Genomic DNA, 57,671 nt, shown 5'->3' with positions numbered 1-57,671 from the left:
CGGTGTCGGTGTCGATTGGGAAGTCACGGAAGTCGAGCTGGACCCGCCGCATACGGGCGAAGTTTTGGTCAGGATGGCCTACGCGGGGGTCTGTCACTCTGACGAGCACTTCTATACCGGCGACAGCGTGCCGACCGCGGAGATGGAAGAAATGATGCGGGCTTCGGGTATTCCGGTGCCTGAGTGGTTCCCGATGCTCGGCGGCCACGAGGGCTCCGGTGTCGTCGAAGAGGTCGGCCCCGGGGTGAAGACGCTCAAACCCGGTGACCACGTGGCCATCTCATTTCTACCCGCCTGCGGCAGCTGCCGATGGTGCGCCACCGGGTACACCTACCTGTGCGACGTCGGCGCAGACATCTACAGCAAGGCAATGACCACCGACGGCACCCGGCGCCGCCACCTCGGCGACGAGGACCTGATGGCGATGATGCAGGTCGGCACCTTCTCCGAGTACGTGGTGGCGTCCGAGCGTTCGCTGGTGAAAGTGAACGACTGGATCCCCCTGGATGCTGCTTCGCTGGTGTCCTGCGGTGTGACAACGGGTTTCGGATCGGGATCCGTCGCGGCAGGTACTGGAGTGGGCGACACAGTCGTTGTCATAGGTGTCGGTGGAATCGGCATGAACGCGGTGCAGGGCGCCAAGGTCGCGGGCGCCAAGCACATCGTCGCCGTCGACCCCAACGAGTTCAAGCGTGAGGTCGCGCCGACGTTCGGCGCCACCCACACCGCTGTCGACGCCGGTGCGGCGGTGGAACTGGTCAAGGAGATCACCTGGGGAGTCATGGCCGATCGTGTCGTTCTCACACCTGGGGTCGTCCCCGCGGACCTGATCTTTACGGCGATGATGTTGTTGCGCAAAGGCGGAACCTGTGTGCTGACCGGGATGGCCAAGATCACCGACATGATGGTGCCGATGGCCCTCGGCGACATGGTCAATTCCTGCAAGACCTTCAAAGGGGCGCTCTACGGCGAGATGAACCCGCGCGAAGCCATGCCCAAGCTGCTATCGATGTACGAGGCGGGCCTGATCAAGCTCGACGAGCTGGTCACGCAGAAGTACAAGCTCGACGACATCAACGAGGCCATGAAAGACCTTCGCGCCGGCAAGAACATCCGCGGCGTCATCGCCTTCGAGTGAGTTGCGAACCGACCAAGCAGCGCGCTGTCACGTCGCACGCTCGAAGAGCATGACGCCACGGTCGACCGCCTGACGTTCAGCTTGCCATCAGACCAAGGGCGCAATATCGAGAACTAGTCATCGCAGCCGGCATCGGCGATCGCCGGCCGGCGCCAATCCCGGTGATCGACAGTCCAAGTGCCGGAAGGTCATGTCCGACAACCCGGCCGGCCGCAGCCCAGGCACGGCGGATCCGCTCGATCGCAGAAACTGCCATTGACTAATGTCACCATTTAGTATTGACTGCGTTGCATGGCGGACGATGTTCCGACTCGCGGGTCATTGCGGTCCCGCGCTGCGGCGGCGATAAGTGCTTACACTCTGCGGCCGGTCACCGGCATGATCCCGCCCGAACGGGCATGGGGTTTGTGGCTGTCGCGCCAAATCATCGCCAGAATCATGGGAGCATTCGGGCCCTCGCTGGCGGGCACCCGCGTCGAATACGTCGATACCACTCTGCCCGACGGTCGCCGCATCAAGGGCGAATGGGTGTACGGGCCGCGCACGCCGACGAGTGAGATCCGGCGGGCATCCACAACTGTGGGAGCGATCTACTACGTGCACGGCAGCGGTTACGCCGTGTGCTCGCCAAAGACGCACCGGCGCTTCACATCCTGGCTGTCGTCGCTGACCGGCTTGCCCGTCTTCTGCATCAATTACCGGCTCGCGCCACGCCATCGCTTCCCCGCCGCGGCCGACGACGTCCGGGCGGGCTGGGACTGGCTGGTGCGAACCTGCAACATCTCGCCGAAACGGATCGTGATCGCCGGGGATTCGGCGGGCGGTCACCTGGCCGTCGACCTGTTACTCCAATCCGAGGTCGTCGCCGATCAGCCAGCCGCCCTCGCGCTGTTCTCCCCGCTGTACGACATCACCTTCGCGCGCTCCGTCGCCCGCGAACGGATGCGTCGCGATCCCGCGATCCGGGCCGCCAACGCGGCGCGCCTGGTGGGCATGTACCACGCCGGCGTCGACCCCACCCACCAGCGGTTGACGCTGAATGTGGCGGCCGGCCCGCCGCTTCCGCCCACCCTCATCCAGGCCGGCGGCGCCGAAATGCTTCAAGACGACGCGCGTCAGCTCGCCGCCGACATCCGGGCCGCGGGCGGCCGGTGCGAACTCCAGATCTGGCCGCACCAGGTCCACGTCTTTCAGGCCTTGCCCCGACTGACGCCCGAAGCCGCCAGGGCCGTGGCCTACGTCGCGCGCTTCGTCGCGCATGCGTTGCAAGACGCGCGTGTCCTGGCCGGGGAGGTGCACTGACATGCTGGACAGGCTGCTGGGCAGGTCGAAGACCAGCCGCGGCGCGTCGGCGGTGGTGACCGGCGCGGGAAGCGGCATCGGGGCGGCCTTCGCCGCCGAACTCGGGCGTCGTGGCGGCGCGGTCGTCTGCAGCGACATCGACGAAGCCGCCGCCCAACGGACGGCCGACGCGATCACCGAACGGGGCGCCAAGGCCACCGTGATCCGTTGCGATGTCTCAAGATTCGAGGATGTACAGCAGCTGGCCGAGCAATCACAGGCCTGGTTCTCCGGGCCACCAACGCTGGTGGTCAACAACGCGGGCGTCGGCGCCGGCGGTGCCGCCATCGGCGATACGCCGCTGGAAGATTGGGTGTGGACCTTGGGGATCAACCTATGGGGACCCATCCACGGCTGCCACGTGTTCACCCCGATGCTTCGGGAAGCCGGTCGGTCGCACGCTCCCCGCGGCATCATCAACGTCGCCTCCGCCGCGGCGTTCGGCGCGGCCCCGGGCATGGCCGCCTACAACGTCAGCAAGGCCGGCGTCCTGTCGCTCTCGGAAACACTGGCCGCCGAATTGGCCGGCACGGGGGTGCGCGTCACCGTGCTGTGCCCGACCTTCGTCAAGACCAACATCGTCGAGTCCGGCCGCATCAGCGAGGAGTCCAGCGAGCTGGCCAACAAGTTGATGCGCTGGACCGGATTCTCCGCGGAAAAAGTCGCGCGGATCTGCCTGGACGCACACGACCGCGGCGACCTGTACTGCATGCCGCAACTCGACGCCAAGATCGGCTGGAGTATCAAACGCCTGGCCCCGCAGTCCTATACGCGCGCCGCCGGGGCGGTATCGCGAATCAATCTGCCCTGATCACCCGATGCAAAGGAGCTCCCGATGGCCATCGACATGGAGGCAATGCTCGCCAAGATCAAAGATCGGCAATGGGCGCTCGCCGATATCGATTGGGACGCGCCCGGCGCCGACACCATCCGGCCCGAATTCCGGCCTAAGCTCAAGGCTTTCATGGCCGACCTGTGCTGGATCGAGAACGTGGGCGCCCGCGGATTCGCAGCGCTGGCGAAGAAGGCGCCCGACCCGACGCTGGCCGAGATCTACCGGTATTTCCACGCCGAGGAGCAGCGGCACGCCAACGCCGAGATGGCGCTGATGAAGCGCTGGGGAATGCTTGACGACGGCGAAGTTCCCAAGCCGAACGTCAACATCCGGCTCGCGATCCAGTGGCTCGACACCTACTCCGACGACATGCCGCTGTCCGTGCTGGGCACCGTCATACCGATGCTCGAGGTCGCCCTCGACGGCGCTCTGCTGAAGTTCTTGCTCGACACCGTGGACGACCCGGTGTGCCATCAGGTCTTCGAGAAGATCAACAACGACGAATCACGCCACATCGCCGTCGATTTCGCGGTGCTCGATATGATCGGCCACGCGAAGGCGCGCAAACTGGCCATCGAATTCGTCGGCACCATCGCGTCGCCGGGCGTGATCGTCGGCACCCTCATGTACATCCCGTTGCTCAATCGGGTCCGCAACGAGATGGCCGGGATGGGCATGGAGCCCGAGCGCCTGTACAACGCGGTCAAACGCTTCAAACAGCTCGGCGAGCGGGGCGCGCGTACCTCGCGGGTGCCGGCTTACCAACTGCTCAAGCGGCACGCAGCGATGGTCGTCAACCCCGCCCACCCGTACCACCTGCTGGCCAATTCCATGGTGTGGCTGTCCGACCGCTATCCCACGCCTCTTCTCAAACCGGTTCCCAGCTGGTTCAAGGAGCTCACCTACAAGCCGGCGGCGTGACCATGGCAGACGACCGCGCCCACGCGGTGCTCATCATCGGAGCCGGCTTCACCGGGCTGGGAGCGGCGATCCGATTGGCCGACGCCGGAGTCGACGACATCGTGATCCTGGAACGCGGCGACCGGGTCGGTGGAACCTGGCGCGACACCACGTATCCTGGCGCGAGCTGTGACGTCCCCTCGCTGCTGTATTCGTACTCGTTCGTCAAGAACCCCACCTGGTCGCGCACCTACTCCCCCGCCCCGGAGATTTGCCGCCATCTCGAAGACATGGCGACCAGATTCGACATCCGCCGCCACATCCGATTCGGCGAAGAGGTCAGCGGGCTCAGCTTCGACCAGGGCAGCGGGATCTGGACCGCAACCACCAAACGCCGCAAGCGGTTCCGCGCCCGCACCGTCGTGCTGGCCTCGGGGCCGCTGTCGGACGTCAGCTTCCCCGACATCCGGGGCCTGGACACCTATCGCGGACACAAGATTCACAGCGCCCGCTGGGACCACGACTACGATTTCGCGGGCAAGCGGGTCGCCGTCGTCGGCACGGGTGCGAGCGCCATCCAGATCATCCCCGAGCTGGTTAAGCAGGCTGGGTTCGTCAAGGTGTTCCAGCGCACTCCCTGCTGGGTGCTGCCGCGCCTGGATGCCGCCACCCCGCCGGCCGTGCAGGCTCTGTTCGCCAAAGTGCCTGCCGCCCAACAGCTTGCGCGACAGGCGTTGTTCTGGGGCCACGAGGCCAGCGCAACGGCTCTGGTGTGGGACACGCCGCTGACCTCGTTGGCCGCCCGCCTGGGGCGGGCACACCTACGCGCTCAGGTGAAGGACCCGTGGCTGCGGCGCCAGCTGACACCGGACTTCCGCCCAGGCTGCAAGCGCATGCTGGTCTCCAGCGACTACTACCCTGCCCTGCAACGCGACAATTGCAAGCTCATCGACTGGCCGATCGCCACCCTGAGCCCGGCTGGCATCCGCACCAGCGATGGCATCGAACATCACCTCGACTGCATCGTGTTCGCCACCGGCTACGACGTCCACCTGACCGGACCGCCCTTTGCGGTCACCGGGCTCGACGGCCGCTCGCTGGCCGACGAATGGGCCGACGGCGCACAGGCTTACAAGAGCATCAGCGTGCACGGGTATCCGAATCTGTTCGTCATGACCGGGCCGAACTCCGGGCCGGGCCACAACTCGCTGCTGGTCTACATCGAGGGTCAGCTCGAGTACGCGGTGCGCGGCATCACCGCCATCCTCGACAACGACCTGCGCTACCTCGATGTGCGCGAAGAGGTCCAGCGCCGTCATAACGACAGCCTCCAGCGCCGCCTCACCAAGACGACATGGATGTCCGGTTGCCGCAGCTGGTACCTCACCCGCGACGGATACAACGGGTCGATGTACCCCGGCTTCGCGACGCAGTATCTTCGCCAGATGAGGGATTTCCGCTACGGGGACTACCAAGCGGTGGCGCGCAACGCCCGGGCGCTTGCCGCAGCGTCGGGCTGACGCATGGCACCGGACCGCCCGCTCGATCGTTCTTCAAGACCCGAACCGGGCACCATCGCCAGCGTGCTGCACAACGTGCGACGTGCGCCCAAGCGCGTTCGGCGCCAGTCGCGGGAGTACCGGCAGTTGATCGAGACGGCGGTCTCGCAGCTTTTCGACGCCGCGGTCCGCCACCCCCAAGAGGTGTCCGCGTCCGGCGAGTACCGGATCGACGACCTGGCCAGGCTGGCCGGCACGACGACGCGCAACATCCGGGTCTACCGTGACCGCGGCTTGCTCCCCCCGCCGTTGCGGGTCGGCCGCATCGCGCTGTTCAACGACACCCACCTGACCCGGCTGCGGCTCATCACCTCGATGCTCGATCGCGGATACAACATCGCGCACGTGCGCGAAATGCTCAGCGCCTGGGAGCAGGGCAAGAACCTGGGCGATGTGCTGGGTCTGGAGACGGCCCTCGCGGGGCCCTGGACCACCGAGAAACCGGAGACCATGCCCCTGGCCGACGCGCAGCGACTCGTCGACGACCCGGACGCGTTCGACCGGCTGGTAGCGCTGCAGGTAATCCGGGTCGACGGCCCGCGCGCCACTGTCACCCGTCCCAAGTTGATCGAGGCGTTCAACGAAATTCGCGGCTACGGCGTCAAATTGGAGAAGCTTGTCGATCTACACGAGCAGATCGTGCCCGAGATCGACAAGATCAGCGACATGCTGGTGCGTGCCGGCGCCGAACATGTGCTGGATCGCATCAAGCCGGGCGAGCCCCTGCCCGCGGATGCCGAGATCGCCGAGCTGATAACCATGCTGGTGCGCTTTCGAACCCAGGCCGTGGCGACGGTCACCGCCACGCTCGCGTCGTCGATCGAGTCGAATATCGAGTCACTGGTGAGCCACATACTCGCCGAGTATCTGGAATCCAACGCGACTGCCGACGGGGCTTGAGCGGCGTTGCCAACCGGTTGGTCTGCGTGTCGAAAGTGACGGGCTACGCAATGAGTCTGGGCCGGTGAGCGAGTTGTCCCGCGGTGGGGACGACCTGGCTCGCGGGATCGCGCGCGTCGTGACGATTGGCAAAGCCGTAGATGATGCCCAGCGGCGGTGTGGACACGGCGGCTAGTTTGCCCAGAAACAGAAACCAATCTTCTTTGAAACGGTCGATACGTGCGCTAAGCATGGGACTTCCTGATCTTCGCAATATGAGGGGGACCCAGGAATTCCCCGCCCAGCTGGGGTTCAAACCGTCAGGCCGGGTGAGATAGGACCCCGCCAGCGCCAGGACCTCGTCAGTGGCCGCTCAAAGTCAGCGTGCCTTCCGTTTGAAGCACCTTGCGGGCCGTGATTCTTTCGGTCTTGCGGGCCTCACGCTCGAGATAGCGCTGCTTGGATTCGTCGAACTTGTCGGAAGCCTGCTCGAGCTCCTTGACCAGGACGGCGAGATCGTCGCGCATCCGCGCGGCATCGCCGGTGAAGTCCTCGCGTTCGAAGATGCGCCACTTCCTGAGCACGGGCATCACCACCTCGTCGAGGTGGATGCGCGGGTCATAGACGCCGCCGACGGCGATGATCACCGCCTTGCGCCGGAATTCCGGCACCGTGAATCCCGGCATCTTGAAGTTTCGCAAGATCTTGTGCACCGACTTCATCGCCTGGTTCGGCGCGATGTCCAGACCCGCCGCGCTGACGTCCCGGTAGAAGATCATGTGCAGGTTTTCGTCGTGCGAGACGCGAGCCATCAGCTGCTCGGCGATGGGCTCTTGTGAGGCCTTACCGGTGTTGCGGTGCGAGACCCGGGTGGCCAGCTCCTGAAACGAGACGTACATGACCGAGTCGAACAGGCTCTCGGCAAACATGTCGCCCTGTTGGTTCTGCCCCGGGCTGAAGCCCCTGGTCATTTGCTCTAGCCGTAGCTGCTCCAGCGCCACCGGGTCGACGGCGCGGGTGACAACCAGGTAGTCGCGCAGCGCCGTGCTGTGCCGGGCCTCCTCGGCCGTCCACCTGTTAACCCACTGTCCCCACGGTCCGTCCATGCTGAAGTTCATCGCGATCTCGCGGTGATAAGACGGCAAATTGTCCTCGGTCAGGAGGTTTTGCACCATTGCCACCTGCGCGACGTCGGGCAGTCGGCTCTGCCCGGGCTCCCAGTCCTGACCATCCAGGGCGTAGAAGTTCTTGCCGTCCGACCACGGGACGTAGTCGTGCGGATTCCACTCTTTGAACATCGAAAGGTGGCGGTTGAGCAGGCCCTCGACCACGGGCTCGAGCTCACAAAGTAGCTGCAGGTTAGTCAGGTCCTTGGACACGAAGCCCTCCAGTTATCTGTGCCGTGAAGTAACGCACAATGTATCTGTGTCATTCGGTTACACAAAGATGACACGCGAGAAACTGGACCAACTAGGGCCAAAGGTCCTTACCCCGAAGGGACGCCGCTCACAGCGGCTCGCGACGGACGGCGCTATTGCCGCGCAACGAGATAGGGCGCGAGCGTGGATAGCTTTTCGCAGGTCTCTTCGAATTCGCGCTCGGGAGTGGACGCTTCGATGATCCCCGCCCCCGCGCGCAACCACGTCTTGCCGTCGCGTTCGTATGCCGCCCGTAGCGACAGCGCCGCGTCCAGGCCTCCGTCGGCCGAAAACATCACGACCGCTCCCGAATAGAGCCCACGCGGCCCCTCGTCGAGGCGCAGGATGGCTTCGACGCCCCCCGCCTTCGGGATACCCGACGCGGTGACCGCCGGGAAGAGCGCTTCCAGCGCATCCATCCGGTCATTCGCCGGACCCAGCCGTCCACTGACCGTTGAGCCGAGGTGCTGCACGCTGCCGCGCTCGCGCACCGTCATGAAGTCCGTGACTACCGCACTGCCGGGTTCGGTGATCTCGGTCATCTCCTGCAGCGAGCTGCGCACCGAGATCGCGTGCTCCACAATCTCTTTGGAGTTGGATTCCAGGTCGTCGCGCGCCTGCCGGTCGCGCGCCACACCGCGTCCCAGCGCGCGGGTGCCCGCCAGCGGCTCGGTCACCACGGTGCCGTCGTCACGGACCGCCGCGACAAGCTCGGGGCTATAACCGACAGCGCGAATTCCACCCAGGCGCAGCAGGAACGACCGCACCGGGGTGTTGTGGCGACGACCGAGCCGGTAAGTGGACGGAAAGTCCAGGGGGAAAGGCACTTCCAGAGAACGGGACAGGATCACCTTGTGGTAGCGACCGCCAGCGATCTCGCCGACGGCCGATGCCACCCGACTGCGATAGCCGGACGGGTCGGCAATGACGTCGACGGGGCGCGCCTGGCGCATCTCGGGGAGGCCGTCGCCCAGCAAGCCAAGGACCGTGTCACGATGCGATGCGGTCGCTCCCCAGAATTCGACCTGTTCCCGGGTCACCACGATGCGAGTGCGCGGCCAGAACACGCGAGCCAGCGGGGTTCTTGGTGCCAACCGTTGCTGCAGCCCGTAGCGGTAGACGCCGAACTCGAAGGCGATCCAACCGAAGAGCTGGTCGGTCTCCAGCAACAGCCTGTCAACCGCTTCGCCCAGGACCGGTCCGGGCCGCCCCGACCACTGTTGGCGCTGAGTCACGCCGTCCCGGATAACCCGCATCTCGTCGCTGTCGAGCTCGATCATCGCGCGCACACCGCTGGCCAGCACCCATTGCCCACCGCGCTCGTAGACCAGGTACTCCTCGCCCGCGTGTTCCGGCAACCGCGTGGCCAGCTCGGCGGCCAGGTCGGCCGGGTGGACGTGTGCCGGAAGCGGAATCGGCGATGACGCGGAGCCGGGGGAACTCGTCTGAACGCTGACCTCGGTCACGGTTAGTAAATGTAGCCTAACCTATCTAGGAACACGCAACCTATCCTCGCAGCGGCCCGGCAAATCCGGCCGATCCTGCTAAAACGTTCGCTGAGTCAGGGCGCCGGCCCGTCCCGCTCGTGCCGCACATCGAACCCCCTGACTCGGACGCCTGCCACTTATCGCAGGTAGACAGCGCGCGACGGGCGCGCGCCGGCGGAGCTCCCTGCGTCCAGAGCGACGTGACGTCTCCTAGACTCTGGGCGAGACCGTGCGAACCCGCTGGCCGAGAGATTTAATTGGATGCGGTGGTCCGGCAGGCGCCAGCGGCGTGAGTAAAGGAGTGGCAGTGGACTCCGGTGCGCACGGGCGTCTTGGTTGGAGAGCCACGCCATGTTCGTGATCCGGCTGGCGAACGGCGAAGAGATCCAGGGCAGCGAAAGCGACGGGCTCGAAATCAACCAAGAGACCGGCGTGCTCACGGTCTCCCGGGTCGACGGCCTAGAGGAAATCACCACCTATTACTCGCCAATGGCATGGCTGTCGGTGACGCACCGCAAGAAGGGCGTGGGGGTCAGGCCTTCCGTCATTTCGTCGGGCCGCTGATTCCTGTGCCCGCCCCACAGCAAATGCACAGCATATTCCCACCAAATCCACGCCTACCGCGCCAGCGCCGCGCGGGCGTAAGGCCACCGGCAGCAAGCCTCTGAGCTGCGGTTTTGCCCGACTTCGGCGCGCCGGCAGGGAGTCAACACGCCTGTGCATCAAGCTTTGCATTCGAGTGGCGGTTTGAGATCGCCAGGGATAGGTTTTCCACGGTCGTCGGGATGTTCGTGGTGGCTCCGCTTGCGGACGGTGCTTTCCCTGATCACCGCACTCATCGAGGGAGGCATCAAATGCTGCAAGAGTTTTGGCAGAACTTTACCCACAATCTGTTCAAGCCGCTCCTGCTGTTTTTCTACTTCGGTTTTCTGATTCCGATCCTGAAGGTGCGCTTCGAATTTCCCTACGTGATCTATCAGGGCCTGACGATGTACCTGCTGCTGGCCATCGGCTGGCACGGGGGCGAAGAGCTGGCCAAGATCGGCGCGGGCAGCATCGGGATGATCGTGGGCTTCATGGTGTTGGGCTTCGTGCTGAACTTCGTGATCGGCGGCATCGCCTACCTTTTGCTGAATTGGCTGACCTCCCTTCGACGAGTCGACCGAGCGACCGTGGCCGGCTATTACGGGTCAGACTCGGCGGGAACGTTCGCCACCTGCGTGGCCGTGCTGACGGCCGTCGGCATGGCATTCAACGCCTACATGCCGGTCATGTTGGCGGTCATGGAGATCCCCGGCTGTCTGGTGGCCCTGTACCTGGTGGCGCGGTTGCGTCACCGCGGCATGGACGCGGCGGGGAACATGGTCGACGAACCGGGCTACACGGCGCCGGTGAGGGTTTCGGTCGGACCCGGCACCGCGGCCAAGCCGCCGCACGGCCAGAGCCTCGCGGCCGAGCACGAGCGCGGCATCGAAGAGGAGCTGGAGTTTTCCCTGGAGAAGCTCGACCACCCGGACTGGGAGCCCGACCAGAGCCCGCCCCGCCCGAAGGGCAAGCGAGTGCCGATCTTTTCGCGGGAGCTGTTCCAAGAGGTGTTCCTCAACCCGGGGCTGGTCCTGCTCATGGGCGGCATCATCATCGGCCTGGTCAGTGGTCTGCAGGGGCAGAAGGTGGTCGCCGACGACGACAGGTTCTTCGTGATGGCGTTCCAGGGCGTGCTGTGTCTGTTCTTGCTCGAGATGGGCATGACGGCCTCCCGGAAGTTGAAGGACCTGCGCACCGCCGGAATCGGGTTCATCGTCTTCGGCGTGTTGGCGCCGAATATCTTTGCCCCGCTTGGCATTCTGGTCGCCCACATCTACTCGTCGCTCACGCACGCAGATTTCAAGCCGGGCACCTACGTCCTTTTCGCGGTGCTCTGCGGCGCGGCGTCCTACATCGCCGTCCCAGCGGTCCAGCGACTGGCGATCCCGGAGGCCAGCCCCACCCTGCCGCTTGCGGCATCGCTCGGTTTGACGTTCTCCTACAACGTCACCATCGGGATCCCGCTGTACATCGAGGTCAACCGGCTGATCTCGCACTGGTTCTAGTTACGCCAGCCGCGCGGTCACCGGGACCGGCGAATCATAATGGGCGACAGCTCCTTTGACGGGCCGGGCCCGGGCCCCAAACCGGCCGGTTGTTAATTGTTCGTAAAGACGAGTTGAGTCGACTCGCTCAAGCCTGCGGGTTTCCACTAGGTTCGGGGGCGCTGCGAGTCGCTTGCTGCCACCCGCTGGGCCGAACTGCGTCGCCAGGAGGCGCCCGTGCTTTACGAGATGTGGCAGAACTTCATCCACAGTCTGTTGAAGCCGGTCCTGCTGTTCTTCTACTTCGGGTTCCTCATCCCGATCCTGAGGGTGCGGTTCGAATTCCCGTACGTGATTTACCAGGGTTTGACGATGTATCTGCTGGTGGCGATCGGCTGGCAGGGTGGCGAAGAACTGGCCAAAGTGAAGCCGGCCGACATCGACAACATCACCGGGTTCGTCGCGCTGGGCTTGTTGTTGAATTTCGGGATCGGTGTGGTCACCTACGTCCTGCTGAGGTATCTGACGCAGCTGCGACGCGTCGACCGGGCGACGGTCGCCGGCTACTACGGGTCGGATTCGGCGGGCGCCTTCGCCACCTGCGTCGCTGTGCTGACCAGCGTGAAGATCGCCTTCGACGCCTACATGCCGGTTCTGCTGGCGTTCATGGAGATTCCCGGCTGCCTGGTGGCCCTGTACCTGGTGGCCAGGCTGCGCCACCGGGGGATGGACGAAGCCGGGTACATGCCAGACGAGCCGGGCTACACGGCCCCCGCGCGGGTCGGTCCCGGCGCGGCCGCCCAGGCCGAGGACGTCGGCGACGGGGTCGAGCGCGGAATCGAGCAGGAGCTGGAGTTCGCGCTGGAAAAGCAGGAGCATGCCGAGTGGGACGCGAACGCCCGTGAGAAGGCGCCGCTGTTGTCGCGCGCGATATTGCAGGAAGTGTTCCTCAACCCCGGGCTCATTCTGCTCATCGGCGGCATCGCCATCGGGTTCGTCAGCGCGGTGCAGGGCCAGAAGGTTGTGCACGACCAGAACGAGCTTTTCGTCGCCGCGTTCCAGGGCGTGCTGTGCCTGTTCCTGCTCGAGATGGGCATGACGGCGTCCCGCAAACTACGCGACCTGAAGTTGGCAGGCGGCGGGTTTATCGCCTTCGGCTTGTTGGCACCCAACCTGTTTGCGACGCTCGGGATCCTCGCCGCCTACGCCTACGCCAACCTGACCGATACGCACTTCCAGCCGGGCACCTACGTCCTGTTCGCGGTGCTGTGCAGTGCGGCGTCCTACATCACCGTGCCCGCGGTGCAGCGGCTGGGAATCCCCGAAGCGAGCCCCACCCTGCCTCTGGCGGCCGCGCTCGGCCTGACCTTCTCCTACACCGTCTCCGTCGGGATCCCGCTGTACATCGAGATCAATCGCGCCGTCGCGCATTGGTTCCCAAGCAGCTGAGGACTACCCCAACACGGTGCGCACCACCGCGTCGGCCAGCAGCCGGCCGCGCGGCGTGAGGATGAACCGATCGGCGTCGGACACCAGCAAGCCATCGGCGACGGCGCCCTCGGCGCGCTCGCCTTCGGCGGGGTTCAGCACATCGCGCGGAAGACCCCGCCGCAGACGGGTTTTCAAGAGCACGTCTTCGGTGTGCAGGGCGTCAGCGTCGAGGCGCTCGAATCCGCCCACCGGCAATGCGCCGGCGGCCAGCCTTTCCGCATAGCCATTGGGGTGCTTGACATTCCACCACCGCGTGGCGCCGACGTAGCCGTGAGCTCCCGGTCCGGCGCCCCACCATTGGCCACTGTCCCAGTAGCCGAGGTTGTGTCGGCATTCGCCGCCGGGCCGCGCCCAATTGGATACCTCGTACCAAGACATTCCGGCTTCGGACAGCCGGGCATCGACCAGTTCATAGCGATGGGCCAGCACGTCGTCGTCGGGGGCCGCGAGCTCGCCGCGCCGGACCCGTCGGGCCAGCGCGGTGCCTTCCTCAACGACCAGCGCGTAGGCGGACACGTGATCGACGCCGGTGTCGATCGCGGTGTCGACCGAGCGCAGCAGGTCGTCGTCGGATTCCCCCGGCGTTCCGTAGATCAGGTCGAGGCTGACGTGTTCGAAGCCGGCGTCCAGCGCTTCGCGGGCGGCGGCGGCCGATCGATTCGGCGTGTGAATGCGGTCGAGAACCCCCAGGACCCGCGGTGACACCGACTGCATACCGAGCGACACCCGCGTGTAGCCCGCCGCGCGGATGGCGTCGAAAAAGTCCGGCCAGGCGGACTCCGGGTTGGCTTCGGTGGTGATCTCGGCATCCGAGGCCAGCGCGAAATGCTCGCGCACCATGTCCAGCACCGATGCCACGCGGGCGCCACCCAGCAGTGACGGCGTCCCTCCCCCGACGAACACCGTGGTCACGGTCGGCCCGGAAAGCCGCCCGGCCGCCAATTTCAACTCCGTTCGGAGCGCCGCCAGCCAGGCGTCGGGGTTCACACCGCCCAACTCGGCCGGGGTGTAGGTGTTGAAATCGCAATAGCCGCAACGAGTTATGCAGAAGGGGACGTGGATGTAGATCCCGAAGGGCCGCCCAGCCACCGGCTGCATGTCGGGCAGCTCGACGGCTTCCTCGCGAAGTGCCATGCCAAATCATCCCACGGCGCGCGGTGCCCGTCCGCGGGGTCGATTCCCGGCCGCCGCGCCGACACCCCGCAGCGGTTTCCTGGGTTTTCTTACCCGGGCGGCCAGCTTAATCGGGAATTCCGCTCACCGTGAGCCGATATTTGACCTGCTTACATAGCCACCCGGCGGGCGTGGCACAATGGTCGAGTGACCGTCGCTCAGCCCAGCCTTCGCATTGCGCTCGTGGCGCGGCGGCACATTGATCTCAAGCGTGTTTGCAGCTGTTGCTGTCTTCCTTGATGTCGTAGACCCGCCCACCTGTACGTCCAGCTGGCATCGGATCTGCGCCGCCGATACCACCGGTGAGCTGCGCTTTCATGCCTGCGATGTTCGAAGGAGACCTCCGAGATGACCACAGCCCGTCCCGCCAAGCCCCGCAACGAGGGCCAGTGGGCGCTGGGAGATCGGGAACCGCTCAACCCCAACGAAGAGATGAAGCATGCCGGCGCCCCGCTCGAGGTGCGCGAACGCATCGAGAACGTCTACGCCAAGGCCGGCTTCGACAGCATCGACAAGAGTGATCTGCGCGGCCGCTTCCGCTGGTGGGGGCTCTACACCCAGCGCGAACAGGGCTATGACGGCACGTTCACCGGTGACGAGAATGCCGATCTGCTTGAAGCCAAGTACTTCATGATGCGGGTGCGCTGCGACGGCGGCGCGCTGTCGGCCGCGGCGCTGCGCACCGTCGGCCAGATCTCGACGGAGTTCGGTCGCGACACCGCCGACATCTCCGATAGGCAGAACGTGCAGATGCACTGGATCGAGGTCGAAAACGTCCCCGAGATCTGGCGGCGGCTCGCCGCCGTCGGTCTGCAGACGGCCGAGGCGTGCGGTGACTGCCCCCGTGTCATCCTGGGTTCGCCGCTGGCCGGTGAGTCGCTCGACGAGGTGCTCGACCCGACCTGGGCGATCGACGAGATCGTGCGCCGCTACATCGGCAAGCCGGACTTCGCCGACCTGCCCCGCAAGTACAAGACCGCGATCTCGGGTCTGCAGGATGTCGCGCACGAGATCAACGACATCGCCTTCATCGGGGTCAACCATCCCGAGCACGGGCCCGGCCTGGACCTGTGGGTCGGCGGTGGACTGTCCACCAACCCGATGCTGGCCCAGCGGGTCGGCGCCTGGGTGCCCCTGAACGAGGTGCCCGAGGTCTGGGAGGCCGTGACGTCGATATTCCGCGACTACGGCTACCGGCGGCTACGGTCGAAGGCCCGGCTGAAGTTCCTGATCAAGGACTGGGGCATGGACAAGTTCCGCGAAGTCCTCGAAACGGAGTACCTCAAACGGCCGCTGATCGACGGCCCGGCCCCAGAGCCGCTCAAACATCCGATCGATCACATCGGGGTGCAGCGGCTCAAAAACGGGCTCAACGCCGTCGGCGCGGCGCCGATCGCCGGGCGGGTCTCGGGGTCCATCCTCTCGGCGGTGGCCGACCTGATGGACAAGGCCGGCTCGGACCGGATCCGGTTCACCCCATACCAGAAGCTGGTCATCCTCGACATCGCCGACGACAAACTCGACGAGGTGCTCGCCGGGCTCGAGACGCTCGGGCTGCAGACCAAACCGTCCCACTGGCGCCGTAACCTGATGGCCTGCACCGGGATCGAGTATTGCAAGTTGTCGTTCGCCGAGACCCGCGGTAAGGCGCAGGTGTTGGTGCCGGAGCTCGAGCGCCGGCTCGAGGACATCAACTCTTCACTCGACGTGCCGATCACGGTCAACATCAACGGTTGCCCGAACTCGTGCGCGCGAATTCAGGTGGCCGACATCGGCTTCAAGGGCCAAATGGTGGACGACGGCCACGGGGGCTCGGTCGAGGGTTTTCAGGTGCACTTGGGCGGCAGCCTCGGGCTGGACAGCGGATTCGGGCGGAAGCTGCGCCAGCACAAGGTGACCAGCGACGAGCTGGGCGACTACATCGACCGGGTGGTACGCAACTTCATCAAACACCGCAGTGCGGGAGAACGGTTCGCGCAGTGGGCGATTCGGGCGGATGAGGACGATTTACGATGAGTGAACAAGCAACGAAACGGACCGAAGCGGAGCTGCGGGAACTGGCGGCGCGTGGCGCCGCGGAGCTTCGGGGTGCCAGCGCCACCGAGGTGTTGCGTTGGACGGATGAGACCTTCGGCGGGGTCAACGGACCCCGCGGCTGGGCCACCTGCAACTACGTGCTGACCTCCAGCATGCAGGAGGCCGTGTTGATCGACCTGGCCTCGAAGGTCCGGCCCGGCGTCCCGGTGGTCTTCCTGGACACCGGTTACCACTTCGCAGAAACCATCGGAACGCGAGACGCGGTGGAGTCGGTATATGACATCCACGTGCTCAACATCACCCCAGAGCAGACGGTGGCCGAGCAGGACCAGCTGCTGGGTAAAAACCTGTTCTCCCGGGATCCGGGCGAGTGCTGCCGGTTGCGCAAGGTCGTACCGCTGCGCAGGGCTCTGAGTGGATACTCCGCCTGGGTCACCGGACTACGGCGCAGCGAAGCGGCGACGCGTGCCAACGCTCCGGTGATCGGTTTCGACGAGGGCTTCAAGCTAGTGAAGATCAATCCCCTGGCGACGTGGACCGACGAGGACATGCAGAACTACATCGACGAGCACGGTGTGCTGGTCAATCCGCTTGTCTACGACGGATATCCATCGATCGGCTGCGCTCCCTGCACGGCCAAGCCGCTGGCTGGGGCCGACCCGCGCAGTGGGCGTTGGCAGGGGCTGGCCAAGACCGAGTGCGGGCTGCACGCCTCCTGACCGCGGCCTTGCGTCACGCCGACGTCAGCGTGGTCTGATTCTCGCCCGCTCCGCCTGGACGGCTGCCGGAGTCGGCGGCGTCCTCAGCGGGAAGGGACGGCATCCGCGTCGCGCGCACGTACACGGTGTCGCCCTCGCGTAGGGCCAGGGCCTCGGCGTCGCCCCGGGTGATCTGAGCGGTGAAGGGGCCCCCGGTGGCGGCGCTGGTCAATTCCACTCGCACCTCGAACCCCAGCACGACCACGCGATCGACCGTGGCCCGTACCACCCCGATCGACTCGGCGGTGCCGTCGCCGCCCGCGATGGCCATCTCGGGGTTGCGGCCCACCCGGATGTCATGGGGGCGAACCAGATTGCCGTTCAAGGTGGACACCGCCCCGAGGAACGACATGACGAAGGCCGTCGCCGGCGCGTCGTAGACCTCGGTCGGCGAACCCACCTGCTCGACACGCCCGTGGTTGAGCACGGCGATCCGGTCGGCGACGTCAAGCGCTTCCGCCTGGTCGTGGGTGACCAGGACGGTGGTGACGTGCACCTCGTCGTGCAGGCGGCGCAGCCACGCGCGCAGGTCCTCTCGCACCTTGGCGTCCAGCGCGCCGAACGGCTCGTCGAGCAGCAGCACCTGGGGGTCGACCGCCAGCGCCCGCGCCAGCGCCATCCGCTGTCGCTGACCGCCGGACAGTTGATTGGGGTAACGGTTCTGAAAGCCGCTCAGCCCCACGACTTCCAGCAGATTGTCGACCTTCGCCTTGACCTCCGCCTTGGGCCGCTTGCGGATCTTCAGTCCGTAGGCCACGTTGTCGCGAACGGTCAGGTGCTTGAACGCCGCGTAGTGCTGGAACACGAACCCGATGCCGCGTCGCTGCGGCGGGATCCGCGTGACGTCATGGCCGTTGATCGTGATCGTCCCGCTGTCGGGCTGATCGAGCCCGGCGATGGCGCGCAACAGGGTGGACTTGCCCGAGCCGCTGGGACCCAACAGTGCCGTCAACGAGCCGGACGGTACGACGAAGTCGACGTTGTCCAGCGCCACGAAGTCGCCATAGCGTTTGTTGGCATTCCGCACGATGATGGCGTGGTCGACGGGCCGGTTGTCGTTCTCGGTCATCTACAAGTCTCCATGTCCAGCCTATCTGTCCGCCCGGGCCCGGCGAAGGTCCAGAACCACCTGGAAGATCAGCACCAATACCGCAACGCCCATCAACAAGGTCGACAGCGCGTAGGCGCCGTATTCGGCCCCGCGGTTATACCGATCCGAGACCAGCAACGTCAGCGTCTGGGACTTACCCGGCAGGTTCGACGACACGATGATGACGGCGCCGTATTCGCCGAGCGTGCGGGCGACGGTCAACACGATGCCGTAGGTCAAACCCCACCGGATGGACGGCAGCGTGATCCGCCAAAAGGTCTGCCACCAGCCCGATCCCAGGGTCGCGGCCGCCTCTTCCTGGTCGGTCCCCAATTCGTGCAGCACCGGCTCCACCTCGCGCACCACGAACGGCAGTGTGACGAAGATGCTGGCCAACACGATGCCGGGCAGCCCGAAGATGATCTTGAACCCCAGGTCCTTCTCGACGAAGCCGAACGCGCCGGCCGATCCCCACAACAGGATCAGGGCCACACCCACGATCACGGGCGACACCGCGAAAGGCAGGTCGATGACCGCCTGCAACACGCCCTTACCGCGAAACCGGTTGCGCGCCAACACCAAAGCGGTCGGGATGCCGAATACCACGTTGAGGGGCACTACGATGGCGACGACCAGCAACGTCAGGTTCAGCGCCGAGATCGCCGCGGGCGTGCTGACCCAGTCAACGAACTGGCCGAAGCCCGGCCGGAAAGTCCGCCATAGGATCAGGGCCACCGGGACAATGAGCAACACGAAAATGTATGCCAGCGCGACGAATCGGATGAGGTAGCGAACCCGGCGCGATGATGTCACGGGGCCAGCTCCTCACGCTTGGCCGCGCGCCCACCGACGATGCGCAGGATGAACAGCACGACGAACGAGATCGACAGCAACACGATGGAGATCGCGGCGGCGCCGGTGCGGTCGTCGTTCTCGATCAGGGTCCGTATCCACTGCGACGACACTTCCGTCTTGCCCGGCACCGCACCACCGATCAGCACCACCGAACCGAACTCGCCGATCGCACGCGAGAACGCCAGACCCGCACCGGACAACAACGCCGGCGTCAACGACGGCAACAGCACCGAGGTGAAGATCTTCGGGCCGCTGGCCCCCAGCGACGCCGCCGCCTCCTCGGTCTCCCGATCGATTTCCAGCAGCACCGGCTGCACCGCGCGCACCACGAACGGCAGCGTCACGAAGGCCAGCGCCACCGCCACGCCCCACGCCGTGTGCTGCAGGTGCAGACCCACCGGGCTGTTGTTGCCGTAGAGGGCCAGCATCACCAGGCTGGCGACGATGGTGGGCAGCGCGAAGGGCAGATCGATGATGGCGTCGACGAGGCGCTTGCCGACGAAGTCGTCGCGCACCAGCACCCAGGCGATCACCAGGCCGAACACCAGGTTGGCCAGGGTGACCCCGGCGGAGATGGTCAGCGTCACCCGGAACGACTCCAACGCCGCGTTGGAGGTGACCGCCAACCAGAAGGCGTGCCAGCCGCCGCCGGCGGCCTGCCAGGCGATCGCGGCCAGCGGCAACAGCACGATCACCGACAGCCACAGGGTCGCCACACCCAACCGCAGCGACGTGGTGCCGCGGGCGCGCCGGGCCTTCGCCGGGCGGCGCCCGGCGCCGCCCTCGGAAGGGGCGAGTTCGGGCCTCACGGCCTGGGGGTCAGGCGAGATCGCGGCCGTCATCCGGTGGCCTGCGTGTAGATCTTGGTGATGCTGCCGGTGCTCTTGTCGAACAGCTGCGGGTCGACCGGGGTCCAGCCGCCGAGGTCGGCGATCGTCCACAGCTTCGCCGGCGCCGGGAACTGGTCACGGAATTCGGCGGCGACGGCCGGATCGACCGGCCGAAAACCGGCCTGGGCCCACACCTTCTGCGCGGCGGCCGTGTATTGGAAGTTCTTGAACGCGACCGCGGCGTCCAGGTGCGGACTGGTGGTCACCACCGCCACCGGGTTCTCGATCTTGAACGTCTGCGGCGGGTTGATGTGCTCGACCGGCTTGCCCGCGCGCTCGGTGGCGATCGCCTCGTTCTCGTAACTGATCAACACGTCCCCACTGCCCTGGACGAAAACATCGGTGGCCTCCCTTCCCGAACCGGGACGCAGCTTGACGTGTTCATGCACCAACTTGCTGATGAACTCGACCCCGGCCTGGGCGTTGCTGCCGCCCTCGCTCTTGACCGCATACGGCGCCAGCAGGTTCCACTTGGCCGATCCCGAGCTCAGCGGACTGGGCGTGATGACCTCCACTCCCGGCCGCAGCAGGTCATCCCAGTCCCTGATGTTCTTCGGATTGCCCTTACGTACCACCAACGTCACCACCGACCCGAACGGAATTCCCTTGGTGGCGTCGGTATTCCAGTCTTTGGAGACCTTGCCCGCCTTCACCAACCGGGTGATGTCGGGCTCGACCGAGAAGTTCACGACGTCCGCGGGCTTGCCGTCGACGACGCCGCGGGATTGGTCGCCCGAGGCGCCGTAGGACGTGATCACCTGGACGCTCTTGCCTTCCTCGGCGGCGTTGAACGCGGGAATCACCTTGCTCCAGCCGGGTTCTGGGACCGAATAGGCGACCAGGGTGATGCTCGTGTGCGCGTTGTTGGGGCCGCTGCCGCCCACGACGTCACTGGGCCCGCCACTACAGCCCGCGATGACCGCCACGACGAGGGCGAAGACAGTCACCGGTCGCCAGCGCCTTGCGATGTGGTTGGGCATTCGGGCCTTCCAGGACGGGGACTTACGGACGATTGTCCCGTTGCTGCGGAAAGGCGCCTTTAACCGGAGGGAGACCTCACGAACCCATACCAGACCGCACACGGGTTTGGCAGTCAGCGACAACAGTGCACGAAGACATGGCGCTCCACAGCGGATGTCACGTGCATGGCGGGAAGCCTAACAGGAATCGGCAGGCCCGCCACCGCTCGAGGGGTCGAGCCAGCAACCTGCGCTCAGTGCGTCAGCCACCACGCGACGATGACCAGCACCACGAGCGCGACCAGAATCAATGTCACGTGCGACCGAGGCATGCGGGTTACCCGGGCGCCTCACCGGCGTGGCGGGCACGGCGCATCAGGGCGATGCTCTTGCCGAGCAGGCCGTCGAGCAGCCCCGCCGTGACCGCGGCCACCACCAGCACGACCGGCATCACCACCATGGCTTGGAGCACGAAAGCGAGCCCGGAAAGCCACAGCTCATTGCCGTCCCACCAATTCAGGAACGCGGTCACGCGGCTCACCCTATTCGGCCCTGCAGCGGAATTCCAATGTGCCAAGATCGGCGCATGTCCGCCCCGCCGCCCACGCCCGAGGCGACGGCCTGCCTGATCGCCGGTGGCGGCCCGGCGGGCATGGTGCTAGGCCTGCTGTTGGCCCGGGCCGGCGTCGACGTCACGGTGATGGAAAAGCACGCCGACTTCCTGCGTGACTTTCGCGGCGACACCGTGCACGCGAGCACCTTGCGGCTGCTCGACGAACTGGGCTTGGGCTCCCGGTTCGCCGAGATTCCGCATCGCCTCATCGACACGATCCGCATGGAGATACAGAACCAACCGGTGGCCCTCGACCTCACCCGCCTGCCCGGCGCGCACAAACACATCGCCCTGGTGCCGCAATGGGACTTCCTGGAATTGGTGGCCACCGCCGCCGAGGCCGAGCCGAACTTCCGGTTGCTGCGCAGCACCGAGGTGACCGGCGTGATCCGGGACGGGAACCGCGTCGTCGGGGTCACCTATCGCGACGGGGGCGGCGAGCTCAGGACCATGCGCGCCGAGCTGACCGTCGCCTGCGACGGCCGCTCCTCCACGGTGCGTTCGGCGGTTGGCCTCGTCCCGCACAGCTTCGGCGCACCCATGGACGTGTGGTGGTTCCGGTTGCCCCGCCACCCCGGCGATCCGCGGGGGCTGGGCGGGGTGCTGCGGGCCGGGCACGCGGTCGTCGTGATCGATCGCGGCGACTACTACCAGATCGCCTACATCATCCCGAAGGGAACCGACACCCAGCTGCGGGCCGAGGGCATCGAGGCGCTGCACCGGGTGCTGGTCGCGATGGTGCCCTGGCTGGGTGACCGCGTGCAGACGCTGACATCGTTCGACGACGTGAAACTGCTTGACGTGCAACTGAATCGGCTTCGCCGCTGGTACGCCGACGGGGTCCTGCTCATCGGCGACGCCGCGCACGCGATGTCGCCGGTCGGCGGGATCGGCATCAATCTCGCGGTGGCCGACGCGGTGGCCGCGGCGCGCATCCTGGCCGGCGCGTTGCGCGCGGGCCGGGTGCCCACCTGGCGGCTGGCCCGGGTGCAGGCGCGCCGCTGGCTACCCACCGCGCTGCTCCAGGCCGCGCAACGGGGCATCCATGCCAACGTGATCGCCGCGGCGGTGGCCCGCAACGAGGACCGCGCGCCGCGTGGCGTGCGGCTGGTGGGCCGATCCACACCCCTGCGGCGGTTACTCGGCTACCTCGTCGCGATCGGCCCGCTGCCCGAGCACGCCCCGAGGTTCGCCCGACGCCGCGGTTGACAAAGAGTGACGCCACGTCGGCGAAAGAATGGACGGGGGACCGCTCAACAGATGATGATGTCGGGATGGTCCTGCACGCCCAGCCCGACGACCAGCCCGCCGACGCCATGCCCGAGGAGGCATTTGAAGCGGCCCCGGCGGTCCTGCCGTCACCCATCGACTTCAGCGCACCAGCGCCCCTGGCTTCCAGCGGGGCGCTGCGAAACCCATTTCCGCCCATCGCCGACTATGCGTTCCTGTCGGACTGGGAGACGACGTGCCTGATCTCCCCCGCCGGGTCCGTCGAATGGTTGTGCGTGCCCCGGCCGGACTCCCCCAGCGTGTTCGGCGCGATCCTGGACCGCAGCGCCGGCCATTTCCGGCTCGGCCCCTACGGGGTCTCGGTGCCCTCGGCCCGCCGCTACCTGCCCGGCAGCCTGATCATGGAGACCACCTGGCAAACCCACACCGGGTGGCTGATCGTGCGCGACGCGCTGGTGATGGGGCCCTGGCACGACATCGAGCGCCGGTCGAGGACGCACCGCCGCACGCCCATGGACTGGGACGCCGAGCACATCCTGCTGCGCACGGTGCGCTGCGTCAGCGGCACGGTCGAGCTGATGATGAGCTGCGAGCCCGCCTTCGACTACCACCGCGTCGGCGCCACCTGGGAGTACTCGGCCAACGCGTACGGCGAGGCGGTGGCCCGGGCGACCAAGCAGCCCGACGCCCACCCGACGCTACGGCTCACCAGCAACCTGCGGATCGGGCTGGAGGGCCGTGAAGCGCGGGCGCGCACCCGGATGAAAGAGGGTGACGACGTGTTCGTCGCCCTGAGCTGGACCAAGCACCCGGCGCCGCAGACCTACGAAGAGGCTGCCGACAAGATGTGGCAGACCACCGAATGCTGGCGGCAGTGGATCAACATCGGCAACTTCCCCGACCATCCGTGGCGGGCCTACCTGCAGCGCAGCGCGCTCACGCTGAAAGGTTTGACGTACTCCCCCACCGGGGCGCTGCTGGCGGCCAGCACCACGTCGCTACCGGAAACGCCTCGCGGCGAGCGCAATTGGGACTACCGCTACGCGTGGGTGCGCGACTCCACGTTCGCGTTGTGGGGTCTATACACGCTGGGACTGGACCGCGAGGCCGACGACTTCTTCGCGTTCATCGCCGATGTGTCCGGCGCCAACAGCAACGAGCGGCACCCGCTGCAGGTGATGTACGGCGTGGGCGGTGAGCGCAGCCTGGTGGAGGAGGAACTCCACCACCTGTCCGGTTATGACCATGCGCGCCCGGTGCGCATCGGCAACGGCGCCTACGACCAGGTTCAGCACGACATCTGGGGTTCCATCCTCGACTCCTTCTACCTGCACGCCAAGTCGCGCGAGCAGGTCCCCGAGACCCTGTGGCCGGTGCTCAAGAAGCAGGTGGAAGAGGCCATCAAGCACTGGCGCGAACCCGACCGGGGCATCTGGGAGGTCCGCGGCGAGCCGCAGCATTTCACCTCGTCGAAGGTGATGTGCTGGGTCGCGCTCGACCGCGGGGCGAAGCTGGCCGAGCGGCAAGGCGAGAAGAGCTATGCGCAGCAGTGGCGGGCGATCGCCGAGGAGATCAAGGAGGACATCCTGCAGCACGGAGTGGACGCCCGCGGGGTGTTCACCCAGCGCTACGGCAGCGACGCGCTGGATGCCTCGCTGCTGCTGGTGGTGCTGACCCGGTTCCTGCCGCCCGACGACCCGCGGGTGCGCAACACGGTGCTGGCCATCGCCAACGAACTCACCTCGGAAGGGCTGGTGCTGCGCTACCGGGTCGAGGAGACAGACGATGGGCTGTCTGGCGAGGAAGGCACGTTCACGATCTGTTCGTTCTGGCTGGTGTCGGCGCTGGTGGAGATCGGCGAGGTGGCGCGGGCGAAGCGGCTGTGCGAGCGGCTGCTGTCCTACGCCAGCCCGCTGCACCTCTACGCCGAGGAGATCGAGCCGCGCACCGGCCGGCACCTGGGCAACTTCCCGCAGGCGTTCACCCACCTGGCGCTGATCAACGCGGTGGTGCACGTGATCCGCGCCGAGGAGGAGGCCGACGGCTCGGGGATGTTCCAGCCTGCCAACGCGCCGATGTAGCTCGTGGCGCTAAGTGCAGCCGGCGCCGCGTCAGCTGCGGGCGCTGAGTTTGTCCATCAGCGCGTGGGTGAGGTCGATGGCGGTGGTGTTGATGTCGCCGTTGCCCTGATCCGCTGGACCATAAATGGGAATGAAGTCGACCGTCATCTCCACCACGTACGGCCCCTTGACGCCAAGCGCCCGGGCCGTGGGGATGGCATTCAAAACCGAGTGTTGGCCGGACCCCATCGAAACCGTCGCCGCCACGACCGAATCCGCGACGCGCACGTCGGAGATGGCATCCAAACCGTAGACATCGACAGGCTTGACGGTCAGCGTGGTTCCGTCGCACTTCTGCCACTGCGCGGCGAACCTGGCGAATAGCGCGGCGGCGTCCGCGTCAGACCGCAACGCGACGACACCTTCCTCGACGCTGTCGATCTTCACCGAATCGCCTTTGTGTACCCACATTTCGGCGGCGGTTTGTTGTATCGGCGCCGGGGCATACGGGCCCCGCTGCATCCAATGGACGACGCCGATGCAGTCGGCGGGTTGCGCGTCATCCCACGCGTTTCCCAGTTTGTCGGCGCCCCCGAACTCCGAGTAATGCGGGTAGGGCTGGAACGGCTGGCCGAGCAGTTTCGCCAGCGCGGTGCCGTCGAACAAGGCCCGTTTGATGGCTGGCACGTGCCCCGCGTTCGGCGCTAGAACTGCTGTGCCGGAAGTGGTTTCGGTGCAGCCGCTGGCCAGCAGCACCGCGATCACAACGGCCGGAACGCGCCAGCGGTTCTTCACTTCGTCCCCGACCTTCCCGGCCTCACCCCAGCGCGCTGACCTTGTCCATCATCGCGTGCGCGATGTCGATGGCGCTGCGGTGCACATCGCCGGAACCCTCGTCCGACGAGCGGGTTGAATTGAAGAACGCCACTTCGACTTCGACGAGGCAGTTCCCCCGCACGCCGATGGCGCGCGCCTCGGGCCGGGGCCCGCTCGACGGTATTCCGGGCAATTGGGTGTCGATCGAAATGGTCGCGGCCAGAACGGATTCGGAGACCCTTACCTCAGAGATGCTGTCCGAGAAGACGATTGCGGGACGGTCGGTGATGATGCTGGGGCGCCCGATGGTCACGGTCGTGCCCTCACAGTCACGCCACTGCTGTGCGAACTGTTGGAACAACACCGCGGCCCCGGCGGCGCTGGACAGTGCGACCACGCCCTCGGCCACACTGATCACCTTCGCCGGCCCGCGCTGGTTCCACCACGTCTCCCGCGCGGCATTCTTGACGTCGGCGGATCGGTAGGCGTCCTTCACCATCATCGAGGTGACACCGACGCAGTTGGCGGGCGAGACCGCGCCGAAAGCCGGCGCCAGCACCTCGGGACCGCCGAACCGCGCCGGGAGTTCGTTCTTGCTTCCGAAGGACTGGCCCAGGAGCTTCGACAGCTCAGCGTCGTCGAGAAGCACCTTCTTGACGGGTTGCCCGATGACCGGCTGGGGCTTCAGATTCGGCGCGGGCCGCGCGGTGCCGTCGACAGTGCAGCCGGTGGCGAGCGCGACGGCCAGCAGGCAGGTGAGGATGGTCCGGCGTGTCGACATCAGTTGGTGCTCGAGACTTTTCGCAACATCGCCTGAACGACTTGAATGGCCCGGGTCCCGGCCTGCGCGTGCGGCCCGACGGCGACTTTGACGTCAGCGATGACGTCGCCCGTGGTTCCGACCGCCCGCTCATCCGGGGATGGCGGCGTGTGATGGTTGTCCCACGCGATGACGGTAGCGGACAGTATCGGCCCGTCGACGCGGACGTCGGTCACCTTCGAGTACAACTCGGTGTTGCTTTGGTCGTGTGTGTCGGTGGTGACCGTGGTGTCCGTGCAGCGTCGCCATTGCTCAACGAACGACGCGAAGAGTCGTTGCGCGTCGGACGTGGTCGCCAGCTCGATCGCCGCTGCTGATGCGCTGGACACTTGTATGCCGGAGCCGTAGTTCCAGTAGCCCTGCGTCGCGACACGGCGCACCGGGCCCTTTTCATAGACGAGGCGCATCGCGGGGGCGACGGCCCCGAGGCATTCGATAGGGGTGGCGCCACCAGCATCACGAATCCCATTGGGCAGCACATCGATACCACCAACCAACGGCGGACTGTGTGGCGGGAGCTCGTTCCCGACGGCGGCGCTGATCTCGGCGGTGTCCGGCAAGACCTGTCCGAGCGGCAACGCGGCCAGGCCGAGGGGGCCGGTGCGCGTTGGGGTTCCGGCCACCGTCGTGACGCATCCAGTTCCGAGCAGGCCGAGACCGACCACTCCAACGGCTCGCATCAGCATCACGACTACTTCTTGCTTTTGTCGCCGGCGGCGTCGGTGGACAGCGCCGCCACGAACGCTTCCTGCGGCACGTCCACCCGCCCGATGGTCTTCATCCGCTTCTTGCCTTCCTTCTGCTTTTCCAGCAGTTTCCGTTTGCGGGTGATGTCGCCGCCGTAGCACTTGGACAGCACGTCCTTGCGAATTGCCCGGATATTCTCGCGCGCAATGATTTTCGAGCCGATGGCGGCCTGCACCGGCACCTCGAACTGCTGGCGGGGAATCAGCTCCTTGAGCTTGGTGGTCATCTTGTTGCCGTACGCGGACGCCGAATCCTTGTGCACGATCGCGCTGAACGCGTCGACGGCTTCACCCTGCAACAGGATGTCGACCTTGACCAGCTGGGCCTCCTGCTCGCCGGCCTCCTCGTAGTCGAGGCTGGCGTAACCGCGGGTGCGTGACTTCAGCGAGTCGAAGAAGTCGAAGATGATCTCGCCGAGCGGCATCGTGTAGCGCAACTCGACGCGCTCGGGCGACAGGTAGTCCATGCCGCCCAGCTCGCCGCGGCGCGACTGGCACAGCTCCATGATGGTGCCGATGAACTCGCTGGGCGCGATGATGGTGGTCTTGACGACCGGCTCGTAGACCGTGCGCACCTTGCCCTCGGGCCAATCCGACGGGTTGGTCACCACGATCTCGGTCCCGTCGTCTTTGATGACCCGGTAAACGACGTTCGGCGACGTCGAGATCAGGTCGAGGTCGAACTCGCGCTCCAGGCGTTCGCGGGTGATCTCCATGTGCAGCAGGCCAAGGAACCCGCACCGGAAGCCGAAGCCCAACGCCACCGACGTTTCCGGCTCGTACGTCAGCGCCGCGTCGTTGAGCTGCAGCTTGTCCAGGGCGTCGCGCAGAACGGGGTAATCCGAGCCGTCCACGGGATACAGGCCCGAGTAGACCATCGGCTTGGGTTCGCGATATCCCGTCAGCGCCTCGGTCGCGCCGTGCCGCGCCGTCGTCACTGTGTCGCCGACCTTGGACTGGCGAACGTCCTTCACGCCGGTGATCAGGTAGCCGACCTCGCCCACCCCCAGGCCCGCGCTGGCCTTCGGTTCGGGCGAGACGATGCCCACCTCGAGCAGCTCGTGGGTGGCGCCGGTGGACATCATCAGGATGCGCTCCCGCGGGACGATCTTGCCGTCCATCACCCGGACGTAGGTCACCACACCGCGGTAGATGTCGTAGACCGAGTCGAAGATCATCGCGCGGGTGGGCGCGTCGGCGTCGCCCTGCGGATGCGGCACCTCGCGCACGACGTGGTCGAGCAGGTCGGCGACGCCCTCACCGGTCTTGCCGGACACCCGCAGCACGTCGCCGGGCTCACAGCCGATGATGTGGGCGATCTCCCCCGCGTAGCGGTCCGGATCGGCGGCCGGCAGGTCGATCTTGTTGAGCACCGGAATGATGTGCAGGTCGCGGTCCAGTGCCAGGTACAGGTTCGCCAGCGTCTGCGCCTCGATGCCCTGGGCCGCGTCGACCAGCAGCACCGCGCCCTCACACGCCTCCAGCGCCCGCGACACCTCGTAGGTGAAGTCGACGTGGCCCGGGGTGTCGATCAGGTGCAGGACGTACTCCTCGTCGCCGACCTTCCAGGGCAGCCGCACGTTCTGCGCCTTGATGGTGATCCCGCGCTCGCGCTCGATGTCCATCCGGTCCAGGTACTGCGCGCGCATCGACCGCTCGTCGACGACGCCGGTGAGCTGAAGCATCCGGTCCGCCAGTGTGGACTTGCCGTGGTCGATGTGGGCGATGATGCAGAAGTTCCGAATCTGCGCCGGCGCGGTGAAGGTCTTGTCGGCGAAACTGCTGATGGGAATCTCCTGGTCTGCACATGCTTGCGGCGGCGTGAACGCCGGCTCAGTTGGTATGTCCAGGGTATCTAGGCCGGGTGTCCGGGACCTACTTGGACACAATCGCACCCACGCGCGCGCGTCTATGCTGCGAATATGGCGTCTGCCCGCAAATCCCAGTGGAAGACGTTCCAGCGGTTTGCCGAGAACCTGGTCTTCGATCGGGCTCCGCGGCTGGCCAGGCACGTGCAGAACTCGCAGACGGTGCTGCGGGAACTGCAGCAGGCCGTGAAGATCACCGCGAACGTCATCGCGGCCGCCGCGCCGCAATCGCCCGCCGTCACCGCCGGCCGGCCGGTGACCAGCACGAGCTTCCCCACCGCCCACCGAGCGCGCAAGCTCGTCTACGCCCCCGACCTCGACGGCCGAGCCGATCCCGGCGAGATCGTCTGGACGTGGGTGGTCTACGAGGACGACCCCACCCGCGGCAAGGACCGGCCGGTGCTCGTCGTGGGGCGGGATCGCCGCGTGTTGCTGGGATTGATGGTGTCCAGCCAGGAGCGCCACGCCGAGGACCGGGACTGGATCGGGATCGGTTCGGGGGCGTGGGATTACGAGGGCAGGCCCAGCTGGGTCCGGCTGGACCGGGTGCTCGACGTGCCGGAAGAAAGCATCCGCCGCGAGGGCGCGATCCTGGATCGGGAAATCTTCGACCTGGTCGCCGCGCGGTTGCGTGCCGACTATGCGTGGAGCTAACGCCTCAGCAGGGCGTAACCGGCCCGAGCGAACGGCCGAATTTCCGCGCTGACTGCGCGTTCGGCGAAGCGGCGCTCAGCCCTGGGTGATGTAGGACTGCAGCTGCTCGTGCTCGGCCTCGAGTTCTTCCATGCGGGTCTTCACCACGTCGCCGATGCTGACGATGCCGATCAGCTTCTTGCCGTCGAGCACCGGGACGTGCCGCACCCGGTTCTTCGTCATCAGCACGCTCAGCGAGTCCACCGTGTCGGCTTTCGTGCAGGTGGCTACCGTTGCGGTCATGATCTTCGAGATCGGCCGCGACAGCGCGCTGGCGCCATGGGTGTGCAGCTGACGCACGACGTCGCGCTCGGAGACGATACCGACGACACCCTCGTCGCCGACCACCACCATGGCACCGATGTTCTGCTCGGCCAGGCCCGCGAGCAGTTCTTTGACTGTTGCCTCGGGATTGATGGTCACCACCGCCGCGCCCTTGTTCCGCAAGACGTCTGCAATCCGCATCGAGGCCTCCAGCTGGTTGTGATCGGCTTCACACCAGGCTACGGCCAACTCGCGCGGCGCAAAAGCCACAGCGAGAACCAGTGGCCGATCCGTGTCCATACCCTGACGTCAGCGCCCGAAACCGGCGCCTGACGCCGCGCCGAGTCGGATCGCACGATTGGGCCACTGGGTAGGCCCCGGCCTTGCAAGATAAGGGCCATGATCGAGATCACGCTGCTCGGGACGGGAAGCCCGATCCCCGACCCCAACCGCGCCGGGCCCTCGACTCTGGTGCGGGCCGGCGGGCAGGTGTTTCTGGTGGACTGCGGGCGCGGCGTGTTGCAGCGCGCGGCGGCGGTCGGCGTAGGCGCGGCCGGATTGTCGGCGCTGCTGATCACCCATCTGCACAGCGACCACATCGGAGACCTCGGTGATCTCCTGATCACCCGGTGGATCAGCACCTTCGCACCCGACCCCGCGCCGCTGCCGATCATCGGACCGCCCGGGACCGCGGAAACAGTCGAGTCCACACTGCACGCGTTCCGCCACGACATCGAGTACCGGCTCGCCCACCACGCCGATCTGAACGCCCCGCCGGCGGTCGAGGTCCGGGAATGCACCGACGGGGCGGTGTGGGACCGCGATGGCGTGGCGATCCGCGTCGCGCCCACCGATCACCGACCGGTAGCGCCGACCATCGGGTTCCGGATCGACTACGGGACGGCGTCGGTGGTGCTCGCCGGGGACACCGTGCCGTGCGCGGGCCTCGACGAGCTGGCCGCCGGCGCCGGCGCGCTGGTGCACACCGTGATCCGCAAGGACATCGTCGGCAACATCCCGCAACAGCGGCTGCAGGACATTTGCGACTACCACTCGTCCGTCGAAGAAGCGGCGGAAACCGCCGCCCGTGCGGGGGTCGGCTCACTCGTCATGACGCACTACGTGCCGGCGCTGGTGCCGGGCCAAGAAGAACAGTGGCGGGCGCTGGCCGCCTCGCGCTTCGGCGGGCGGATCGAGCTCGGCGACGACCTGCATCGCGTCGAGGTCGACGCCCCATAACTCTCTACTAGCGAATGTCGTTGCGCCGCAACGGCAACAACGCCCCGGCCAGCACCAGCCACGACAACGCCAGCACCCGAGCGATCGGCAGGAGGACGCCCAGATCCGGCCAGATCAACACCCCGAACGCCGATTCGGCGAGGGCGGCGATTACCAGGCCGGCCCAGCCGACCGGCCGCGGCAGCGTCCCCAGGTTCAGCGAGGTTGCCGCCATGCCGGCCACCATGAGACCCAGGGCGACGATGTGTCCCGGCCCGCCGACCAGGAACACCAGCAAATACAGGGCACGGACCAACGTCGCATTCCCGCCGACTTCGGGCTGCGACAGCGGCCAGGCCAGCAATCCGCACAGCCCCAGCGCCCCGGTGGCCAAGATTCCCCCGGTCAGCGCGGTCGCGGCTCCCGGCCCGGCCGCCCCGAGGCGCTGCAGCCGGACGCTGACCGTCGCGGCGTAGACCGCCAACGGCACCGACGACGCGAACGTCGTCACGGCGATGACGCGCACGGCCACCGGCTGAGCGCGGACGTAGGCCACCACGGCGGCCGCCGGGCCGTAGGGCAACGGCATCACGCCGCCCAGGCCGACCCCGACGGCGATTCCGCCGAAGAGCAGCGCCACGCACAGCGCGGAAAGCAGCGGCAACGAGAATCCTGCGGGCCGGCGCGCGGTGTCGTTCATGCGTGCACGCTATGCCGGTGCGGCTAAGCGAGCCGAGTGACCTCCACGACGACGTCGAGGTCGGTCGCGCCCTCACCGGAGTAGATGCCCTTCAGGGGAGGGACGTCGGTGTAGTCGCGGCCGGCGCCTACGCTGACGTATTGCTCGGAGATCTCGGTCTCGTTGGTCGGGTCGTAGCTCCACCACCCCCCGGTCCACGCCTGAATCCAGGCGTGGCTGCGCCCGTCGACCGTGTCCCCGACTACGGCGTGGCGCTTGGGATGCAGGTAACCCGACACGTAGTGCGCCGGAATCCCCATGGCGCGCAACAGCATTAGCGACAGGTGCACGAAGTCCTGGCAGACGCCCTTGCCCGCGTTCAAGGCATCCAGGCCCGACGAGTGCACGCTGGTGGTGCCCGGTAGGTAGTCCAGCTCGCCGCGCACCCAGCGCGCCGCGGCGGCGACGGCCTCGACGGGCGGGTGCGACTTGGCGATTTTCTTGGCCACGGCGGCAACCTTTTTACTCGCCGGGGTGTGCGTGGTAGGGCGCAGCAACTCGTCGAACCGATCGATCACCGCCTCGGATCGCAGATCGTCCCAGCCGACGTCGGTCACCGCCGGTTCAGGCCGCTCGGTCTCGACCACCGAGGACGACGTCACGGTGAGATCGGTGTGCGGCGCGTGCAGGTCGAACGCCGTCACCGCGGTGCCCCAATAGTCGATGTAGCGATAGGACCGCGTCGCCGGGATCGTCTCGACGCGATTGAGGATGACGTTCTGCCGCGTGTTCGACCGCGGGGTCAACCGCGCCTCGTTGTAGGAAGCGGTCACCGCCGACTGGTAGGCGTATCCGGTGGTGTGCACCACCCGCAGCCGCCACATCAGGCGTCCCCCTGCCTGCTGACCAGCCGGCGATCGGCGGCATCCGACCACGCCACCCACGGAGTGACGTGAAAGTACTGCACCGACAACGCTTCTCCGACATCGCGGCAGGTTCGCTGCAGCCCGGCCAAGCGGGTCTCCAGCGTCTCCAGCAGCACGCCGGGTTGCACGAATTCCAGCTCGCTGCGGGCCTGCCCGAGCAACCGCTGCGCCTCCCCGGTGGCGCCGATCCGGCTCTGCCGGTTATGCAGCAGTTCGTCGAGGTTGTGTTCGGCCAGCCGCAGCGAATAGAACACCGAACGCGGGAACAGCCGGTCGAGCAGCATGAACTCGACCACCCGGCCGGCGTCCAACACGCCGCGATAGGTGCGCAAGTAGGTGTCGTGCGCGCCGGCGGAGCGCAGCAACGTCACCCATGCCGGCGACGACGCGCTGTCCCCCACCCGCGAAAGCAACAGCCGAACCGTCATGTCGATCCGCTCGATCGCGCGGCCCAGCACCATGAAGCGGTATCCGTCGTCGCGTGACAACGTCGAGTCGGCCAGCCCGGCGAACATCGCCGCCCGGCCCTCGATGTAGGACAGGAATTCATGGGGCCCAAGGCGTTTGGCGGCGCGTTCGCGTTCCGCCAGGGCATGGTAGGTGCCGTTGAGGCACTCCCAGATCTCGCTGGACGTGACCTCCCGCGCCGACTTCGCGTTTTCCCGCGCCGCCGTGATCGCGTCGACGATCGATGAACCGCCCGATGCGTTGGTGCCGAAGGCCACCAGGTCGGTCAATGACCACACGTCCAAGTCGTGGGTCGGGGGATCGATCCCGAGCACCCGCAGCAGCAGCCGAGACGTATGGTCCGGGTCGACGCTGGAATCCTCGAGCAGCTGGTGCAGCACCACGTCGAGGATGCGGGCGGTGTCGTCGGCCCGCTCGACATAGCGACCGATCCAGAACAGCGCCTCGGCGTTGCGAGTCAGCATCAGCGCCTCCCCGGCCGCTGCTGTTGCTGCAGCTGCTGTTCCTGCGGGGACTGCTTTTGCGACTGTGTTTGCGTGTGCCGCGACGCGCCGTCCAGCTCCGGGTCGGGCTCTGGCAGCGAGCGCACCACTTCCGCGGCGCGGAGCTCGTGGTCGCCGGCCGAGGTCCGCGACGCCAACACCCACGTATCCTTCGAGCCGCCGCCCTGGCTGGAGTTGACCACCCGCGAGCCCTCGACCAGGGCGACCCGGGTCAGCCCGCCGGGCAGCACCCACACGTCGTCGCCGTCGTTGACCGCGAACGGCCGCAGGTCGACATATCGGGGCGCGAGCGAGTTCCCGATCTGCGTCGGCACGGTCGACAGCTCCATCATCGGCTGGGCGATCCAGCTGCGCGGATCGTCGCGAACCTTCTTGGCGACGGTGGCCAGCTCCTTCTCGGAGGCTTCCGGCCCGAACACGATGCCGTAACCGCCGGACCCTTCGACCGGCTTGAGGACCAACTCGTCGATCCGGTCCAGCACCTCTTCGCGTTCGTCGTCGAGCCAGCAGCGGTAGGTCTCGACGTTGGCCAGCAGCGGCTTCTCGCCCAGGTAGTACTCGATCATGGTCGGCACATAGGTGTAGACGAGTTTGTCGTCGCCGACACCGTTGCCGATGGCGCTGGAGACGACGACGTTGCCGGCGCGCGCCGCATTGACCAGGCCGGCCACCCCCAGCACCGAGTCGGCCCGGAACTGAAGCGGGTCCAGGAAGGCGTCGTCGATGCGCCGGTAGATGACGTCGACCTGCACCTCCCCCTCGGTCGTGCGCATGTAGACCTGGTTGTCCCGGCAGAACAGGTCGCGGCCTTCGACCAGTTCGACGCCCATCTGGCGGGCCAGCAGCGAGTGCTCGAAGTACGCGGAGTTGTACACGCCGGGGGTCAGCACCACCACCGTCGGGTCGGCCTCGTTGGTGGCCGCGGAGTTGCGCAGGGCGCGCAGCAGATGGGACGCGTAGTCGTCGACCGCGCGCACCCGGTGGGTGGCGAACAGATTCGGGAAGACCCGCGCCATGGTCCGCCGGTTCTCCATGACGTACGAGACGCCCGAGGGCGAGCGCAGGTTGTCCTCGAGGACGCGGAAATTCCCCTTTTCGTCGCGAATCAGGTCGATGCCGGCGACGTGGATGCGCACACCGTTGGGCGGCACGATGCCCATCGCCTCGCGGTGGAAATGCTCGCAGGAGGTGACCAGGCGGCGCGGGATGATGTCGTCGTTGAGTATCTCCTGGTCGCCGTAGATGTCGTCGAGGTACATCTCGAGGGCCTTGACGCGCTGGATGATGCCGCGCTCCAACCGGCTCCATTCGGCGGCCGAGATCACCCGCGGGACCAGGTCGAGCGGAAAGGGCCGCTCCTGACCGGAGAGCGAGAACGTGATGCCCTGGTCGATGAACGCGCGGCCCAGCGCGTCGGCGCGCGCCTTGAGCTCCGAGGCGTCCGACGGGGCGAGCTCGGCGTGGATGCCCTTGTAGGGCCCCCGCACCGCGCCCTGCGCATCGAACATTTCGTCGAACGCCATCGCGTACACATCCGACGACGTGTTGTATCCGCCGAAGATGCGCTCGGTGCGCGCGGCGCGCAATTTCCCCCTGGTTTCCTCAAGATGGCTAGGAAGACTCACGGTTTTAGATGCTGCCTCAAATTGACGTTGTGGCAGGCCACGGGTTCCCGTTTTGGGAGAAAACGTAACCGACTGATAACCTGGGCAGTCGCCGTGGTGGTATCCGGCGCCCAAGCAAACGTCGAATCGCAGAAGGAACTACAAGCGTGGCCAACATCAAGTCGCAGCAGAAGCGCAATCGCACCAACGAGCGCGCTCGACTGCGCAACAAGTCGGTGAAATCGTCGCTTCGCACCGCCGTGCGTGCGTTCCGCGAGGCCGCCCACGCCGGCGACAAAGAGAAGGCCACCGAGTTGCTGGCGGCGACCACCCGCAAGCTGGATAAAGCGGCCAGCAAGGGCGTGATCCACAAGAATCAGGCCGCCAACAAGAAGTCCGCGCTGTCGCGCGCGCTCAACAAGCTCTGAACCCGGCTCACCGGTTTCGGTTGGCCGCCAACTCGGCCACCTTCCTGACCGCCGACTCCAGCGCGTAATCGGCGTCCGCAACGGCGCCCTTGACGTTGGCGTTGAGCGCCGCCACCACCTTCATCGCCGCCGCCACGCTCTCGCGCGACCAATACCGAGCCTGCTTCTGGGCCTTCTGCACCCGCCACGGCGGCATGCCCAGCTGCGACGCGAGCCGGTAGGGGTCACCCGACAGCGGCCCGACCCGCCCGATCGTGTGGATCGCTTCGGCCAGCGCGTCGGCCAGCACCACCAGCGGCTCACCACGCAGCATCGCCCAGCGCAGGGCCTCGGCGGCTCCCGCGACGTCGCCGGCCACCGCCTTGTCCGCGATGTCGAACCCCTTCACTTCGGCCTTGCCGCTGTGGTAGCGGCGGACCGCGGCAGCGTCGACGACGCCGCCGGTGTCCGCGACCAACTGCGAACAAGCCGCCGCCAGCTCCCGCACGTCAGAGCCGACCGCGTCCAGCATGGCGGTGACGGTCTCTTCGTCGACCTTGACGCGCAGCGCGCGAAACTCCTTGCGGACGAAGTCGACCCGCTCACTGGCCTTGGTGATCCGCGCGCACGGATGAACGACGGCGCCGAGCGACTGCAGCTCGGTGGCCAGCGCCTTGGCCCGCCCGCCGCCCGAGTGCACCACCACCAGCATCGTGCCCAGCGGGACGTCGGCCGCGGCGGAGGAGATCACCGCGGCCGCCTCCTTGCCCGCTTCCCCGGCCGCCTCCAGCACGACGATCCGCTCGTCGCCGAACAGTGACGGGCTCAGCAGTTCGGCGAGCTCGTAGGTGCTGACGTCGCCCGCCCGCATGCGGCTGACCGGAATGTCCTCGACGCCGGCCCGCTGGCGCGCCGTCCGCAACACGTCGGCCACCGCCCGCTCGACCAGCAGTTCCTCGTCGCCCAGGATCAGGTGCAACGGCGAATCCTCGCTCACCCCACGATGGTGTCACGACCGACCGACGACACCGCCCCGGGATCCAGCAGGTTGGACACCCACCAAGCCAGCGCGCAGACGACGGCCGCGACGCCCAGCCAGCGCCGTCCCCGCGGCTGGGCGACCACCACGACGATCAGCACGGTCATCCCGGCGACCAGCAGCACCCCCGGCACCCCGGACGGCACGGGCACCGTCGCCGCGGGCGCGCCGGCGGACCATCGGGCCACCCGCACCACCCACCACAGTTCGGGGCCGGTGAAGCGGATCAACAACTGGGCGCCGGCCGGCCACGCCACGCTCAAGACGGCCGCCGCGCTGCCCAGCACGGTGATCGGCGCTATCACCGGTGCCGCCGCGAGGTTGGCCGCGACCGCGACCAGGCTGACCCGACCGGAGATGCCGGCCACCAGCGGGGCGGTCACCACGTGCGCGGCCGCGGCGATCGCCAGCGCGTCGGCCAGCGGCTTGAGGCAACCCCTGGCCACCAGGCGCCGCGACCAGGCCGGCGCGATGACGACCAACGCTGCCGTCGCGGCCACCGACAGCGCGAAACCCACGTCGACGGCCAGTTGTGGGGCCAATGCGAGCAAGCCCAGCACCGTGGCGCACAGAGCCGGGATGGCTTGGCGGCGCCGCGAAGTCAGGATGCCGGCCAGCGCGACGGCGCCCATTACGGCGGCCCGCAGGACGCTCGCCGTCGGTTGCACGACGAAGACGAACGCGACGAGTGCCAGGCCGGCGAGGACGACGGCCGCTCTCGGTCCGATCACGCGCGCCGAGAACAACACGGCTCCGCAGACGATGGTCACATTGGCACCCGACACCGCCATCAGGTGCGTCATGCCCGCCGCCCGAAAATCGCGGTCCGTCTCGGCGGTGACCGCCGAGGTGTCGCCCAGGACCAGGGCCGGCAGCATCGCCGCCTGCTCGGTGGGCAGCGTGCCGCGCACCGCGGCGGCGAATCGCCCGCGCACGGTGTGGGCCGCCCGCGGCACCGCGCCCGCGGTGCCCATGAACGGGCGGCCCGACGCGTTGAGCACCGCGACGGTCAGGTCGCGACGGGTGGGGTGTCCGATCCGCGCGGTGAACCGCACCGGCCGGCCCACCATCAGCCCGTCGGTGTCCGATTCGAAATCCGCGGCGCGCGCGAAGACGACCACCCGGCCCGAGATCTGCTCGTCGCGCAGACGCTGCAGCGTGGCCCGAAAGATGAGTCGCCCGCGGCCCAACGACACCGGGCTCTCGCTAGGCGTGACCGTCACCGGGGCGGCAGCCCCGAACCACGCGGTGATGGGGTGGCGCTCTACCGCTTCGGCGCGCAAAGCCACCGCCAAACCGAATCCCGCTCCGGTGACGCCGACCGCGACGAGGCCGACGGCGACGGCCCGCAGCCGGCCGGATTTCCCCGGTCGAGCCGCCGTTCGCCAGGCCAGCACGCCAGAGGCAGCGGCCAACACCACACAGCACGCCGCCACCACTCGGCCGATCGGCCACCAGATGCCGGCGGCGGTCACCACCCAGCAGGTGAGCGCGGCCGGCAGCAGGCGCGCATCGAGGCGCACCGCGGCCGCTTCGATCGCGCCGGACCGATACACCGGTGTCAGACACGGACCAGGGCGCGCAGCTTCTCCAGGCGCGACGGGCCGATGCCGTCCACATCCGCGAGCTGGTCGACGCTGGTGAATTTGCCGTTGGCCTGTCGCCAGGCGACGATCGCCGCGGCGGTGACCGGTCCGACGCCGGGAAGCGCGTCCAAGTCCTCCGCGGTCGCGGTGTTGAGGTCGAGCGCCTGACCCGTCTTCGGCTTGACCGGCCCCGTCCCGGGCCGGGGCGGCTTCGACGTCGGCGTCGAACCGGCGGCCACCGAGCTGCCCAACGCCGTCGGCTGCCCGGGGACGGGTGCCAGCCCGACGACTATCTGCTCGCCGTCGCCGAGCGGGCGCGCCATGTTCAGGCCGACGGTGTCCGCCCCGTTCACGGTGCCGCCCGCGGCCTGCAGCGCGTCGGCGACTCGTGCGCCCGGCGCCAGGGTGACCAACCCGGGGCTATGCACCAGGCCCACCACGCTGACCACCACGGGCCGGTCGGGGCCGGAACTGGGACTCGCCGACGGCTTGGGGCCGGCCGTCGACGCCTTCTCCACCGGCGGCAGCTTGGCCGACATCACCGGCGCGGGCCGGTCGCGCAGCAACGTGAACACCGTCACCAGGACGGCGAGCGCCGCCACGATGGCCAATCCGATGGCGCCGGCCCGTCCCGGGTCCGCGCGCAGCCTGGCCATCCAGCCCCGGTCCGGGGATGCGTCGGGTAGCCACCGCGGCAGCAGCGAATTCTGGTCCTCGTCCGTCGCCTCCCCGGTGACGTCAACTCCGCGCCGTCGGGCTCGGCGTCCGGTTCGGCACCGAGTCGCCGCTGGAGGCGCTCGGCGGGTAGTTCTGTCCGCATGCGCCGACCGTAGGTGCACCGAGCGCCGGATCCGGCCCGCCGGACGGCGCCGCGGCCGGCGACTGTGGACTAAACCGAGGCTGTGCACAACCGCTCCGCGGGATGGGTCAATATGGAACCAGGAACGCATAGCCGGCACCGGGCACCCATCCGACGCTGGTAGCCACGTTCCCCCGACGACAGGAGGCCGCCGTGCAACTGGCGCTCACACCGGAGGAAGCCGCGTTCCGCGACGAACTCCGCACCATCTACACCACGAAGATTCCGGAAGAGCTGCGCGAGCGGGTGCGCAAGGGCTCGGCGGAGGTGAACCACGACGACATCGTCACCAGCCACAAGATCCTGCACGAGCACGGCCTGGCGGTCCCGAACTGGCCGGTCGAGTGGGGCGGCAAGGACTGGACGCCCACCCAGCACCAGATCTGGGCCGACGAGATGCAACTGGCGTGCGTCCCGGAGCCGCTGAACTTCAACACCAAGATGGTGGGCCCGGTGATCGCCGAATTCGGTTCGGAGGAAGTCAAACAGCGCTTCCTGCCGCCGACGGCCAGCCTCGACATCTGGTGGTGCCAGGGCTTCTCCGAGCCGGAGGCGGGTTCGGACCTGGCATCGCTGCGCACCACCGCGGTGCGGGACGGCGACAGCTACGTCGTCAACGGCCAGAAGACCTGGACCACGCTGGGCCAGTACGCGGACTGGATCTTCTGCTTGGTGCGCACCGACCCGCAGGCGCCCAAGCGTCAGGCCGGCATCTCCTTCCTGCTGTTCGACATGAAAACGCCGGGTGTCACGCTGCGGCCCATCAAGACGATCGACGGCGGCCACGAGGTCAACGAGATCTTCTTCGAAGACGTTCGCGTTCCCGCGAATCAGCTTGTCGGAGAAGAAAACAAAGGCTGGACGTACGCAAAGTTCCTGCTGGGCAACGAGCGCACCGGCATCGCGGGTGTGGGGCGGACCAAAGTGCGCCTCGCCGAGGTGAAGAAGCACGCCGCCGCCACCGGGGTGCTCGAAGATCGCCTGTTCGCGGCGCGGCTGGCCGAGGCCGAAAACGAGCTGCTGGCACTGGAACTCACCCAGTCACGGGTCGTCACCGACTCCTCGAACGGACAGCCCAACCCGGCGTCATCGGTGCTGAAGCTGCGCGGCAGCCAGCTGCAACAGGTGGCCACCGAACTGCTCGTCGAGGTGGCCGGACCGGACGCGCTGCCCGCCGACGGCGACGACATCTCGTCGCCCTCCTGGGCGCAGCGCAGCGCGCCGCACTACCTCAACTACCGCAAGACCTCGATTTACGGCGGCAGCAACGAAGTGCAACGCAACATCATCGCGTCCACCATTCTGGGATTGTGAGGCAGCCATGGACTTTCAGCTGAGCGACGAGCAGGGCCTGCTCCGAGACACGACCCGCGAACTGCTGGCGCGTTCCTACGACCCGGAAAGCCGCAACAAGATCATCGACTCCGACCTCGGGTGGAGTCGTGAGGTGTGGAGTCAGCTGGCCGACACCGGCATCCTCGGCCTCGGATTCGACCCCGACGAGTCGGGCCAGATCGAGATCGCGGTGGTGCTCACCGAGATCGGACGCCGGCTCGCCCCGGAACCGGTCCTGCATGCCGCGCTCGGACCCGGCGCGCTGATCGCCGAGCTCGGCACCCAGGAGCAGAAGCAACTGCTCGACGAGGTCGCGGGCGGGCAGCGGTTGCTGGCGTTCGCCCACCAGGAACCGGGCCAGCGCAAACCATCCGGCGACGTGGCCACGCAGGCTGTGCGGCAGGGTGATTCGTGGACGCTGAGCGGCCGGAAGAACCCGGTGCTCGCCGGTGACTCCGCCGACACTTTGGTGGTCAGCGCCGCGCGGCCGGACGGCGGCACCGGCCTGTTCCTCGTCGATGCGGGGGCGGTGACCAGGCACCCGTACCCGACGTTCGACGGGCAACGCGGCGCGCAGATCGATCTGGACGCCACCCCGGCCGAACCCCTGGGCGAAGCGGCCGACGCGGCGCGGGCCATCCGCGACGCCATCATCCGCATCCAAGCGGGGCTGTGCGCCGAAGCGGTCGGGGCGATGGAGGAAGCGCTGCGACTGACCACCGATTACCTGAAGACCCGCAAGCAGTTCGGGGTCACGCTCAACAAGTTCCAGGCACTCACCCAGCGGGCCGCCGACATGTACGTCTCGCTCGAACTGGCCCGCAGCATGAGCCTCTACGCGTCGATGTCGATCGCCGACGGCAACCTGGACCCGGTGATCGCCTCGCGCGCCAAGTTGCAGATCGGCCGCTCGGGCCGGCACATCGCCCAGGAGTCGATCCAGCTGCACGGCGGAATCGGCGTAACCGCCGAATATCCGGTGGCCCATTACGCGGCCCGGCTCACCGCGATCGAGCACACCCTGGGCACCTCCGGCGAACACCTGCACAATCTGATCGACCACATCGGCGACTACGACTTAGTCCGGCTCTAGCCGATGGCAGAGCTGTCCGACAGGGTGGTCTCCTTCCTGTCAGTGCCTTTTCAGGCTGCCCGCACCGTGGATGCTCGGCTACGTCGCCGCCGACGGCCGGCCGCTGGTGGCGCCGGTGTGGTTCGTCGTCGACGATGGGCAGCTGGCGTTCACCACGGGCCGTGACACGTCGAAAGGCCGTGCCCTGGCGCGTGATCCACGGACGGTGATCTGCGTCGACGACCCCCATCCGCCGTATTCGTTCGTTCAGGTGCAGGGCGTCGCCGAGGTCGGTGAGGACGCAGCCGACGTGTTGGACATCGCGACCCGGACCGGCGCGCGGTACATGGGCGCCGACCGTGCCGAAGAATTCGGCCGCCGCAACGCCGTTCCCGGCGAACTCGTGGTGCGGGTGCGCCCGCCCAAGGTCATCGCCGGTTTCGATATCAGCGGCTGACGCCGGCGCACATCAATCCGGCTGCGGCCCCTCGACCGGTTCCGGGTCCGACTCTGACTCCGCATCGGGCAGCTGACCCACCAGGTATTCGGCGAGCCCGCCGATGGTCGGATAGTCGAACACCGCGGTCGCGTTGATGGTGAACTTGCCGCCGAACTGACTGTGCAACCTGTTGCGCAGTTCGATCGCCATCAGCGAATCCGTGCCCAGGTCCAGGAACCGGCTGCTCGCGGCCGGCGGTTGCGCCAACCGCAGGAAGCTCTGCACCTCTCGCTGAAGGAACTCGGTCACGAAGCCCGCCCGCTGGGGCACCGGTATCTCCATCAGCTGCTTGAGCAACTCACTGTCGCCGGTCACCTCTCCGATGGCACTGGGCAAGACGAGGTCGAGGATCGGCGGACGCGAACTGCCCAGCACCTTCGCGGCACGCTGCCAATTGGCCTTGACGACGGTGGCCTGGCCGGTTCCGTTTGCCACGACCTCGGCGAGGGCGCCGAGCGCAGCCGACGGTTCCAGCGCAATCAGGCCCTGGGCACTGATATTGGCGGTCGCGGCCTCCGAGGAGGCCATGCCACCCTGGGCCCAGGGACCGAAGTTGACACCGGTGGCCGGCAGGCCTTGCGCCCTTCGCCGCGCGACCAGCCCGTCGAGAAACGCGTTGGCCGTGGCGTAGTTCGACTGACCGGGGGAACCGAATAGGCTGGACACCGAAGAGGACACGACGAAGAAGTCCAGGTCGTCGTCCTTCGTCAAGCGATCCAAATGGTCAGCGCCGAACGCTTTGGGCGCCAATGTCGTTCGGAATCGCTCCAGGTTCTGTTGGGATATCAGCGCGTCGTCGAGCACGCCGGCCAGATGCACCACCCCGGCGAGCGGCGGCAACTCCGCACGGATCCGGGCCAGCAGCGTCGCGACCGCGGACTCGTCGCCGACATCGGCCGGAAAGACGTGTACTCGGCACTTATAGCGCTCGGCGATCTCCTCAATCAGCCGGTGTGCATCCGCGTCGAGCTCGCGCCGGCTGGTCAGGACGAGGTCTCCAGCACCGAGCTGGGCCAGGTATGAGGCCGTATGCAGACCGATGGCACCGAGTCCGCCGGTGATCAGATAGCTCCGATCGGCCCGCGGCTGAAGCGGATTCGGCATCTGCAGCACTATCTTCCCGATGTGCCGGGCTTGCTGCATGCGCCGGAACGCGGTCCTCGCCTCGGTCATCGGGTAGATCTCGGCGGGCAATGGCGTCCAGTCGCCGGTGGCCAACCCGCGCGACACCTCGGTCAGCAACCCGCGGATGCGCTCGGGCTCTTGGTAGGTCACCGTGTCCAGCGCGACGATCTCGTAGACGATGTCGGGACGGACCTCCGCCATTTGTTCAGGTGCCCAGATGTCGCGCTTGGCGATCTCGGCGAACCGGCCGTTGTGGGCGGTGGCCCGCACGGTCGCTTCGATGAAGCCCTCGTTGGTCAGGCTGTTGAGCACCACGTCGACGCCTGTGCCGTCGGTGTCAGCGAGGATCTCGTCAGCGAAATCCGTTGTCCGCGAGTCGTAGACGTACTTCACACCCATTCTGCGTAGCGTCGCGCGCTTGTAGGTGCTGGCGGTCGCGAAGACGACGGCACCGTGTTGCTGGGCCAGCTGGATGGCAGCCAGCCCGACGCCACCGCTGGCGGCGTGGATGAGCACTCGGTCACCGGGCTTCAGCTGCGCCCAGTCGAACGCGAGTCGGACGGTCAGCGCCGCGGCGGGAATCGTGGCCGCCTCGACCGCACCAACTCCGTCCGGAATCGGCGCGAGCAACTGGGCCGGCACGTTGAATCGGCTGGAGAAGGCGCCCTGCATGAAGCCGTAAACACGTTGGCCCACCTCGAGCCCGGTGACGCCGCCACCCAACTGCGTGACGATGCCTGCGAAGTCACCGCCGATCGGTCCGGGGTCACCCGGGTAGAGGCCCAGGACATTGAGCACATCGCGGAAGTTGAGACCCGCCGCCTCCACCCGCACCTGCACGTAGCCCTCGTCCGGCGGCGGCACCTCCGTCTCGGTCAGCCGCAGGTTGTCGATCGCGCCGCGTTCGGTGGGCGCAAGGACATAGTCGGTTGAACGCGGCACCGTCAGGTGACCGCTGCGCGCCCATGGCAACAGCCGGGAGGCCAGCAGCCGTCCTTGTCGCAGCGCCACTTCCGGCTCGTCGAGCGGGTTGGCCAACAGGCCGGCCAGCACCGCAACCGCCTCCCGCGATCCGTCGCAATCGACCAGCCTGCAGCGCAGCGCCGGTTCCTCGTTGATCGTGGTGCGGCCGAATCCCCACAGCGCCGCCTGCACCGGGTCGACCGGTTCGCCGGACTCGGTGGCTACCGCCCGCTCGGTGACGATCCACAGTCCGTTCGGCAGTTTCACGTCGCCGCCTTGCGCGGCGTGTACGCCGCTGAGCAGATTGGCGATTTCGGTCTCGACGCGCGCAGCGACGTCGGCGCTCGATTCTTCTCCATTCGGGCCTGCGCTGCGCCACACGACGCCGGAGACGGGCACTCCACGCGCGTGGGCCTCAGTGATTAACCGCCCCAAAGGATCCGGATCGGTGGTCGGGTCGAACGCGATGCAGCCCGGCACGTTGGCGGCCAGTTCGTCGAATCCGGCGATCAGCCAGGTGCCGTGCACGGTGGTTTCGGCCGGCGCAGGCGCCGGTACCTCGTGCCAACCGACGGTGTAGAGCAGCCGGGTGGCATCGCCGCCGAGGCCACGAAGCAGCGCCTCGCGAGGTGCCCGCTTGACCGTGAACTCGCGAATACCGCCCAAATGACGGCCATCTCGATCGACGTAATCGAGATCGAAGACCTGGGTTTCGCTGTCGAGCGCGCTCTCGTGCCACCTCGCGCGGCAGTAGAACCGCCGAGGCATCTTCTCCCGCAGCGTCACCTGCCCGTACCGCAGCGGCAGGAACAGATCGTTGACGCCTTGTTCGGCCGCGAGAAGTGCCGGGAACGCCGGGAAGGCGACCCCGGTGCACAGGTCCATCAGCACCGGGTGCATCGGCTCGGTCCCGAGGTGTTCGGCGAGTTCCTCACCGACGACGATGTCGCCGATCGCCTCACCCTGACCGAGCCACAGTGACTTCAGGGAACCGGACCAGGTCGGCCCCCATGCCAACTCCAAGTCAGCGAAGGTCTCGAACAACTCCTGTGGACGCATGCGGTTCAGTCGTTCGATCGCTTCGTCGACCGGAGCCGCCTCCTCGGACACGGCTCCGTCGGCGGCGCCGCTCACCACGCTGCCTTCAGCGTTCAATGACCACTCGGCGCCGCGTTCACCATACGGGCGGCTGTGCACTTGGAACTTGGCTTCACCGCCGTCCTGCGGCGGATGCAAGCTCAACTGCATCTCACGAGAACTCCTCTCGGGCAGGATGATCGGCTCGTAGAAGAAGACGTCCTTCACCCGCGCCGGTGCACCGACCGCGGCCAACGCCATCGCCGCGTACGTTGCTCCGGGGACGACGACGGTGCCGTAGATGACGTGGTCGGACAGCCAGGGCTGCGACTTGACGGACAACCTGCTGGTGTAGACGGTGTCGCCAGAGGCGAGGTCTTTCGCGTTACCGAGAATGCCGGATACCGCCGGACCGTCTACCGCAACGCTGGATGTCTTGGGCCAGAACCGGCGGCGCTGGAACGGATAGGTGGGCAATTCCACTCTGCGATGCGACTGACCATGCACCGCAGCGAAATTGGGAAGGTGGCCGGCGACGTACGCTCCGGCCATGGCCTCGGCGATCTGGCGCCGGTCGCCGACGCCCTTGCGTAGCGAGACGATGGCGCGCGGCGCGGCCAAATGCTCCGGCCAGACCTGCACCGCAGCCCCGGTCAGCACGGGTTGCGGGCCGATCTCCATCAACACGGAGCAGCCCAGCGCCGCCACCGTGTGCACGCTCTCGGCGAACTGCACCGGCTGTCGGGAATGCCGCCGCCAGTATTGAGCATCGAGCGGGGTCTGGGCGGTGAGCACGGCGCCGGTGCGGTTGCAGACCAGCGGCATCGTCGGGGCGGCGAACTGCAATTGCGCCGCGTACGACTCGAATTCATCAAGCACCGGATCCAGTAGTTCCGAGTGAAAGGCGTGGCTCGTCTGCAGCCAGGTGCAGCGGATTGCGTCCTCACCGAACTTGGCGACGATCGGTTCCAGGTCTTCCCCGGGACCCGAAAGCACGGTGTTGGGTCCGTTGTAGGCCGCCACCGACACGCGCGGGAATTCACCGGCCACCTCCTCGACGCGCTTGGCATCGGCGAACACCGCCACCATCCGCCCGCCTTCAGGCAGGCTGCCGAACATCCGGCCGCGCTCGGCGATCAGCCGGGCGCCGTCCTCGAGACTGAACACGCCTGCCACACATGCCGCCGCGTATTGACCCACGCTGTGCCCCAGCACCACATCGGGTTCGATCCCCCAGGACTGCCACAGCCGGGCCAAACCCATCTCGACCGCGAAAAGCGCCGGCTGCGCAAACGACGTGTGCCGCAGCCTCGCTCCCGCTTCACCGCCGGTTTCACGATCGGTGGCGAAGAGCACCTCAAGCAACGGATGCGGCAAAATATCGCTGACCGCATCGGCACAACGTGTCACGGTTTCGGCGAAAACCGGCTCGGTGTCGAACAACTCGCGCGCCATCCCCGGATACTGGCTGCCCTGTCCGGTGAACAACCATGCCGTCGTCGGGTGGTGTGTGTGCTCGCCACGAACAACACCGGGCCGCAGCCGGTTCTCGGCCAATTCAGCCAAAGCCTCACGCGCGCCTTCAACCGAATCCACGACCAGCGCGGCGCGATGTTCGAAGTGTGAACGGCCCGTTCCGGCGGTGAGGCATACCTCGGCGAGGTCCACATCCGGGTGGGCGCCAAGCCAGGCCTCGTAACGCAACGCCAAGGCCACCAGTGCCTCCGGTGACCGTCCGGACAGTGCCAGCACCCGCACTCGTTCAGCCGGAGCTGACGATGGCGACTTCGTCGCGACGTCGGCCGGGTCCTCGTCGGCGCGCCCAGCTCGCGCAGGAGCCTCCTCGACCAGCACGTGCGCGTTGGTGCCGGTGAATCCGAAGGAACTCACGCCGGCGCGCCGGGGCCTGCCGTTCGCCTGCCACGGCAGGGCCTTATCCACGACCCGCACTGGTAGCGAATCCCACGGTATATGCGGAGACGGCTGCTCGAAGTGCAGGCTCTGCGGCAGCACTCCGTGCTGCAGCGACAACACGACCTTGATCAAACCTGCTGCGCCCGAGGCTGATTCGGTGTGCCCAATGTTCGTCTTCACCGACCCCATCAGCAATGGCCGGTCGGCATCACGCCCGACACCGTAGGCGGCCGCGGCCGCCTGCACCTCGATCGGATCACCCAGCGGGGTGCCCGTCCCGTGCGCCTCGAGGTAGTCGACGTCGCCGCCGGCCCAACCGGCGCGAGCCAGCGCCGTCCCGATGAGCCGTTGCTGCGCACCACCGTTGGGCACCGTCAAACCACTCGAAGCCCCGTCCTGGTTGACCGCGCTACTGGAAATGACCGCGCAGATCCGGTCGCCATCACGCTCGGCGTCGCTCAGCCTCTTGAGTACGAGGATTCCGCAGCCTTCGCTGCGCACGTAACCGTCGGCGGAGGCGTCGAAGGTCTTGCAACGCCCGACGGGGGAAAGCATCCGTGCGCGCGAGGCGGCGATGACCGTCACCGGGGAAAGCAAGACGTTCACGCCGCCGGCCAACGCCATGTCGCAGTCACCGGAATGCAACGCCTGGACGGCCTGGTGGACCGCCACCAACGCCGAGCTGCATGCGGTGTCGACGGCCATGGCCGGTCCCTCTAGTCCCAGCGCGAAGGCGACCCGACCGGAGATGGCATTGAGCGCATTGCCGGTGATGAAGTACGGTTCGATCTTGTCGATCGACTCCGACGACAGCAGATGCGCGTACTCGTTTGCGGCCACCCCGGCGAAGACGCCGGTTCGGCTGCCCCGCAATGTGGCCGGCGCATACCCAGCCCTTTCGAGGCCCTCCCAGACCGTTTCGAGCATCAGCCGCTGCTGCGGCTCGATCCAGACGGCCTCACGCGGTGAGATGCCGAAGAATTCGGGATCGAATCCGTCGATTTCGTCGAGGAATCCGCCGAACCGCGTGTAGGTCTTACCGGGCATGTCCGGATCCGGGTCGTAGAACTCGTCGATGTCGAAGCGGTCCTCCGGCACCTCCCGGATCGCATCGACGCCCTCGGAGAGCAACCTCCAGAAGGCGTCCGGGTCGGGCGCGCCGGGGAAACGGCATGACACCGCAACGACCGCGATCGGTTCGGCGGCGGGCGTCGTCACCGATGGCGCGGGCCGTGGGGTCGGCTTGGCCTGATCACTGAGCTCGAGCACGTCGACGAGCAGGTAGTCGGCCACGTCGGACAGCCGAGGGTGGTCCATCGCCAGGGTGGCCGGAATTTCCTTGCCCACCCCTTGTTCGATGCGGCGCCGCAATTCGACGGCCATCAGCGAATCCATGCCGAGGTCGAAGAACCCGGCGTCCTCGCGGATCTCCGCGGCATCGACGCGCGTCACCTCGGCTACCGCGTCCCGCAGGTAGTCGGTGAGAAGTTTCTTGCGCTGCTGCACCGGAGCCCCGGTGAGCCGCTCGACCAACGGGGTCTTCCCGGCCGCCGTCACCGCGGGCACCGGGTCGGGCACCTCGCGGTCCAATTCCGCCAACAATGCCCGCCTGCCCGCCTGCTGGTAGAGCGGCAAGAATCGGGCCCAATCGATGCGTGCCACGACTTCCTGTATGGGTCCGTGCGACGCAGCCCCGCCCAGGACGTCGGCCAGACCCGCGAGCGCTTCGGCGGGCGACAACGTCCGGACCCCGCGCTGATCCAGCCGCGCACGAGATTCCGCGTCGGCCATACCCGCCGACCAGGGACCGAAATTGACGCTGAACCCGGGGATGCCCTGCTCGCGTAGGTGCCAGGCCAGCCCGTCGAGGAAGGCATTGGCCGCGCCGTAGGCGGTCTGGCCGAATCCGCCCCACACCGAGGCGATCGAGGACGTGCTGATGAAGAAGTCGAGCGTCAGGTCGGCCGCCGCCTCGCTCAAATGCCAAGCACCCCATACTTTGCCGGCGAAGACACGATCTACCTCGGCGTCTTCCAGAGCGGTGAGCGGGGTGGTACCGATCTCGCCCGCAGCGTGGACGATGCCGGCCAAGGGCGGCAGCTCAGCCTGCACACCTGCCAGCAGGCGTGCGACATCGTGCACATTGCCGACATCGGCAGGGACGGCGCGGATTCGGCAGCCGTGTCGTTCACCGAGTGCCTCGATGCGTTGTTGCGCGGCATCACTTGGCGCCCTTCTGCTCGTCAACACCAGGTTCCGTGCGCCGTGTGCCGCCAGGTATCCGGCGATCTCCAGCCCGATCGCACCCAGCCCGCCCGTCACCAAATAGGTTGCGTCGTCGCGTAGTTGAAGCGGCGTAGCGCTCGGTGGCTCCTTACGCCGAACCAACCGGGGAACGTAGACCGCCTGACCACGCAGCGCGAGCTGATCTTCCCTGGTCGAGCCGGGCGGCGTCATGATGCGGTCGACGAGCTGGGCCCAATCCTCGGCGGTGCCTTCGGCCAGATCAGCAAGACCGCCCCATACGTGCGGAAACTCCAGCGCCGCGGCACGACCGAATCCCCACAGGCAGCTCTGATGCGGCGCCACGGTGTCGGAGTCGGCGACACGCTGTGCACCGCGGGTCACGATCCAGATAGGACTGCGTAGTTCCGCGGCGGCCGTGGCGCGAAACAGCCGCCGGGTTCCCCCAAGGATCCGATGCTGCACCCGCAGCAGTGACCGCATCGATGGTGTGGTCCCCGCCTCCAGCGCCGCGACATGCACGATGCGCGGCGTCGAATCCTGTTCCGCGGCGGCGCGCAACGCGTCCGCGAGCTGATCCTCGTCTGCGTCGGACATCGGCAGCCCGACGACCCGGTGGTGGTGGCCGTGTGCAACCAGCACGTCGACCAACGGCTGGACCGCATCGCCATTGTCCCCGACGACGATCCAGCTCGATCCCCCGGCCGTGTCTGTGCGGGATAGTGGAGCGGGTGACTTGGCCCAGCGGATCTCGTATCGATCGTCCGCGATGGACCCGGTCGTGCGCTGTTGGTTGTGTTGCGCCGCAAGCTTGGTCAGCACATTCAGGGTCTGACGATCGCCGCTCGCACCGTCGAGCAGAGTCGCGAGCTCCTCGATCCGGCCGTCCTCGAGAAGGTGGACGGCCCGGGTGCGCTCGGCACGGTGCTGTGGTCGGGCGTGATCCGGGTGGTCGTTACCGTTGTTCCCCCGATTGTCCCGGAACCAGTATTGACGGCGCTCGAACGGGTAGGTGGGCAGGTCGAGCTTTCGCGCGTGTGGTTGTCGCAAGGCGCCGAAGTCGGGCAGGTGACCCGAAACATATGCGTCGGCAACCGCTTCCGTGATCTGCCGGTGGTCGGCGGCGTTTCGGCGCAGAGACGCGATTGCTCGCGGCGCGGTGGCCGGGTCGGGCCACGCGGCAAGGGCTGCGGCGGTGAGCACCGGTCGCGGCCCGATCTCGAGCAATACCTTGCAGTCCAGCTCGGCAAGGGTGCGCACGCTCTTTGCGAACTCCACCGGTTGCCGCGCATGACGGCGCCAGTAGGCGCCGTCAATCTTCACGCTCCGGCCGAGCGCGGCACCGGAGCGATTGTCGATCAAGATCCGTTGTGGCGCCGCGAAGTTGAACCGAGCCGCATACGATTCGAATTCGTCGAGGATCGGGTCCAGCAGCGCCGAGTGGAACGCGTGGCTGGTGTCCAGCCAGTCACAGCGCACACCGTCCGCCGCCAATCGAGCCACCGCCTGCTCCAGATCCACAGCGGGTCCGGACAAAACCGTGTTGGCGCCGTTGTAGGCCGCGACGGACAGGCTCGGAAACTCGTCGGTCAGCTGCTCGACCCGCTCGCCGGCGGTGAAGATCGCGACCATCCGGCCGCCCGCAGGCAGGCTGCCGAACAGACGTCCGCGTTCGGCGATCAGCAGCGCGCCGTCCTCGAGGCTGAATACGCCCGCGACGCAGGCCGCCGAATATTGGCCGACGCTGTGGCCCAGCACCACATCCGGCTCGAAACCCCACGACTGCCAGAGTCGGGCTAGGCCCATCTCGATTGCGAACAACGCGGGTTGTGCGTAAGAGGTCTGTTGTAACGTCGCTTCGCCGTCTGGGCCGTCCACGTCGAAAATGACTTCCAACAAAGGCTTTTCGAGAGCATCAGCGACCGCCGCAGCACAACGTTTCAGCGTCTGCGCGAACACCGGCTCGGTGTCGAACAACTCCCGGGCCATCCCGGGATACTGGCTGCCTTGACCGGTGAACAGCCACGCCGTCTTCGGCGCATCACGGGATGCTCCGCGAAACAAGCCCGGCGCAGGGCGGTCGTCCGCGAGCGCGCCAAGTAGCTCGATGGCGGATTCCCTGGAATTGACCACCAGCGCGGCGCGCTGCTCAAGGTGTGCTCTCCCCGCCCCCGCGGTGAAGCACACGTCCGCGAGGGTCGCCTCCGGGTGCGCGCTCAACCAACCGCGGTATTCGTCGGCGAGCCGCACCAGCGCGGCGGGCGTTCGTGCCGACAGCGGAAGGATGCTGAACATCCGTGGGTCTACCTCGGCCGGGACCGGAGCCGAGGGGGCTGCTTGCTCGGGCGCTTCCTCGAGAATGACGTGCGCGTTCGTCCCGGCGAACCCAAACGAGCTGATTCCCGCAATGCGCCGCCGCCCGTTGCGTTCCCAGGCGGTGGCCTCCGTGACGACCTCCACGGCAAGCCGATCCCAGGGAATGTGGGGCGAGGGGTTCTCAAAGTGAAGGTGCTGCGGAAGTAACTCGTTCTCGAGCGACAGGATGACTTTGATCACGCCGGCGATGCCCGCGGCCGCTTCCAGGTGTCCGATGTTGGTCTTCACCGAACCCATCAGCAGCGGCTCGCCGGGGTCGCGTCCGGCGCCGAGCACCGCACCCGCGGCCTGCGCCTCGATGGGGTCACCCAACGATGTACCGGTGCCGTGCGCTTCCAGGTAGCCGACCTCGCCAGGTTCGAGGTCGGCGCGCTTCAGCGCCTCAGCGATGACCCGTTGCTGGGCGACGCCGTTGGGCACCGTCAACCCACCCGATGCGCCGTCCTGGTTGATCGCGCTGCCGCGGATCACGGCCCGAATCCGGTCCCCGTCGCGAATCGCGTCCTCGAGGCGTTTGATCACGATGACGCCGCATCCCTCGCCGCGCACATAGCCGTCCGCGGCCGCGTCGAACGTCTTGCACCGGCCGTCCGGCGCGAGCATCTGTGCACTGGAGAATGCGATCATGGTCGCCGGAGTGAGTAGGACGTTCGCCCCGCCGGCCAGCGCGAGGTCGCATTCGCCTAAGCGCAGCGCTTGGCACGCCTGATGGATTGCCACCAGCGACGAGCTGCATGCCGTGTCGACGGCTATTGCGGGGCCCTTCAGCCCCAAGCGGTAGCTGATCCGCCCCGCGGCTGCGGCGTTAGACGTCCCGATGGCCAAGTAGGCCTCGATCTCGGGGTAAGTCAGCTCGTCGGATGCCATTCCGAGGTAGTCGTGCGTGGACAAGCCGACGAAGACACCCGTATTGGTGTCGGCCAGAGCCGTGGGCGCGATACCCGAGTGCTCCACCGCGCGCCATGCCGTCTCCAACAGGATCCGGTGCTGCGGGTCCATCAGCCTGACCTCGCGCGCCGACATACCGAAGAACGGCGCGTCGAACCCGGTCACGTCATCGACGAAACCTCCGCGACGGGTCACGACCTTGCCGGGCATGCCGGATTCTGGGTCGAAGAATTCGTCGACGTCCCACCGGTCCTGCGGCACCTCGGATATCGCATCCCGGCCCTGGCGCAATACATCCCAGAACTCGTCCGCATCCGCAGCACCCGGAAAGCGCGCCGCGTAGCCGACGACCGCGAAACCTGATGACGGCCCCTTCAGGCCTTCGACAGATGTCATGCGCTTGTCCTCCTTTGGCCGGTCAAGATACGTCCCCCGGGGAGGCCGGTCGCGCGCGCTCGAAGCATCATCTCCGAATACAGCACTGCGGTTGCAGCGGCCGCACCGCGCCGTGGCGGCCCATGCAGCTGCCGCCCTGGTCCCTCCCAGCCGCTCGATCGAACAACGGCCCACCGGATCCGTCAGAGAGTCTAGGCGGTCGCCGACGCATCACTGCGCGGCCATCGGGGGGAGGGTTATCTTGGTGGCGCCAGCATGGTCGGACTGAGCCGTTCAAACGAGGAGGACGTCGGTTTGCGCATCGGGAAGATTACGATCGGCTCACTCGATGATTGGACGTTGACCGCGGGATCGGTCACCTCTTGGCACCCAACAGCTGCGGCCAACGAGAAGGTCCGACAAGCGCCGGTCAGTTCCGTCCCGGTCAGCTACATGCAGGGCCAACATCTTCGCAACTATTGTGAGCGGACGGCCGCGGGGTTGAGTTTTTCCCGCCAGATCATCGCTACGTGTGAAGTGCCCGGGAAGTGCGACATCGCCGCCATGGACCACGCCGTCAACAACTATTTGCGTCGGCATGACACCTTCCGCAGTTGGTTCGAGCGCACCAGTACCGGAGAGTTCGTCAGGCATACCACCAGCGATCCCGCGGATATTGAATTCGAGCCGGTCGATTTCGGCCAGATGACGGTGGAAGAAGTCCATGCCCACGTCGTGGCCATCCCGAATCCACTGGAGTGGGGCTGCTTCACCTTCGGGATTATCCAGAGCGACGACCACTTCACCTTTTTTGCCGCCATGGATCACGTCCACGGGGACGCGACGTTGATCGGCACCACGATGATGGAGGCCAATGGAATGTATACCGCGTTGAGCGGAGGCGGTGAGGCCCTCGCTCTTCCCGACGCGGGTAGCTTCGACGATTTCTGCATTCGCGAGCGCGAGTACACGTCGACCTTAACCCCGGATTCGCCCGAGGTGCGCGCGTGGATTGACTTCGCCGAGAACAACAATGGCGGTTTCCCGGAATTTCCGCTCCCGCTGGGTAATCCGTTGGAGCCCAGCAGCAGTGCCATGACGTCCGAACTGCTGATGGACGCGGCACAGTCAGAACGATTCGAATCGGCCTGCAAAGCGGCCGGGGCGCGTTTCGTCGGCGGCTTGTTCGCGTGCTTCGCCCTGCTCGAGCATGAGTTCACAGGTGCGCTCACGTATTACGGGCTCACGCCCAGGGACTCCCGGACAGGCGCCGACAATTTCATGACCCAGGGCTGGTTTACCGGCCTGATCCCGATCACCGTGCCGATAGCCGCAGCCTCCTTCGCTGACGCCGCGTGGGCCGCGCAGACGTCTTTTGATTCAGGTCTGGACATGGCGAAGGTGCCCTACTACCGCGTGTTGGAATTGGCGCCGTGGTTGAGCTGGCCACAGCCAAACTTTCCGGTCTCCAACTTCTTCCACGGCGGCGCCGCTCCACTCAACGCCGTTCTCGCCGCGGCCGACCTGGGTCTGGCAGACAATATCGGAATCTATCCCGACGGCCGCTATTCGTACCAATTGACCATTTATATATTCCGGTACGGGGAGGGCACGGCCATGGCGATCATGCATCCCGACAACCCCGTCGCCGAGAAATCAGTTTCCCGTTACATGTCTGCGATGAGGTCCGTGTGCGGGCGGGTTGCCGGTAGCGGACACTGGGGACGCGTCGCGTAGCGTGGAGCCACTCGATGGCTAGGGCCTATCTGGAAGCGCGAATTCCGCTCGGACACACGACGAATTCGCGCGGCTTGACACAGCGCCGGCGAGCGTCGCCGGCGGGCGCACATGACTGCGCCGACCGGGAGCGAGGGCGATATGCGACGGTTGGCTGATTTCGTGGTGCGATGGCCCTGGGTGATTGTCGGGCTCTGGGTCGCGGTTGCGGTGGCGCTACCACTGACATTGCCATCCCTGGGTGAGATGGCCCAGAAGCATCCGCTCGCCATTTTGCCCGCCGACGCACCGTCGAACGTAACCGCCCGAAAGATGACCCAGGCGTTTCACGAGTCGGGCTCAGAAGACCTGCTGTTGGTGGTCCTGACCAACGACAAGGGGCTTGGGTCCAGCGACGAAGCCACTTATCGCAAGCTGGTGGACGCGCTGCACCAGGACACGCGGGATGTTTCGATGGTGCAGGATTTCGTCAGCAGCCCGCCGCTGCGCTCGGTCGTGACCAGCAAGGATCACAAATCTTGGGTGTTGCCGGTCGGCGTTGCCGGCGAGTTGGGCACCCCACAGTCGTACGCCGCGTTCAACCGGATCGGCGACATCGTCAGGCGCGCGGTCGCAGGAACTTCCCTGACGGCGAACCTTACCGGCCCCGCCGCGACCGTCGCGGACCTCACGGTCGAGGGCGATCAGGATCGCCTTCCGATTGAGCTGGCCATCGCCGTTCTTGTGCTGATCGTCCTGTTGGTGATCTACCGCAGCGCGGTCACCATGCTGCTACCGCTGCTGACCATTGGGACGTCCCTGGTGATCGCGCAAGCGGTGGTTGCGGGATACTCCCAGTTGACCGGCTCGGGCGTCTCGAATCAGTCCATCGTGTTTCTGAGCGCCATCATGGCCGGCGCCGGTACGGACTACGCGGTCTTTCTCATCAGCCGCTATCACGACTATTTGCGGTCTGGCGCGAATTCCGACCAGGCGGTCAAGGGCGCAATGATCTCGATCGGAAAAGTGATCGGCGCATCCGCCGCCACCGTCGGAATCACGTTTCTCCTGATCAGCTTCGCTCGAATGGGTGTGTTCAAAACAGTCGGGGCGTCGTCGGCGATCGGGATCGGCGTAGCGTTCCTGGCCGCGGTGACGTTGCTGCCGGCGATTCTGGTGCTCGCGGGACCACGTGGCTGGGTCAACCCACGACGCGAACTCACCGCCAGGTTCTGGAGGCGTTCGGGCATACGCATCGTCCGGCGGCCCAAGGTCAATCTGCTTGCCAGCGTGCTCGTGTTGATCATCCTGGCCAGCTGCGCCGGCTTGGTGCGCTACAACTACGACGATCGCAAGGCTTTGCGCTCATCCGCTCCGAGCTCCATCGGGTATGCCGCGCTGGATCGTCACTTCCCGGTGAATCAGTCGATCCCGGAATACATCCTCGTCCAATCACCGCATGACCTCCGCACGCCGAAGGCCCTTGCGGATTTGGAACAGATGGCGGATCGAGTCAGCCGACTGCCGAATGTCGTCGCGGTCAGCGGCATTACGCGTCCCACCGGCAATGTGCCAGAACAGTTCAGGGCCACCTATCAGGCCGGCGCGATCGGCACCCTACTGGCCGACGGGTCTACCCAGATCAACGACCACGCGGGCGACCTCAACCGGCTGGTCGCCGGGGCCGGCACGCTGGCGAACAGCCTCGGCGATGTGCGCGGCCAGGTCAGCCAGCTCGCTGCCAGCTTGGAGGAAGTGCAAAACGCCTTCTCGTCGGCGAAAAGCCAGTACAGCGGTGACGCTCTGGTCAGGCAGGTCGACATCGCGGCCCAGCTCGTCGATCATGTCAACTCGCTCAGCAACGCGATGGGCTGGAATTTCTCGGCGGCCAAGAACGTGTTCGCCTGGATAGGCCCGGTCTTGATGGCGCTGCAGGGTAACCCGATCTGTGATGCCGATCAGTCGTGCAGCGCCACCCGGGGGACCTTCGAGCAGTTGGTTGGCTCGCGCGATCAAGCAGACCTCGACGCGATCAACGATTTGGCCCACCAACTGCAGGATTACCAGGACAAGCGGGCACTGAAAGCGTCGACGGATCGCGTACGGGCTGCATTGGGAAGGCTCACCAAGGTGATGCACTCCATGGGGATGGACAAACCCGGTGGCCTGCAGGCGAATTTGGGTAGCATGCAAGACGGCGCCGACCGACTCGCCGGCGGGAGCCGGCAGGTGGCCGACGCCGTGGCTGCACTCGTCGAGCAAGTCAAACAGCTCGGTGCGGGGCTCAGTGAGTCAGCGGCGTTTCTGTTATCGCTCAAGCGGGACGCGGCGCAACCGGCGATGGCCGGCTTCAACATCCCGCCCCAGCTGCTGCATTTACCGGAGTTCCAGAAGGCGGCCAAGGTCTTCATTTCACCGGACGGGCACTCGGTGCGGTATTTGGTTCAGACCGAACTCAACCCCTTCAGCACCGAAGCCATGGATCAAGTCAACGCGATCACCGCGGCGGCTCGGGGAGCGCAACCGAATACCGCGTTGGCGGACGCCAACATATCGATGGCCGGATACCCCGTGGGATTGAAAGACACCCGCGACTACTACCAACATGACATCCGCTTCATCATCGCGGTTACCCTCCTCGTGGTGCTGCTCACGTTGATCGCGCTGCTGCGCGCGCTGGTCGCGCCGCTGTATCTGGTCGCTTCTGTGGTTATTTCGTACTTGTCAGCGGTGGGCATCGGCGTGCTGGTGTTTCAGTACCTCCTCGGCCAGCAGTTGTGTGCGCCGCGGGGGGGGGCGGGGGGGTGGG

General features: G+C 66.9%; 41 protein-coding genes and 3 pseudogenes (1 of these 44 running past the window's edge). 22 read left to right on the top strand and 22 right to left on the bottom strand.

Going from position 1 to position 57,671, the window contains the following annotated elements:
- The 6 genes from BRW65_RS08840 to BRW65_RS08815 form a co-directional block, all read left to right on the top strand.
- Window positions 1–1,138 carry the 3' portion of an NDMA-dependent alcohol dehydrogenase gene (locus BRW65_RS08840; protein ID WP_073873625.1) on the top strand. It extends 26 nt beyond the left edge of the window, so 1,138 of the gene's 1,164 nt are visible here — the last part of the coding sequence; the start codon falls outside the window, past its left edge; it ends in the stop codon at window positions 1,136–1,138.
- A gap of 291 nt (window positions 1,139–1,429) precedes the next feature.
- Complete coding sequence (locus tag BRW65_RS08835; RefSeq protein WP_084187774.1) at window positions 1,430–2,440, top strand: alpha/beta hydrolase; 1,011 nt, start codon at window positions 1,430–1,432, stop codon at window positions 2,438–2,440.
- A 1-nt stretch (window position 2,441) separates the two neighbouring features.
- The gene (locus BRW65_RS08830) at window positions 2,442–3,290 is read left to right on the top strand and encodes an SDR family NAD(P)-dependent oxidoreductase (RefSeq protein ID WP_073873622.1); all 849 of its coding nucleotides are present in this window, start codon (window positions 2,442–2,444) and stop codon (window positions 3,288–3,290) included.
- 24 nt (window positions 3,291–3,314) lie between these two features.
- The gene (locus tag BRW65_RS08825; RefSeq protein WP_073873620.1) at window positions 3,315–4,235 is read left to right on the top strand and encodes a reductase; all 921 of its coding nucleotides are present in this window, start codon (window positions 3,315–3,317) and stop codon (window positions 4,233–4,235) included.
- Window positions 4,232–5,734 carry a flavin-containing monooxygenase gene (locus BRW65_RS08820; protein ID WP_073873618.1) on the top strand — a complete coding sequence of 501 codons (1,503 nt, stop codon included), beginning with the start codon at window positions 4,232–4,234 and terminating at the stop codon, window positions 5,732–5,734. Before BRW65_RS08825 ends, BRW65_RS08820 begins: the two co-directional genes overlap by 4 nt.
- 3 nt (window positions 5,735–5,737) lie before the next feature.
- Window positions 5,738–6,673 carry a MerR family transcriptional regulator gene (locus tag BRW65_RS08815; protein WP_073873616.1) on the top strand — a complete coding sequence of 312 codons (936 nt, stop codon included), beginning with the start codon at window positions 5,738–5,740 and terminating at the stop codon, window positions 6,671–6,673.
- A gap of 43 nt (window positions 6,674–6,716) precedes the next feature.
- Here the strand turns inward: BRW65_RS08815 and BRW65_RS32635 are convergent, their stop codons facing one another.
- The 3 genes from BRW65_RS32635 to BRW65_RS08800 form a co-directional block, all read right to left on the bottom strand.
- Window positions 6,717–6,839 carry a hypothetical protein gene (locus BRW65_RS32635; RefSeq protein WP_279627656.1) on the bottom strand — a complete coding sequence of 41 codons (123 nt, stop codon included), beginning with the start codon at window positions 6,837–6,839 and terminating at the stop codon, window positions 6,717–6,719.
- Between the two features lie 175 nt (window positions 6,840–7,014).
- Complete coding sequence (locus BRW65_RS08805) at window positions 7,015–8,031, bottom strand: acyl-ACP desaturase (protein ID WP_073873612.1); 1,017 nt, start codon at window positions 8,029–8,031, stop codon at window positions 7,015–7,017.
- 152 nt (window positions 8,032–8,183) lie between these two features.
- On the bottom strand, window positions 8,184–9,536 hold the full coding sequence (locus BRW65_RS08800) for a salicylate synthase (RefSeq protein ID WP_073873610.1): 1,353 nt from the start codon (window positions 9,534–9,536) through the stop codon (window positions 8,184–8,186).
- Window positions 9,537–9,908: 372 nt separating this feature from the next.
- Here BRW65_RS08800 and BRW65_RS08795 point away from each other — a divergent pair, with 372 nt between their 5' ends.
- The 3 genes from BRW65_RS08795 (at window position 9,909) to BRW65_RS08785 (ending at window position 13,075) form a co-directional block, all read left to right on the top strand.
- The gene (locus BRW65_RS08795) at window positions 9,909–10,121 is read left to right on the top strand and encodes a hypothetical protein (RefSeq protein WP_073873608.1); all 213 of its coding nucleotides are present in this window, start codon (window positions 9,909–9,911) and stop codon (window positions 10,119–10,121) included.
- Window positions 10,122–10,411: 290 nt separating this feature from the next.
- Window positions 10,412–11,647: a sodium-dependent bicarbonate transport family permease gene (locus BRW65_RS08790; RefSeq protein ID WP_073873606.1), complete on the top strand. Its 1,236-nt coding sequence runs from the start codon at window positions 10,412–10,414 to the stop codon at window positions 11,645–11,647.
- 216 nt (window positions 11,648–11,863) lie between these two features.
- Window positions 11,864–13,075, top strand: a complete 1,212-nt coding sequence (locus BRW65_RS08785) for a sodium-dependent bicarbonate transport family permease (protein WP_073873604.1) — start codon at window positions 11,864–11,866, stop codon at window positions 13,073–13,075.
- A 3-nt stretch (window positions 13,076–13,078) separates the two neighbouring features.
- Here BRW65_RS08785 and hemW read toward each other — a convergent pair whose 3' ends face one another.
- Complete coding sequence (gene hemW / locus BRW65_RS08780; protein WP_073873602.1) at window positions 13,079–14,251, bottom strand: radical SAM family heme chaperone HemW; 1,173 nt, start codon at window positions 14,249–14,251, stop codon at window positions 13,079–13,081.
- A gap of 186 nt (window positions 14,252–14,437) precedes the next feature.
- Here hemW and BRW65_RS32880 point away from each other — a divergent pair, with 186 nt between their 5' ends.
- The 3 genes from BRW65_RS32880 (at window position 14,438) to BRW65_RS08770 (ending at window position 17,046) form a co-directional block, all read left to right on the top strand.
- A complete protein-coding gene (locus BRW65_RS32880) occupies window positions 14,438–14,530 on the top strand; it encodes an Ms4527A family Cys-rich leader peptide (protein WP_368664890.1) in 93 nt (30 codons plus the stop codon).
- 108 nt (window positions 14,531–14,638) lie between these two features.
- Window positions 14,639–16,306, top strand: coding sequence for a nitrite/sulfite reductase (locus BRW65_RS08775; RefSeq protein WP_073873600.1), 1,668 nt, complete (start codon window positions 14,639–14,641; stop codon window positions 16,304–16,306).
- On the top strand, window positions 16,303–17,046 hold the full coding sequence (locus BRW65_RS08770) for a phosphoadenylyl-sulfate reductase (protein WP_073873598.1): 744 nt from the start codon (window positions 16,303–16,305) through the stop codon (window positions 17,044–17,046). Before BRW65_RS08775 ends, BRW65_RS08770 begins: the two co-directional genes overlap by 4 nt.
- Before the next feature lie 13 nt (window positions 17,047–17,059).
- Here the strand turns inward: BRW65_RS08770 and BRW65_RS08765 are convergent, their stop codons facing one another.
- The 5 genes from BRW65_RS08765 to BRW65_RS08745 all read right to left on the bottom strand — a co-directional run bounded on the left by BRW65_RS08765 (window position 17,060) and on the right by BRW65_RS08745 (window position 21,411).
- Window positions 17,060–18,154: a sulfate/molybdate ABC transporter ATP-binding protein gene (locus tag BRW65_RS08765; RefSeq protein ID WP_073873596.1), complete on the bottom strand. Its 1,095-nt coding sequence runs from the start codon at window positions 18,152–18,154 to the stop codon at window positions 17,060–17,062.
- Window positions 18,155–18,175: 21 nt separating this feature from the next.
- Window positions 18,176–18,988 carry a sulfate ABC transporter permease subunit CysW gene (gene cysW, locus BRW65_RS08760; protein WP_073873594.1) on the bottom strand — a complete coding sequence of 271 codons (813 nt, stop codon included), beginning with the start codon at window positions 18,986–18,988 and terminating at the stop codon, window positions 18,176–18,178.
- On the bottom strand, window positions 18,985–19,872 hold the full coding sequence (gene cysT, locus BRW65_RS08755; protein WP_073873592.1) for a sulfate ABC transporter permease subunit CysT: 888 nt from the start codon (window positions 19,870–19,872) through the stop codon (window positions 18,985–18,987). Before cysT ends, cysW begins: the two co-directional genes overlap by 4 nt.
- The gene (locus BRW65_RS08750; RefSeq protein WP_073873590.1) at window positions 19,869–20,900 is read right to left on the bottom strand and encodes a sulfate ABC transporter substrate-binding protein; all 1,032 of its coding nucleotides are present in this window, start codon (window positions 20,898–20,900) and stop codon (window positions 19,869–19,871) included. The genes cysT and BRW65_RS08750 overlap by 4 nt, the downstream gene beginning before the upstream one ends.
- Before the next feature lie 316 nt (window positions 20,901–21,216).
- Window positions 21,217–21,411 carry a hypothetical protein gene (locus tag BRW65_RS08745; RefSeq protein WP_066952819.1) on the bottom strand — a complete coding sequence of 65 codons (195 nt, stop codon included), beginning with the start codon at window positions 21,409–21,411 and terminating at the stop codon, window positions 21,217–21,219.
- A gap of 54 nt (window positions 21,412–21,465) precedes the next feature.
- On the opposite strand from BRW65_RS08745, the gene BRW65_RS08740 reads away from it, so the two are divergent.
- Together BRW65_RS08740 and BRW65_RS08735 are read left to right on the top strand one after the other, a co-directional pair.
- Entirely contained in the window at window positions 21,466–22,701 is a 1,236-nt protein-coding gene (locus BRW65_RS08740) for an FAD-dependent oxidoreductase (protein ID WP_073873588.1), read from the top strand.
- Window positions 22,702–22,766: 65 nt separating this feature from the next.
- Window positions 22,767–24,803 (top strand): glycoside hydrolase family 15 protein, encoded by a 2,037-nt coding sequence (locus BRW65_RS08735; RefSeq protein WP_073873586.1) that lies wholly within the window; start codon window positions 22,767–22,769, stop codon window positions 24,801–24,803.
- A gap of 30 nt (window positions 24,804–24,833) precedes the next feature.
- Here BRW65_RS08735 and BRW65_RS08730 read toward each other — a convergent pair whose 3' ends face one another.
- The 4 genes and pseudogenes from BRW65_RS08730 to lepA form a co-directional block, all read right to left on the bottom strand.
- Window positions 24,834–25,577, bottom strand: coding sequence for a sensor domain-containing protein (locus BRW65_RS08730; RefSeq protein WP_073873584.1), 744 nt, complete (start codon window positions 25,575–25,577; stop codon window positions 24,834–24,836).
- Between the two features lie 22 nt (window positions 25,578–25,599).
- The gene (locus tag BRW65_RS08725; protein ID WP_073873582.1) at window positions 25,600–26,379 is read right to left on the bottom strand and encodes a sensor domain-containing protein; all 780 of its coding nucleotides are present in this window, start codon (window positions 26,377–26,379) and stop codon (window positions 25,600–25,602) included.
- Complete coding sequence (locus BRW65_RS08720) at window positions 26,379–27,104, bottom strand: sensor domain-containing protein (protein ID WP_244168051.1); 726 nt, start codon at window positions 27,102–27,104, stop codon at window positions 26,379–26,381. Before BRW65_RS08720 ends, BRW65_RS08725 begins: the two co-directional genes overlap by 1 nt.
- A 5-nt stretch (window positions 27,105–27,109) precedes the next feature.
- Window positions 27,110–29,105 (bottom strand): annotated as a pseudogene (gene lepA / locus BRW65_RS08715) (translation elongation factor 4).
- Between lepA and BRW65_RS08710 the strand changes: the two are divergent.
- Window positions 29,087–29,686 carry a type II toxin-antitoxin system PemK/MazF family toxin gene (locus BRW65_RS08710; RefSeq protein WP_073873580.1) on the top strand — a complete coding sequence of 200 codons (600 nt, stop codon included), beginning with the start codon at window positions 29,087–29,089 and terminating at the stop codon, window positions 29,684–29,686. The pseudogene lepA and the gene BRW65_RS08710 sit on opposite strands and share 19 nt — an antisense overlap.
- A gap of 75 nt (window positions 29,687–29,761) precedes the next feature.
- Here the strand turns inward: BRW65_RS08710 and BRW65_RS08705 are convergent, their stop codons facing one another.
- Window positions 29,762–30,190: a CBS domain-containing protein gene (locus tag BRW65_RS08705; protein WP_073873894.1), complete on the bottom strand. Its 429-nt coding sequence runs from the start codon at window positions 30,188–30,190 to the stop codon at window positions 29,762–29,764.
- Between the two features lie 198 nt (window positions 30,191–30,388).
- On the opposite strand from BRW65_RS08705, the gene BRW65_RS08700 reads away from it, so the two are divergent.
- A complete protein-coding gene (locus tag BRW65_RS08700; protein ID WP_073873578.1) occupies window positions 30,389–31,228 on the top strand; it encodes a ribonuclease Z in 840 nt (279 codons plus the stop codon).
- A gap of 7 nt (window positions 31,229–31,235) precedes the next feature.
- On the opposite strand, the gene BRW65_RS08695 is transcribed toward BRW65_RS08700, so the two are convergent.
- From BRW65_RS08695 to BRW65_RS08680, 4 genes are read right to left on the bottom strand one after another with little or no spacing between them, the layout of a single operon-like run.
- Window positions 31,236–31,907 (bottom strand): hypothetical protein, encoded by a 672-nt coding sequence (locus tag BRW65_RS08695; protein ID WP_073873576.1) that lies wholly within the window; start codon window positions 31,905–31,907, stop codon window positions 31,236–31,238.
- A gap of 23 nt (window positions 31,908–31,930) precedes the next feature.
- Window positions 31,931–32,770 (bottom strand): transglutaminase family protein, encoded by an 840-nt coding sequence (locus BRW65_RS08690; protein WP_073873574.1) that lies wholly within the window; start codon window positions 32,768–32,770, stop codon window positions 31,931–31,933.
- Entirely contained in the window at window positions 32,770–33,744 is a 975-nt protein-coding gene (locus BRW65_RS08685) for an alpha-E domain-containing protein (RefSeq protein ID WP_073873572.1), read from the bottom strand. Before BRW65_RS08685 ends, BRW65_RS08690 begins: the two co-directional genes overlap by 1 nt.
- On the bottom strand, window positions 33,744–35,408 hold the full coding sequence (locus BRW65_RS08680; RefSeq protein WP_073873570.1) for a circularly permuted type 2 ATP-grasp protein: 1,665 nt from the start codon (window positions 35,406–35,408) through the stop codon (window positions 33,744–33,746). Before BRW65_RS08680 ends, BRW65_RS08685 begins: the two co-directional genes overlap by 1 nt.
- A gap of 146 nt (window positions 35,409–35,554) precedes the next feature.
- On the opposite strand from BRW65_RS08680, the gene rpsT reads away from it, so the two are divergent.
- Window positions 35,555–35,815 carry a 30S ribosomal protein S20 gene (rpsT, locus tag BRW65_RS08675; protein ID WP_073873568.1) on the top strand — a complete coding sequence of 87 codons (261 nt, stop codon included), beginning with the start codon at window positions 35,555–35,557 and terminating at the stop codon, window positions 35,813–35,815.
- A 7-nt stretch (window positions 35,816–35,822) separates the two neighbouring features.
- On the opposite strand, the gene holA is transcribed toward rpsT, so the two are convergent.
- From holA to BRW65_RS08660, 3 genes and pseudogenes are all read right to left on the bottom strand, one after another.
- Window positions 35,823–36,773 (bottom strand): DNA polymerase III subunit delta, encoded by a 951-nt coding sequence (holA, locus tag BRW65_RS08670; RefSeq protein ID WP_139272961.1) that lies wholly within the window; start codon window positions 36,771–36,773, stop codon window positions 35,823–35,825.
- A gap of 14 nt (window positions 36,774–36,787) precedes the next feature.
- Window positions 36,788–38,389 carry a ComEC/Rec2 family competence protein gene (locus BRW65_RS08665; protein ID WP_084187773.1) on the bottom strand — a complete coding sequence of 534 codons (1,602 nt, stop codon included), beginning with the start codon at window positions 38,387–38,389 and terminating at the stop codon, window positions 36,788–36,790.
- 5 nt (window positions 38,390–38,394) lie between these two features.
- Window positions 38,395–39,239 (bottom strand): annotated as a pseudogene (locus BRW65_RS08660) (ComEA family DNA-binding protein).
- A 192-nt stretch (window positions 39,240–39,431) separates the two neighbouring features.
- Here BRW65_RS08660 and BRW65_RS08655 point away from each other — a divergent pair.
- From BRW65_RS08655 to BRW65_RS08645, 3 genes and pseudogenes are all read left to right on the top strand, one after another.
- A complete protein-coding gene (locus tag BRW65_RS08655) occupies window positions 39,432–40,592 on the top strand; it encodes an acyl-CoA dehydrogenase family protein (protein ID WP_073873564.1) in 1,161 nt (386 codons plus the stop codon).
- A gap of 7 nt (window positions 40,593–40,599) precedes the next feature.
- Window positions 40,600–41,706, top strand: coding sequence for an acyl-CoA dehydrogenase family protein (locus tag BRW65_RS08650; RefSeq protein ID WP_073873562.1), 1,107 nt, complete (start codon window positions 40,600–40,602; stop codon window positions 41,704–41,706).
- A gap of 3 nt (window positions 41,707–41,709) precedes the next feature.
- Window positions 41,710–42,142: pseudogene (locus BRW65_RS08645) on the top strand (PPOX class F420-dependent oxidoreductase).
- Between the two features lie 12 nt (window positions 42,143–42,154).
- Here BRW65_RS08645 and BRW65_RS08640 read toward each other — a convergent pair.
- Entirely contained in the window at window positions 42,155–53,167 is an 11,013-nt protein-coding gene (locus BRW65_RS08640; RefSeq protein WP_073873560.1) for a type I polyketide synthase, read from the bottom strand.
- Between the two features lie 294 nt (window positions 53,168–53,461).
- Here BRW65_RS08640 and BRW65_RS08635 point away from each other — a divergent pair, with 294 nt between their 5' ends.
- Window positions 53,462–54,883 (top strand): condensation domain-containing protein, encoded by a 1,422-nt coding sequence (locus BRW65_RS08635; RefSeq protein WP_073873890.1) that lies wholly within the window; start codon window positions 53,462–53,464, stop codon window positions 54,881–54,883.
- Between the two features lie 141 nt (window positions 54,884–55,024).
- Window positions 55,025–57,671 (top strand): RND family transporter (locus BRW65_RS08630; RefSeq protein ID WP_208611774.1); only part of this gene is annotated, 2,647 nt, incomplete at its 3' end.

The sequence above is a fragment of the Mycobacterium paraffinicum genome (assembly GCF_001907675.1).
GTDB lineage: Bacteria > Actinomycetota > Actinomycetes > Mycobacteriales > Mycobacteriaceae > Mycobacterium > Mycobacterium paraffinicum_A.
Note: the sequence above shows the minus strand (reverse complement) of the source record. Positions and strands in the feature narration are given on the sequence as shown.

Coding starts and splice junctions, on each gene's coding strand:
- BRW65_RS08830 (WP_073873622.1), top strand. CDS start 2,442: ATGCTGGACAGGCTGCTGGGCAGGTCGAAGACCAGCCGCGGCGCGTCG.
- BRW65_RS08710 (WP_073873580.1), top strand. CDS start 29,087: ATGGCGTCTGCCCGCAAATCCCAGTGGAAGACGTTCCAGCGGTTTGCC.
- BRW65_RS08720 (WP_244168051.1), bottom strand. CDS start 27,104: ATGCTGATGCGAGCCGTTGGAGTGGTCGGTCTCGGCCTGCTCGGAACT.
- BRW65_RS08765 (WP_073873596.1), bottom strand. CDS start 18,154: ATGACCGAGAACGACAACCGGCCCGTCGACCACGCCATCATCGTGCGG.
- BRW65_RS08695 (WP_073873576.1), bottom strand. CDS start 31,907: ATGAACGACACCGCGCGCCGGCCCGCAGGATTCTCGTTGCCGCTGCTT.
- BRW65_RS08825 (WP_073873620.1), top strand. CDS start 3,315: ATGGCCATCGACATGGAGGCAATGCTCGCCAAGATCAAAGATCGGCAA.
- BRW65_RS08775 (WP_073873600.1), top strand. CDS start 14,639: ATGACCACAGCCCGTCCCGCCAAGCCCCGCAACGAGGGCCAGTGGGCG.
- BRW65_RS08690 (WP_073873574.1), bottom strand. CDS start 32,770: ATGTGGCGGCTGCGGGTGGTGCACACCACCGGATACGCCTACCAGTCG.
- BRW65_RS08700 (WP_073873578.1), top strand. CDS start 30,389: ATGATCGAGATCACGCTGCTCGGGACGGGAAGCCCGATCCCCGACCCC.
- BRW65_RS08685 (WP_073873572.1), bottom strand. CDS start 33,744: ATGCTGACTCGCAACGCCGAGGCGCTGTTCTGGATCGGTCGCTATGTC.
- BRW65_RS08735 (WP_073873586.1), top strand. CDS start 22,767: ATGGTCCTGCACGCCCAGCCCGACGACCAGCCCGCCGACGCCATGCCC.
- BRW65_RS08790 (WP_073873606.1), top strand. CDS start 10,412: ATGCTGCAAGAGTTTTGGCAGAACTTTACCCACAATCTGTTCAAGCCG.
- BRW65_RS08725 (WP_073873582.1), bottom strand. CDS start 26,379: ATGTCGACACGCCGGACCATCCTCACCTGCCTGCTGGCCGTCGCGCTC.
- BRW65_RS08795 (WP_073873608.1), top strand. CDS start 9,909: ATGTTCGTGATCCGGCTGGCGAACGGCGAAGAGATCCAGGGCAGCGAA.
- cysT (WP_073873592.1), bottom strand. CDS start 19,872: ATGACGGCCGCGATCTCGCCTGACCCCCAGGCCGTGAGGCCCGAACTC.
- BRW65_RS08705 (WP_073873894.1), bottom strand. CDS start 30,190: ATGCGGATTGCAGACGTCTTGCGGAACAAGGGCGCGGCGGTGGTGACC.
- BRW65_RS08750 (WP_073873590.1), bottom strand. CDS start 20,900: ATGCCCAACCACATCGCAAGGCGCTGGCGACCGGTGACTGTCTTCGCC.
- BRW65_RS08740 (WP_073873588.1), top strand. CDS start 21,466: ATGTCCGCCCCGCCGCCCACGCCCGAGGCGACGGCCTGCCTGATCGCC.
- BRW65_RS08770 (WP_073873598.1), top strand. CDS start 16,303: ATGAGTGAACAAGCAACGAAACGGACCGAAGCGGAGCTGCGGGAACTG.
- BRW65_RS08640 (WP_073873560.1), bottom strand. CDS start 53,167: ATGACATCTGTCGAAGGCCTGAAGGGGCCGTCATCAGGTTTCGCGGTC.
- BRW65_RS08835 (WP_084187774.1), top strand. CDS start 1,430: ATGGCGGACGATGTTCCGACTCGCGGGTCATTGCGGTCCCGCGCTGCG.
- BRW65_RS08650 (WP_073873562.1), top strand. CDS start 40,600: ATGGACTTTCAGCTGAGCGACGAGCAGGGCCTGCTCCGAGACACGACC.
- hemW (WP_073873602.1), bottom strand. CDS start 14,251: ATGGCACTTCGCGAGGAAGCCGTCGAGCTGCCCGACATGCAGCCGGTG.
- BRW65_RS08815 (WP_073873616.1), top strand. CDS start 5,738: ATGGCACCGGACCGCCCGCTCGATCGTTCTTCAAGACCCGAACCGGGC.